The sequence below is a fragment of the Streptococcus mitis genome, from assembly GCF_002005545.1.
In the GTDB taxonomy this organism is placed as follows: Bacteria; Bacillota; Bacilli; order Lactobacillales; family Streptococcaceae; genus Streptococcus; species Streptococcus mitis_I.
The window spans coordinates 871,898-929,102 of record NZ_LBMT01000001.1 but is presented as its reverse complement, the minus strand read 5'-3'; the positions used below and the strand labels follow the sequence as shown (position 1 = coordinate 929,102).

The window sequence follows — 57,205 nt, the reverse complement described above, 5'->3', positions numbered from 1 at the left end:
CTATCCCCACGATGTCACACTTAATCTTAGGCTTGAATTTTCTTATCTGCAATAGCTTCTGTCAAAGTCTGAGAAAAGTTAAGTCCCATTTCTCGTCCCAACTTATCTGCCCATCTTGGTATGGTCAAGGTCTTTTTAATTGGTTCCTGACTTCCTAAGTACTCTGACACATCAACAGATACCATAGAAATAAAAGATTTATCAAGGTCATAGGTTGACACGAAATCTTCATCATCTTTAAAAGGATCATTATCAATTAAAGACAAGCTATTGATATCTGACGGCTGGGGCAAATCTCCATCACTCTCTATCAAATCTGCGACAGTTATACCTAACCACTCTGAACCCATAGCCAGAGCCTCAGAAATCCCCTCTCCTTGTGTAGCTGAGTATTCAAAATCCGGGAAATGGACAAAATAAGTCGCTTCTGCTCCATCTGTATCGTCATAATAAAATAAAGCTGGATACGTAACTAACATCTCACTACCTCCATATCAAAAAGCAGGGGCTGAATTTTACAACCCAGCTTGCTTTCTTATCCCTCTTTCAGTGTACTTATTCAGCTCACCATGAGGGATTGTGATAGGTCTTTCCCCTTGCTTCTCCATTTTAATATGGGAGCCTTTACCGCCTTTGGTTTTTATCCAACCATGGGCCGTAAGGAGTTTGACCATCTCTTTTTGTGTCATAGGCATAGCGCTTTTACCTCCTGACAACACCATTATAACACGTGCTACACGTATTGTAAAGTAGTAATACTTATTATTCTCTTATACATAAAAGCCCCTAGATGTGGTTCTAAGGGAAGCCAATTTATTCAGACTTATTTTTAAATACTGCTTCTTTATCGAGCAATTCATCATCTGTATAGTCAATTGTAAAAGTATCTCGATTTAAGACAGACTGAGGCGGAGTTGAATGAATCATAGGAACACTGCGGATCCTATATTTTTTATCTCCAATTTTTACAAACTGATACTCTTCGAAAATCTCTTCAAACCACGTCAACGTCGCCTTACCGTACTCAAGTACAGCCTGCGGCTAGTTTCCTAGTTTGCTCTTTGATTTTCATTGAGTATGATTAACTCTTAAGTCTTTGAAATCAGGATTTTCAACAGTTATTACAAGGAGACGATTTACTACTTTAAAAACATCAATTATTCTATTTTTCATATTTTTCTAATTCATAATTATTAGAATGAACTTCTTGGTAAGCAAAATCAAGTTTAGGTTTAATGTTTTCGTACAAATCCAAAATCTCTTTTGGAGTATCTTCCCGGAAGAGAAATTTTCTTTTTCCTGAAATAACTTGATCACTAAGAATCCAATGACGAATTTGTTTTGTAAAAATCAAAATTTCCTGACTTGGTAATTCCATCATTTCCATTCCTTATCACCCCTCTTTTCATTATAGTTCATGCAATAACATTTAGCAATATTATTTCTCAAATCAGCACTTCCACTTCTTTAGGCTCAACTATCCCATTTTGAGTTTTAAGGGAAATCCATTCTCTCATGCTGATACCTCTCCTCATCAAATTAAATAGTCAAAAAGATTCTATCTCACACACTGAATATTACAAAACCATTGAAATATCACAACTAATAGGCTAGAATGGACATAGTAAGATATAGTAGATGAGTCATTCTACTCAAATCCACGTTAGAAAGGACTGCTATGCCAGACAATCTCGCGCTTCGCATGCGCCCTAAAACCATCGACCAGGTCATCGGTCAGGAACATCTGGTCGGACCTGGAAAAATCATCCGCCGCATGGTGGAAGCCAACCGCCTGTCTTCCATGATTCTTTATGGACCTCCTGGAATCGGCAAAACCAGTATTGCCTCTGCCATCGCTGGAACAACAAAGTATGCCTTTCGAACTTTCAATGCGACAGTTGATAGTAAAAAGCGATTGCAAGAAATTGCGGAAGAGGCTAAATTCTCTGGTGGTCTCGTCCTATTGCTAGACGAGATTCATAGACTAGATAAAACCAAGCAAGACTTCCTCTTGCCTCTCTTGGAAAGTGGACTGGTCATCATGATTGGCGCTACGACTGAAAATCCCTTCTTTTCTGTCACTCCTGCCATCCGTAGCCGAGTTCAAATTTTTGAGTTGGAACCTCTGTCTAACCAAGACGTCAAAGAGGCCCTGCAGATAGCTCTAAGTAACCCTGAGCGTGGTTTTGATTTTCCAGTAGAACTAGATGAGGATGCGCTGGATTTCATTGCTACCTCTACAAACGGAGACCTTCGCTCTGCCTTCAACTCACTGGATTTGGCTGTTCTCTCTACCCCTGAGAATGACAAGGGCATCCGCCATATCACCCTCGACATCATGGAAAATAGCCTGCAACGGAGCTATATTAGCATGGACAAGGATGGAGATGGACACTATGATGTTCTCTCAGCCCTGCAAAAATCCATTCGTGGCTCAGATGTGGATGCCAGTCTCCACTATGCTGCCCGCTTGATTGAGGCTGGTGATTTGCCAAGTCTCGCTCGTCGTTTGACTGTTATCGCTTATGAAGATATCGGTTTGGCCAATCCTGAAGCCCAGGTTCACACCGTGACTGCTCTGGATGCTGCACAAAGGATTGGTTTCCCAGAAGCCCGTATTCTCATTGCCAATGTCGTCATTGATTTAGCCCTTTCTCCAAAATCCAACTCAGCCTATATAGCTATGGACAAGGCTCTCGCCGACCTCAAAACATCAGGGCACTTGCCTATTCCGCGACACCTGCGTGATGGGCACTACAGCGGAAGCAAGGAACTGGGGAATGCCCAAGACTATCTCTATCCACACAACTATCCTGGAAATTGGGTCAAACAAGACTATCTACCAGAAAAAATCCGCAATCATCACTATTTCCAAGCAGAAGATACTGGTAAATATGAACGGGCTTTGTCTCAAAGAAAGGAAGCTATCGACCGTTTGCGAAAAATCTGAAATCCTTTTCAAAAAATTGCACTTTCCTCTTGATTTTTTTTGAAAAAGTGGTATCATATAAACATAGAAACGCTGTGGTGTACGACTTCACACTTAAGTGTTGACCGACTATTTTTTGTATTATTAGGGAAACAAAAGTCTTCTAACAGCATGTAGGCCGTCTCACACGGAAACAGCTTCAGTTAGAGCGAGTTGCCCACCTGCTTAATTGCGCGGGTTCAATACAAACCGTGAAGTTTCGGCACCAATACAGCTTTTTTCTTTGCCTCCTTAGCTCAGCTGGCAGAGCAGCGGACTCTTAATCCGTGGGTCACAGGTTCGATCCCTGTAGGGGGCATAATTTAGTGTCTAAAAGCCTTATTCTAAAGGCTTTTTTTCGTATCTGTTCTACTTTTGTTCTACCAATGGATACTCACTTAAAAGGTTTCGAATAATCTGATGTTCCTTTTCTTTCTTCTCTTTTAAAAGATGACCATATGTTTCTGTTACCTGTTTTATATTTTTGTGCCCCATTACATGAGCAACAACCCATATATCAATTCCTTTAGCAAGTAGTATACTAGCATAAGTATGTCTAATACCCGTAGCTGTTAAATTATATGGAGAAATTCCTAGTTTTTTTAGTAGCGATTGTAAACTTTGATTTACTGCATTATTACTAGGAACTCCATACACAACATCATAGAAAAGGAAATTTTCTTTTTCCTTAATACCTTGATTCTTGTATACAAGCTTTTGTTCTTTCTTTAATAACTTCAAAACCGCAGATGTTTCTTCATCTATAGGCACATCTCGAACAGATGTATCCGTTTTGGGTGGTCTCCATTTATAATTATAGTAGCGCCTATAAGTGTGGACGACTTGATTTTCAAAATCAATGCAATCCCAAGTTAAACCTAAAATCTCTCCGAAACGCATCCCTGTTTTAAAGGAAACAAACAAAAGATAAGGAATCACAGATTTACTGTAATTAAGATGACTTTTTAAATGAACTAAAATCTTATAATAGTCTTCAATATTGTCAATATATTTTTCGTCTGTTGTCTTGCTTTTCTTCATCCCTGAAATAATCGCACCATCAGTAAAATCAACTATATCTAATTGGTCACGTTGAGCAAACTGAATGACTTTTCGGATTTCTGAGTTTAGTCGTGCTACAGTATCTTTTGTAACCCTCTCAGCATACGAATTTAAAGCTCGTTGATATTGGCTAAAACGAATAGAAGTTGCCGGTCTATCTTGAAAAAGTTCCTTTATCAAGTCTCCTCTCTTCTTATGCTTAAAAAGCGTTGATTCACTTTTTCCAAGTGGTCTTACAACAACATCAAACCACTCTTCCCATAACTCATATAAACTAGCTTGCGAATTAATTTTTGCACCTGACATCAATTTTAATTCAATAGCTAAAGCTTCTTTTTCTGCCTCCTTCTTCGTTCTGAATCCACCTTTAGATGCAACAAGTTTTTTATCACTGTCCACAATTCTATAATCCCAAGTTCCACCTTTGGTACGTTGTCTAAAAGTTGCCACTAGTTACCTCTTTCATTAGATAACCAAGGTTTTTGCCAAGGTTATTATACCATAATTTCTCTAAAGTTTTCTTCAAACCATTGTTTTGTTTTACTGGCTAAAAAGAAATAGCGTCCACCTTGATTCTCAGGATATTTCACGAACCCATCTGGATTTAATTCAACATCAATTTCTTTCCGAATTTTTGAGTTATTCAATACATTATCAAGTAACCACGGTCTTGAAACTGATAGAAGTTGTAGAACATCAGATAAGGACATATATCTACCTTGAGAAGAATTATGTTTTAAATTATCATATTCTTTTTTATCAACGATAATTTTATCTTCTGGCAATTGTATCTCTATATTGATTAAATCAACAGTAATTTTATTTATCTCAGTCATAGAAAATTCTCCTTTTTTATGAGATAATAGCTAGAGATGATGAAAATCATCCCTATACTATTTTTCAAACAATATTACTCTTTGTTTTTATGTCGTTTCGGAGTGATATTGTTTTTTTGATAGAATAGCTTAAAACTATCTTCAAAATACTCTTTATAATTTAATTGAGAGAGTTCTGATCCAAATTTGTTAAGCCATAGCTCAACATCTTGGTTTGGTATGTAGTTCCACTCATACTCTTGAATTAAACGAATAATAAAATGATTACGAGCCTCTACTCCCCAAATTTCCTCAATTTTCCTTAGAAGTGGATAAAATCCGCTACCTTTTAACAAATAAGAAATGGTTGCTAATAAATCATTATTTCGGGAGTTTAAGGATTCAAGCTCTGGGAAGATACCAAAACCTTTAAGTAAATCACTAGTGAATGGCAACAGTTGACCAGTCTCTGCATCATGGAAACAATATTTATCAATCATTTTGTTGACAATGAGCTTGCTCAAATCTTGAGAGCTATCAATAGCAAGCAACAAGGTTAGAATTTGATTGCTATAAGTACCTTTATAGGAAGCCTCCATGCGTACCCAAGAATTGCAATACTTAGTTAAGTGCATATAGAGACCTTGATTGTCTAATTGTTCCTGATACTTGTTATAAATCCGCAACAGAGCATTTACATTCTTTTTCTTGCTACCAATATATATCGTTTGCGCTTGACCATTCACTTCTTGAGCGCTAATGTTAGAAATATTTTTACGTCCTTTATGATTGGTGATAATATATTTTTTGATTTTTAACCCTTGGTAAAGGTCATTGACAGCCATTGGATAATTAAAGTAATCAATAGCAAGGTCAATACGAGAAAGGCGCAAATCATAATAGTCAGCGTACAGCAGTTGTGCTATATTGTGAACGTCAATTGCTTCACTATAATAGTTTTGATAGGAGGCTTTATAGTGAGACAAAGCCGATGCAGAAAATTTCAGGATAATTCCCATCGTGAAATTAGTCTGATGCCAAGCAATCGCAAAATAATAGGGGAGATTCTGAAAGGTAAAGCCATCAGTATAGCCTGCTGGTGAGGTTTTCAGTGGAACATAATCTCCAAATAGAACTGGGAGGGATAGCTTTTCTGCTACTGTTTCAGACAGCGATAAAGCAATTTGATGCCAATTATCTGGGTATTCTCCCACAGTATCTTCTGTCGGTTGGATGACAAATGTAGCTTCATCGACACTGGTCATAATGACTGGGTTATGGTCGTTATCTTTTTGAAGATACTTTTCAATTTCATTTTTACAAATCATTTTATTTTCTTTCTATCCGCCTAAAGAGTGAAAGTTAACTGGGCGGAAAATATTGCTTTAGCTAACTATTTATTGTAATGTAGAAAAATTCCTACGCTTTTATTCTCTCACAGTTTCAGGAAGTAATCACCCTAAATCAAAAGTTATAGAATAACGTTGATATAACAGCATTTTAAGGGAATTGAACATTTTACCCTAAAGTGGAATTTACAAAGTTTTAGAACAAGGTCAAATGGAACGGGGGTTATTACATGTCCCCCGTATAACAGCCAGCTAAAGCTGGCGAGGCTGTAAGACCATCTGATTCTCTAAAGTGAATCAGGGTCAACAGCCTCAACAACATTAGCAGACTTTCCTAATATATCAAGAACTCGTCCCTTCAGTAAATTTATATCAGGTACTTGTTTAACCTTAATTTTAATAACATTAGAACCATCATCAAAACGCTGAAGATAGCCAAATCTTTTGGGTAAATTTTTTTGTAGCTCTTGTCCTTCCTCTAGTTCAAAAAGTCCCTTCGTTACTGATGACCTCAGTGAACCCAATGCAATGACTAAAGAAAATTGATTCCGAGCAGACCCCTCCCCTAGTGCAGAAGCAAGCAAATCTTGTGAAACGGCTAATAATTTGATATTAAAGGCCCTCCCAGTATAAAGAATAACTCTAATTTTCTCCTGATATTCTTTCTTAGACTTTCCTGCTAATTCAAATAATGAAGTTAATTCTTCTACTACAAGATAGTAGGGAGTTTTTTCTCTTCCTCTATTCTTTTTTCTTAACTCAATCTCATTAAAAGCCACATCTATAGCTAAAATAGCTCTGTCACCTAAATACACATTGGGTAAATGTTCTGCAAATAAATAATCAGACTGCTTCATCTCAGAGATAATAAATTCACTTGCAGGATTTTGATTGTATAGATAATTGATGATAGCGAATACAGCCGTAGATTTTCCAACACCACTACTCCCCAGCAACAAAAGATGTATGAAATCTATATCTGGCGTTCCGCCCCCAGCTTTTAGAAATGGATTTTTAGATCTCAATGATTTCATCAAGGTCAAATTCCTCCTGAGTTTTAGGTTCTGTTGCTCTAGCATTTTGATTAAAGGTAGCGTCCTCAATGGTTTCTAATTTTAAGAAAATAAACCACCCTCCGTTTACCAACTCAACTTGACTGTAATCAATAGTATAAGAAACTTCGTGGTTTGCAATAATTCCTTTTACTATATTCTCAATCTCACGCTGTTGTTCTGATGAAATATTGGAACCGAGTTGAATTATTAGATATTCACCATTATCAGAAAGTTTTACTTGCTCTTTAACCTTTAAATGTTCTAGCGTAGGTAACAGAGAATAAATATTCTGTTGGACACTACTTATCTTAGACCACTCTCTAGGAGGAGAATATTTATTGTTTAAGTAGTTAAAGAAAAGTTGGTTTAGGAATATTTTATCAAATTGATATATTCCCCAAATGACAAGAGCCATAATCCCTAACAATAGGATAAATAGTAGTAAAATAGAGTACAGAAAAATCATCAGTTTTCCTCCTTGCTTTCAGGCTTCCTCATTCGATAATTAAAATCTACGTAGGAATCATGAATATCATAAGAAAATTCAAGTATTTCCTTGATATGTTTATAAACCTGATTAACTACAAAGTCTGCTATATCTATGGAAAAATCCTCGGTTACCCAGAATCTGATACGACCGCTGTAGAAATTACCCCTAGGAAGATTTATAGGGTGATTATCGAAAAGGATAGGTGTTTCACTTCTATCAAGGTATGATGATAAATTTGAATCAATCGTTTCATGTAAAATATTTAAAATAAACATAAATTAAACCTCCAATAAATGAGAGGGAGGAAGACCTCCCCTAATAATTTAAACAAGCTCAATAAAAGCAGACTTAGCTTTTACTGAGAGCGCAGCACGATTTCCACTGTTATAAGCATTGATAGAAACACCTTCAAGAACAATTTCTACTTTTTCGTCAAATAAAGTTGTAAAATCAGATACATTAACCATATCAGCCTTGATATTTGTTTGATTGAATCGACCGTCTAGAGTTCGTACACCGATTGTTAATTGAGTTTGACCAGTGCTGAGACCAGAAGCATAGTCTTTTAGTTCTGATGCGCCAATAAGGCGACCCTGCAATGTTGTTTGTGTAGCTTCCATGAGCTATTCTTTCTAGCCGTTTTATTAAGAGCATCAATATATTTACGGTCTTTTGAATATATTGAAGATACGTTTTATGTGATAGCTATCTCACATCTTAATTATTCCATAAAAACTGACAAGACTTTACCTAAATTCGCTTAAAATATAAGTAATAATTTTTCTTGGTTTTTTTTAAGATTTTTTTGTTTGTTCAAACCATTGTTTAAAGCTTACTACATAGCACTTTCAGTGGAATATAATTTATTATCTACCGAGATTATTTGGTTCAAAAAAAAAATAAATTTTGGTAAGATTTTTATTGAAAACGTTTTACCCTAAACTTTTATAAAAACCCGTTAATATCTTGACGTTTAAAATGTATTAATGCTAAAATGATACATAAACTTTTTGTGTAAAGGATGTTTACTATGGAAGAAAAAAAAGAAGAACGCATGCTTGTTACAGTTACAGTTAATTTGATGCACAATATGGAAGGATTTGAAGAGTTCCAAGAAGAACAAAGGATTAGTGGAGATTACGAAGCTAAAATTGCTTATCTAGTAAAAAAGGTTAACGTGAGCGACAAGACGGCAGAAAATTTGTTGTCTGGTAAGGTAGTTTCTAAAAATAATTATTTAGCTATTTTTCCTTCCTTTGATAAAGATAATACAAACAAAAAATTTACTGCATTAGAAAGATTTGCAGAGACTATTGTGGATGAAATAAGGAAGGAAAATGAAGATTATACTACAGAAGTATCTAATATAATCACTAATAAATTAGAAAAACTTGATTTAAGAAATATGGCAAAAGCTGTATTATCAGATGATAAACAAGCAGAATCATTAAAAAACTCCATAGCATCAAGCTTAAAAAATGTAGAGTTCCCAAATAAGAAAACTAAAAATAATGACTACGCTCTAATTGTATGGATTGATTACTTTTATAAGCATATCTCTAAACAAGATAATCTATTTGAAATTATTAGCAAATTAGATACGCTGTCGAAAGCCATTGAATATCTTCCTCTTGTTGAAAAACTATTGGAGTCTGAAGAAAATATTGAAACATTATCTCGATTAGATAATCGTCTTAATTCATTGATGTTAGTTGAACGTCTAGAAGAGTTAGGTTTATTGGATTGCATTGAAAAAGCAACTAATGGACTAGCGGGGATGAATGAATTTAACATTAAATTTGGAAAAACTTATGATAAATTTGTTTTACTAGATTGGCTATTCAATAATGCTAAGAAAGCATTGAATGATGAAGATATACCTAAATTTATTCACAGTCAGACTAAAACAGAGCATGATATAAAGGGAGAAACTAAAAATTAAATTAGCAAATTTAAAAAAGCCAAGTCAGCTATATGTGACTCGGCTTATTTTTCTATCTCATCTAGAAAATCAATCAAAAGTTTTGTGACCCTATCTTGCTTACTGGGTGCTAATTTCCCCAGCTTAAACAATAATTGATTTATCAGCGGATTACTTTCAGTCAGAGAAATGTCAAAGAAACTTTCTATATCTGTATCAAGAGCGTCCATGATTTTTTCAAGGGTTTTGATTTTGATATTTGGTTCAAGGTTTTCTAATTTATAAGTATATTTTAATGGTAAGTCCGCCAGCTCCTCTAGTTGCTGTTGGGTGATATTTTTTTGCAATCTCAGTAGGCGGATTCGCTTGCTGATATAGGATTGTAGGTTCGTTTTTGTCATCTCAGTACCTCTTTAAATCCTATCATACTGGAATTTGTGTCCTTTAAAAACTACTTAAAAAGAGAAAAAAACAGTTATATAGTTTTAAAATACTACAACATGTGATAAAATAGGACTATAAAACTATCAAAAGGAGTTTATATGATGGAATCACACACACAAGGTCACGGAACCATCAAGAAATTGCGCACAGGCGCTGTCGTTTCCACTTTAGCACTTACAGCTTTTGGGGTATCTACTGGGGTATCGGCTAGCGAAACCGAAGTAGCCGTTAATGAGCCAGCAACTAAGGTAGTTGCTAAGGACGGGGTTAAACCTAAAGTTCCTAGTCAAGCTGATGTGGATACAGCTAAGGCTGAGTCAGAAAAATCTAATCAGGATGTAGCTAAGCAAAAAGAAGTTGTTGCAACTACTGAAGCAAACATTGCTAATGCTGAAAAGACTATTTCTGGAATCACTAAAAAGACAGAAGAAGCTGAGTCTGTTACACCTGAAAAGGTATCTGAGGCTAAGGCTGACGCTGAAAAGAAAGCCAGTGAGCTTGCTAATGCTGAGAAGACTGTAGCTGACGCTGATAAGTCTGTTTCTGCGACTGCTGAAAAGGTTGCTGACCAAACTAAGGTAGTATCTAATGCTGAGAAAACTGCCACTGATACTGCTAATAAGGTTGCTGACGCTCAGAAAAAAGTAGATACTCTTTCATCTACTACTGATGTTGCTCCCCTTGAAAAAGAGGTAGCTACTCTTACTAACCAAGTTAAATCTGACACTCAAGCAGTAGAAACTGCTCAGACTAACCTTGATAACGCTAAAAAGGCTCAATCTAATAAAGAGCAAGCTGTCAAAGATGCTCAAGGTGGGGTATCTCAAGCTGAGTCTAATCTCACTCAAGCTACTACAGCCCTTGCTAATGCTAAGGCTGACCAATCTAACAAAGATAAAGCAGTCACTTCTGCTAAATCAGCTCTTGATGTAGCTAAACAGGGTGTTACTGAGACAACTGTAACTTCTGAAACAATGTACGATGTTCCTAAGGCAACTTACTCTCCAGCCTTGTCTGAAGAGTACATTAAGGCAATTAAAGACCTAGCTAACGGTACAGGCAATGTTCTTGATGTTATGAAAGCCATCAATAAACCTTATACTGACGAAAAGACAGGTGTGAGTGCCAATAGTCTAGGTGGGTATAACTTTACAGGTAAGTATTTCTACAAAGGTAAAGATATTGCTTACGGTAGTGAAGACACTGATAACACAGAGATTGTCGATTTCCAACACCTAACAAAAGAGCAAGCAACTAAATTGAGCTTGTACGCAGCATCTATCATTAACGATTTGCGTGCTAAGGTTGGTACTGCACCTCTTAAGGTTAGTGAAAGTTCTGTTGAATTGGCAACTCAGTTTAACCATTATGCAAATCCTTTTGAAAAAGTGACAGATGGTAAGACAAGTCCAAATTACACAAAACCTCTAGCTGAGAAGCTAGCTATGGGTAAAGAATCAGCTAAGTTTAATTTGGATGCGCTAGGTATTCGAGCAGAGGGTATCCCAGATTACGCAGGAAAAGGTACTCTTTCAACTATGGCTCAAATCAAGCAAGTTATGTATGAGGGTATCGTTCAGACAATTATGTCTGCAACAAGTACAAGTTCTAGCGAAGACCTATATAGTGGTGCTTTGTCACTTCTAGGTTTCCGTGATACTGACAAAACAAATCTTGGTGTAGGCTTAGGTTTTGGTTACAGTCAGGTTGGGACAAACTATGAGACTAGTTTCACTTTATCTCCTACTAAAGAGGTAACTACAACTACTCAGAAGGTAGACGCTAAGGCAGTAGAAACTGCTCAAAAAGCCTATGACAACGCATTCAAAGCCTCTAACGAAGCTAAAACTACTGTCCAATCAGCCCAAACTGCCTACACAAACGCTGAGACAGCTCTTGCTAATGCTCGTACTCACTTGTCAGATTTGGTAGGTAACAAGATTGATGTTCCGTCACTTGAAAAGGCTCTTGCTGACGCTGAAGACAAACTAGCTACTGACACTCAAGCTTTGCAAACTGCTAAGGAATCGCTTGCTCTAGCTAAATCAAATGCTACTGACAAGGCTAAGGCTCTTGCTGATGCTAAAACAGCTCTTGAGACTGCTAAAGCTGAACAATCAGATGCAGACAAGGCTCTTGCAACTGCTAAGGGTGAATTGGAAGTCCTTACTAAAGCTCATGATGTAGCAGTCTTGGCTCGTAAGTCAGCTGGTCAAGACCTTGCTCGTAAACGTGAAGCATCTAAAGAAGCCAGCGACACTTATACAGTTCTTAACCTTGCCCTTACTAAACGTGATGAAGTCCTTAAGGCTTTGGACAAAGAGCTTACTGATGCTAAATCTAAGCTTGGTGTACTCCGTGCTGAGTTGGAAACTGCTAAGGAAGAGTTGACTCGTTTTGAGGGTATCGCTGAAGTTAAAGCTCGTGGGTATGAGAACTTTAAGCAACTCAAAGCTGACCATGACGCATACCTTGCAGAACAACAACGCTTGCAAGCTTTGAAAGACAGAGCAGAAGAAATCCGTAACGCAGGTGGAGAGGTTAAACCTGTCCTTGACGCTAACGGTAAAGTAGTTGATGTTGTGGATGGGAAGGCTCAAAACAAGGTTGTAGTTGCGACAGTAGGAACTAAAGACGATAAAACATATCAAGCTCCTGCACAAGCTACAAATGCAAAAGCTGAACCTAAGAAACAACTTCCAAATACAGGAGAAAAGCGTACTAATACTGCTACTCTTGCGATTATCACAGCTTTATCTTCTATCGGTCTTGTATACCGTAAACGCAAAAAATCACAATAAAAAATAAATCTCCTTACTACCGTAGGGAGATTTTGTGATAAAGAAGAAAAATAATAGTCTGTTCTACTTTTGTTCTACCTTTTATTTTTACATACGATTTAGAGAGTGGCAAAACCTTGATTTATCAATATTTTTGTTACTCATTTTTACTTATTTTAACTCCAAATCGACTGTAGGGGGCATCTAAATACAACAGGAAAAGTCTTGGTTTCAAGGCTTTTTTTCGTATCTGTTCTACTTTTGTTCTACCAATGGATATTAAAGATATAATTTTGTGAACACCCTTTCCAGACATATCTAATCTGATTGCACTCAAAATTTTAAAAAATTTAAAACAAAAGTCTTGCTTTTCTTTTTATTTATGATATGATTGTTCATGTATCTGATACAAGTTTATTAAGAAAGGAGTTCAGATGGATACAAAATTCTCAGTTGCTTTGCATATCTTAACAATGATTAGTGAAAGCAAGGAAACATTAAGTTCTCAAGCACTAGCTATTAGTGTTGGGACTAACGCTAGTTACATTCGAAAGGTGATTGCCTTATTGAAAAATGCAGATTTGATTCATTCCCATCAAGGAAAAACAGGCTATCAACTCAGTAAGTCTCCAAAGAAAATGACTTTACTAGAGATCTACTATGCTACTCAAGAAATCAATCACATTAGTTTATTCCCTGTTCATCAAAATAGTAATCCCGATTGTCCCGTTGGAAAACATATCCAAGGAGCAGTTTCACCGCTTTTCGCTAGTGCCGAATCTCAATTAGAGAAGGAATTAGCAAATCAAACTTTAGAAGATGTCATTGACAATCTATATAAACAAGCCAAACAAGTCCGGAACTGATTTGATAGCAAGTCAGTTTTTACTAGAAACAACATATACTTGTATTAGATACAAGTATATAGTTATATAAAAAAAGAAAAGAGAAATCACATGAAAGCCGCACAACACACTACTTATAACAAAAATAATATCACACTGAACATCACAGAAATCGCTAAGCCAAGTATTACAGACAAACAAGTCTTGGTGAAAGTATCCGCAGCTGGGGTTAATCCTCTCGATAACATGATCTCTCGTGGTGAAGTCAAGATGATTGCTCCTTACAAACTTCCTCAAACTGCAGGTAATGAGGTCGTTGGGATCGTTGAAAGCATTGGCAAGAAAGTTAACAACTTTCAGGTAGGAGACCGTGTCTTTGGCCGTCTGCCACTTGATCATATCGGAGCCTTTGCAGAATACCTAGCTGTGGATAGCCAAGCCTTAGCCAAGGTTCCAGACTATCTATCAGACGAGGAAGCTGCTGCTGTTCCGCTTACTGCATTGACTATCATGCAGGCTCTTGACATCATGGGCGCTCAAACTGGGAAAACGATCTTTATTTCTGGTGGGACTGGTGGTGTCGGTGGAATGGCCATTCCAATTGCCAAGGCCAAAGGCTTGAAAGTCATCACCAATGGATCTGGAGATAGTGCTGAGCGTGTATTGAACCTAGGAGCAGACCGCTTTATCGATTACAAAACAGAGGATTATACAAAAACTGTTAGCCAGGTTGATTATGTCCTCGATACTCTCGGTGGAGCTGAAACTGAAAAACAAATGTCTATCATGAAAAAAGGTGGACAGCTTGTTTCCCTCCGTGCTATGCCAAACGGTGCCTTTGCCAAACGCATGAATCTACCAAAATGGAAACAGATGATTCTTGGCTTAGCAGGTCGCAAATTTGATAAAATGGCGGAAAAATATGGTGTCCACTATCATTTTATCTTTGTAGAAAGCAATGGCGCTCAATTACAAGAGGTAGCTGACCTCTTTAGTAAATTAGAAATCAAACCCTCTATCGATACAGTTTATCCATTTGAAGAGGTAAATAGCGCATTAGACAAAGTCGCTAATGGTCGCTCACGTGGAAAAACAGTCCTCAGCTTTAAGAAATAAAAAGGAAAACACAATGTCATATCTTACAACTAAAAATCAATACATCACGGTCGACGGGAACAAAATCGCTTATCGCGAACTTAGTAAAGGCAAATCAAAACTACCTCTTCTGATGCTGGTCCATTTGGCAGCAACTCTCGATAACTGGGATCCTAAACTCTTAGACTTGATTGCTGAAAAGCACCATGTCATTGTAGTCGATCTTCCTGGAGTAGGAGCCAGTCAGGGCAAAGTTGCTCCGACTATTCCTGGAATGGCTGAGCAGACAATTGACTTTGTAAAAGCGCTTGGTTACGATAAAATCAATCTTCTTGGCCTTTCTATGGGAGGTATGATTGCCCAAGAAATCATCCGAATCAAGCCTACTCTAGTGAACCGTTTGATTTTGGCTGGAACAGGACCTCGAGGTGGAAAAGAGGTCGATAAGGTCACAGGGAAAACCTTTAGTTATATGTTTAAAGCTGGACTCGAGCGCATCGATCCTAAACGCTATATCTTCTATAGTCATGATGAACAAGGGAAAATTGAAGCTTTGAAAGTCCTAGGACGAATGGGGATAAGAACAAAGGAATTTGCGGATAAAGACATGAACCTATCAGGATTCCTAACTCAACTCAAAGCTATTAAACGTTGGGGGAAAGATTCTCAAGACGACCTAAAATTTATCACCCAAGCAACCTTAATCGTCAACGGGGATAAGGATATGCAGGTTCCAACGGAAAATTCTTATGATATGCATGCAAAAATCGAAAATAGTAAGCTGATTATCTATCCAAATGCTGGCCACGGTTCGATTTTCCAATATGCAGACGAATTTTCAGCAGAACTAATAGCTTTCTTGGAGGACTAATATGGTCAAAACGATTCTGATTACAGGTGCTACTGACGGTATCGGTAAACATTTGGCAAAGAAATTGGCCAGCCAAGGCCATCATGTCATCCTCCATGGTCGAAATCCTCAAAAACTTGAATTGGCGCTTCAAGAGGTTCGTTCAGTCTCCTTGAGAGGCAGAGTTTCTAGCTACCTTGCAGATTTTTCAAAATTAGACGACGTTTATCGATTTGTAGAGGAAATCAAGCGAGACTTTTCAAAGATCGATGTCTTGTTTAACAATGCTGGCCTGTATGCTGGAAAAGAACGAAAAGCGAGTACTGAAAATGTCGAGTTGACCTTTATGCTATCTGTTCTGGTTCCCTATATGTTAACAACTGAGCTAAGTTCCTTGCTAGAAAAAGCGTCTGACGGCCGTGTCATTAATACTTCTTCCTATATGCATCATTTTGCCAAGGTCAAGGATTTAGACTTTGGATTTGAGACGAACTACAATCCTGGTTTAGCCTACAATAATTCCAAACTCTACACTATTTGGATGACACGCCATCTAGCCAGAGAATTCTTTCTAAAAGGTTCAAGCATCACCGTCAATTCTTACCATCCTGGCCTGATTTCAACCAATTTGGGGAATGATTCCAGTGTTGAAAAGACGAAAAAGTCTCTCTTCGGACGCTTGATAAAATCATTTTCCAAAAATCTAGACGAGGGAATTGAAACAGGCTACTATCTTACATTATCAGAAGAAGTCACTGGTTTGACTGGCTACTATTTTGATGAGAAGAAAGTGAAATCTGTATCTGAAAAAGGATACACACTTGAAAAAGCACAAGATTTAATCAATTACTGTAATGATAAAATTGAGTTGTTTCAAAATAAGTCCACAATATCTTAACTTTATTATGACTCGACTATCAAGAAAAAGATGATATCAAAACTTATCTATTTTCTATATCCTAAATAATTTGCCCTACTTTGAAATAATTATTTTAAAAAACACTCCAAGTATCTTCTAAAAATCACTTATATTCAACTTTTTTTATCATTCAAAAAGACTCCACCTATCTATAGGAAATCTACCCTAGAGATGGATGGAGTCTTCTTTCACTCACTAATCTAATCGAATAAACATCATGGCATTTAACAAAGATATGAGTGAGACCGTATTTATATTATTTGAATAGATGAGCCTCTTATTCTCAATCGGAGGAATAATAAAATTAGAAATGATGATATCATAAGGCGATTCTTCTAAAGACTCCTTTGATAATTCTAATTCAGTCCAAACTTCAAGTTCAAAGTTGTTGCTACAATAATAAAAAAGTGTCTCTGCAACGGATTTTGCATGATACTGATCAAAATTACTCATAACCAGAACCTTCAGCTTTGGCTGATTTTGTAGTAAATTAAGCACCAAATGTTTGGTATGAGTAATGAAGGTATAAGATAGATGATTTACCATCATTGAACTAGAACAAACCTCAAGAGTCTCTAAATAATGAGAAAGCTCTTTTTTACATCTGAAACAAATTTAGGAAAAATATTTTGAAAATTCCTGATTGTATTCCCTTTTTGATCAAATAAAATAAACTCAGTGGACAACTCTTGACGATACAGATGTGCGGTATTATGCAGATGCCAAATCAGATTATCCTTATTCTCAATCTCAATCTGATACTTGACTGAAATCTGATCAATAAAATCACTCAATAGATGGTAAGATTTTTCAACATAGCTATCCTTTTTTACACATTTCATAAAGAGACTTTCATCTATGAAAAACATTTTTTGAAAGTAAGACACAAATAATTGGCAAACCACTTCTTCATCTAAAGAGATATTGTATTCTGATTCAAAACTCTGAGCAACACCTTCTATTCCTTCCGACTGCATTAAAAAATCCAAACTTTGGTCGTTAAAAGAATCTTTCTCTATTTCCATAAGATGACCAAACTTTATTCGATATAGATTAATAACCAGGAGCAGCTTTAGCATTCTATGCGTTGACAAATTCATTGGAAAGCTTGTTTCCTTATAAACCAATTCTAACAATTGAGATAGGGGCTCTTATGAAAAATTTTCAAATGGCCATTCTAGGAAATAATATTTTTCTGAAAAATATTGTGCAAAAAAGTAACGAATGTCTCTCTCATTTCCAATGATTTGAACAGGGGTCAGACTAATTTCAAATTGAAATTGCTTTTTAATCACTTTATTGATTTGGCTAATAATACGATAGAGCGAAGATGAACTGATATAAAATTCTTTACAAATACTCTCAGCTTGACAGCCTTCATTAAAAAAGATAAATTCTAAAATCGAAAAATGAGTTGAATGCTTAAAGAAATGATGGTAAACCATTTCAATATCACTATCATCGGTATTAATAATGCGTATACCATTAGTAGAAGAATGAAAAATCAAGTCAGGAAAAGCAGATCTAACATGGGATAGATCATCTTTGACTGCACGTTCTGTACAATTTAGTAACTCTGCTAGTTCAGAACGATGAAACCAACGTTTATGTTCAAATAATAATTCTAATTGCCTATGACTTTTTTAGATAATAAATCTCTCATGAATGTCTTTCTCTCTTTATAAATTATCGGATTAAACCTCTTGCAATTATACCACAAAGAATAGGTATAGCATGATATAACGACTTTCCCTAAAATCTTTTATTTCGTATAATAACACTACAGAGACAATATATAAACAATTTTCTTATTTTACCGTCTATTGAGGGCGTGAATACAGAATCAAATTCAAGTCGAAAGATTATATTTTTGAACCAAACAAAGTATAAATTTCTAATTATCTTTTTATATTTTCTTAAATGCTCGTAAAGCCTTATTCTATGTGCTTTCGAGTATTTTTACTGTAGGAAGATACTTCACGTTTCTTTGCATATTTCCTCATGTCTTAGCTGTCAGAAGTGGTAAATAAGTAGTAAATTCATTTGTACTACTAAGCAACAAGAAGCTCCTGTTGCTTCTCTTTATTCAAGCGTTTCATTTCTGCCATTGCAGAATCGAATGTTGCATGTGCGTAATAGTTCAGCGTCATGGCTATATTAGCATGTCCCATAATGTACTGTAATGCCTTTGGATTCATTCCTGCATTTGCATAGTTGGTACAGAATGTATGTCGCAAACTATGTGGAGTGATGTGTGGCAATTTATCCTCGTTATACTTATTGTATTTCTTAACAAGACCTTTCATCATGCCGTTGTAATCACTTGCCACTTTTGGATAGTTCTTTCTATTAAGAAAGAGGAAATCACTATATCCATCAATCTCAACACGCTTATCATTCTTTCGATTCGCTAACACTCGCTTAAATGCTTGATAGGCTTCTTCAACCATAGGAACTTGACGTTCGCCACTTTTGGTCTTTGGTGTTTCAATGTAGTACCCAATTTCAGTATCTCTCAATAGCTGATGGTCTATATTGACAAGACGATTCTCAAAATCTAAATCTGGAAGTGTCAAACCACCAAACTCTGAAATACGAAGACCTGTTTTTAAGAGTATCAGAATTTCATCATAATTTTTGCTGTAGGTTTTATCAGCTTTTGCAAAGGCTAACAGTTTTTCTTCCTGTTCTTCTGTTAGTACGGTCTTAGGGACAGTATCATCATCAAGAACTGCTTTCAGTTGAAAGTCAAATGGATTCTTCCGAACACAATCATCTTGTATAGCAATATAGAATGAAGCCTTTAAAGAACGTTTGTAGTTATTGATGGTTTGATAAGCATAACCATTTTCACTCATTCTAATAGCCCATTCTTTAGCGTCTGATGGCTTAATACTGTCAATACTTCTTACACCTAACTTGTCTTTCTTCAAAATATCCATAAGATATTTGCGTCCAGTTTCAGTGTTTTTTCTAACCTTTGGTCTTTGAGCGTTCTGTTTTGCGTAAAGCTGGCAGAGTGTCATTTTCTTTCCTACAACATCAATACCATCATGAATGTCTTTCTGTAACTCTGCGATTTTCTCCCTAAGTGAGATACAATCACGCTTTCCTGCTGGTACTCTGTCTGTAGCCACAAGTTTCCACGAGTAAACAAATTGCGGTTCTCCAAATGAATCTGTATATTTGTATAAGTATCTTCCGTCTTTTCGTTGGCTCTCTCCAGTCTTTAAAATTCGACCTTTATTGTCACGTCTTTTTTCTGACATGGCATTTGCTCCTTTCCATTATGGAAAGAGCCCTGATACGACTTAATACTATTTTATCATATACAAGACCCTTTGGCTACGCTAGATTGCGTTCAATGTATCTATAATTTTTTCAAATTGTTTTCGTTTAACCTGAATACGATTGCCATTCATAATCAGCCAGTTTGCATTTTTATTTTCTTCTGCCAAACGACGCAGCTTGTTTTCGCCAATACGAAAATATTTTGACGCTTCTTCAATAGTTAGGGTATAACGCTCCCAAATCGGAATGTCAGTCTGCTTCATAAAATCCTCCTTTCCAAATCACTTATTGGATTTCATAAAAGTTGTTTTACAAGCAATCGAACAGCTCTAGCAAAGCTCACGGGAGTTCCACCCCTGCATGGTTCTCATGTAGCCATACTCATTGCCTGCGACGCTTTTAACGCTCGGACTATTGACTGTATGGGAGTATCATTATCACGATAAGAAAGTCGTCGCTGGCAATCCTGCTAAAGATTGTTTTTCGGAACACTAACTGAAACGCTCGCTATCTTTAGAAGATAGGTCATGGCGGTTAGCTCCGTTGGCTCTTTTCTTATCGAAACGTATTCAATTACTTTTATTCAGTTTTCAAAGAACAATGGCTCGTTAGCCTATCAAAACACATTGAAAGCTCAATATGCTTTGATGGAATAACAAACCTCCCTGTTCGGGAAGCGTGGAATAGTATGGCACGCTTCCACGAAAAGAGAGAGGTTATTACTTAATTTCAAATGACAGAATCTTTGTAATCAGTCTGGTTTCCATTCTTCCACGTAAGACTTCATCAACGACCATACTTTGATTGCCATATTCATCTTTCATAAGTCGTAGGGAACGTTTCGTTATGTACCCTCTGTAATGATGTAGAATCTGGTTAATCGCTTCTGTATCGCCATCTGTTGCCTTTACAATGAGAGGAAAGGGAATCATAGGATATTGTGTTTTCATTCTTCAAATTCCTCCATAAACTTTTTGATTAAGGCTAGTCCACTGGTTCTATGCCGATAGACAGTAGAACGGTTCAATTTCAACAGGTCTGCAATTTCTGAATCGCTCATGTCCATAAAGTAAAACAGCAGTAGAATTTCACGTTTCTTGTCTGGCAACTCACGTAATGCTTCACTCAATAAATCATTTTCAACGCCTACTGATAACCCATTGAGTGTAAAAATCTGAAAGTCAGTTGAATAGTTATCTGTTGTCGCAAACTGGCTAACAAGATAATCGCCAACATCCGAAAAGGACACCTCACGCTTTGCAATCCTTGAAAGATAAAGCATATAATTCTTTCGCTCGTCTTCCATAGCACGTTTACAGATATAGTCAAACTGATTTTCTATTGTGGTCTGAAAAGAAGATGGTTTCATGTTTCTCACCCCCTTTCTGTCTAGGAAAGGAAGTGAGCCTTGCTCGTTTATCTCCTTTCACTCTTAGTCCCAATGTGAAAGGGGGATTTGTTGCATTACTGATAAATAAACTTTGTAAAAAAGTTCTGAATAGCCAAAAAAGCATATAAACAGATTTATTTCTCTGTTTACATGCTTCTGTTATTCTATCTATATGATTTATAAAACCACATTGGTGGACGTACTTATCTATTGCAGATAGACGACTTTTTTTGACAAGAACCCAATGTAAGGAAATTTATTGTATATGATGTACTTCATGGCGACGTTGACCTCCAACAAACCGCCATTTGGAAGTAATATACAATATTTTAACAGCGTAAATAGCACTACCATATAACGGTTTTTTTTATTGGCGTTTAGTAGTGCTTTTTATTAAATATAAACCTATAAACCATATAACACGTTTTTCTATACCTGTTTTTAATTCAGTAGGAACAATAAAATGTATAGAGGTGGTCTACTATGCGTAAAAAAGAAGATAAATATGATTTTAGAGCCTTTGGTTTAGCCATTAAAGAAGCTCGATTGAAACGAGGTTTAACTCGTGAACAAGTGGGAGCATTGATTGAAATTGACCCACGGTACTTAACTAATATTGAAAATAAAGGGCAACACCCCAGCATACAAGTTCTTTATGACCTTGTATCGTTACTTCATGTTTCCGTTGATGAATTTTTCTTACCTGGGGTCCCGAGCGCTTAGTGGGAATTTGTATCGATAAGGGGTACAAATTCCCACTAAACCAATGTTTCAAGGCCTATTTATTTTTTATATTCAATTCTCTTAAGTGTTTAGGAATAGATAACAAGTCAAATTTATACTCTCCAAGAAAAGTGATATGCTCCCAATTAATAGGAGATACATGCTTCATATACTTAGTTACTTCGGGATCTATTTTGACGAGATAATTATAAGCTGCTTGTAAGTAGACGGCGTTCCATATACTTATTGCATTTATTAACACATTAAGCGCACTAGCACTTTGAAGTTGTCGGCGAATATCGCGCTCCATAAATTTTCCGCGTCGCCCAAAAAATAGTTCTCTAGCTAAAGCATTAATCGCTTCTGTCTTATTTAGTCCATGAGTGATCCTTCGCCGTAGCTCACTATCTGTAATATAATCTATCATAAAAATGCTCTTTTCAATGCGACCTAGTTCTCTCAGTGCAAGAGCTACTCTATTCTTACGTGCGTATGAGCCTAGCTTTCCTAATAGTAAAGAACTAGATACTTTTCCTGTTTGAATCGAATAGGCGATTCGTTTAATTTCATCATAGTTTTCTTCAATAATTTTTACATTGATTTTTCCGCTTATATCTTCTGATAAGTTAGGGTAGTAGGAAGGTGATTTGATAGAAAATAATTGTGATTTTTTTATATTTCTGATGCGAGGTTCAAAATCAAAGCCTAGTAATGCGGTCATTCCAAACACCTGATCAGAATACCCATTTGTATCAGTAAAATGTTCCTCAATATCTAGATCTGTTTCATGATAAAGTAGGCCATCAAGGGTATGAGTAGCTTCCCTTGTATTAGTTGAAGCAACCTCGATATGATGAGTCGTATGCCTATCATTTATTGATCGAATCATTGTAGCTCCTTTTTCCATACTTTTGTAATGTGGATTAACATCGGATTTTAGAGCTGAGACGCCCACTGGGACGCGCATTCCGTCTGAAGCAGTGGTTTTTCCTTCACCCCAAAAGTCTGCAACAGGAAGCTTTAACTGATAATTAACCAAAACAGATTGAGCACGAGTCAGAGCTTCTTTATAAAAGCGCCATTGTTTGGCATTGGCTAACTGAGAATAAGAAATTCCAGGAGTTGATTGGGCCATTTTTTCAAGACCAATATTCATCCCTAAACCCAGCAAAGCAGCAAAAATAATTTTTCTTTCTTGTTCACTCGGCGGTTTCCCTGTAGAATCATGACTAAATTCTTGTGAAAAGTTGGTCCAACTGTCCACCTCAATTAAAAGATCACTAAGCCTTATCTTAGGAATTATTGAATAAAGTTTTTTTCTATATATTTCTGCTTCGCTAGGTGTAACTTTTTCCAACTTTTTAAGGTTTGCTCTTGAAATTCTCTTATCAACTGTCGAATAAAATTGAAGCTGTAAATCTAAAATTATTTCCCGATCCTTTAAATAGTCCTCAAACGTGTCTGGAATAGTTTCTGAATCAATACAAGCAGATAAATCAACTAAGTAATCATCAATATTTCGATGGATCATACTTCCTTCAACTGAAATATCTCCTGATCGAATATTGTTCTTTAGCTCGGTGAAAGCTACTAACTCATAGTAAGACCGATCTATTTTCCCCTCTTCTGGCCGAACAAGGCTTTTCCATTTTTTACTCACAAAATCAGTAGAAGTATCTGCCGGTATTTTTCTTTTACCACTATTGTGTAAATCAGTTAGTTGAGTTAGGGCCATGAGGACTGGATTTGCTGCCGGAGTTGCTTTGAACGAAAGGGTCCTCAATAACATTGGCGTGTATCTTCGGAGGTAATTAGCTTTATTTCGAACCATTTCTAAATAGCCATGATTTTTATTACCTGTAATTTTTTTAGCTTCTTCTCCATCTTGTACTAAATCTTCCCAAGGCATGATTCGTTCAATTTCGTCAAAAGGATTACTATCATTATCTTTTGCAAAGTGAAGAGCATCAATTAAAGAAGCATAATGTTCCAATTTTTTAGTAGCCAATTTTCCTTTTTCTTTTAACTGTTCTTGTGAATCACGTGTCCCTTTGCGTTTAATACTTGCTAAAATGCGGTCATTAATCTCAATCAGTTGATCGATCAGATATTGATGATGATTGACTAAAAAAGCAATAAGTAAAGAGTATCTTTTTTCAAGCTCAAAACGGGAGAAGTCATATGCATCATAATTTTCCCCTAGTCTAGCTAGCTGAAGAAACCTGTTCCGATTAATATGGGAGACATTAATTGTCCCGAGTCCCATGGAAGCAATCACTTCCACTTTTTTACAAATACTCATAAAGCTTTCTGGATTTGCCTTACCTGGAATGTCTTTTAGCCAAGCGAGTTTAGTTATTTTCGTCTCTTCATAAATTTGAAACAAACTCTCTAGTTTTTCAATTTGTATATCTGTTAATGAACAGAGTAATATTGAAAATAAGTTGTTTTCTGCTTTATCTCGACAGCGGCTTATAATGTCTTCAAGTGTAGCTATAGATGGAAAAATAATTCTTTTTCGAGTTAAGAAATCAATTGTTTTTTTCATTAGATAGATAGAGTCATCATTTTCTAAAGCTAGTTCAATTAAATATTCTATTAACTGTTTTTGTGTATTAGCACTACCGAATCGATGATAGTTGAATACTTCTAAGATCTCGTTGAAGTGATTTGCACGTGTATTTCTATGATCATATGAATTTAAATCAATTGCATCAAGATGGAGCTGTCGACTCACATAAGAAGTTAGTCTGGTTGATTTAATCGGCCAATTACTTAAAGAACACCCAGGATACCGGGCCAAACAAAGTTGTATCGCAAATCCTAGTTTATTGACCTTTCCACGGTGTTGATTAATAACCTCCAGATCATAATCAGAAAAACTAAAATACGCTTTAAAATCCTCTTCTGATAAGTGGTCTACAGAAAGAAGTTGTTCACGCTGTGAAGTAGTTAAAATTCTTTTCATAGCCATATCTTAAGCATTCCTTTTATTGAGGTAACGGTAAAAGGTTGTTTTGCTTAATTTAGAGGCATCAAGAATTTGACGAATAGAATACTCTTTGCTGTCATACATTTTTAAAGCTAAATCAATTGATAGCTTACCTTTACTTGGACGGCCCCCTTTTTTTCCTCGGACTCTGGCTGCCTTAAGACCAGAGTTAGTTCGTTCAATAATAATATCCCGTTCCAGTTCTGCTAAACTAGCCATAACTCGGAAAAAGAATCTTCCCATAGACGTTGAAGTATCTACGTTATCTTGAATAGATATAAAATTGACACTAAGTTCTTCAAATAATTCAGAAAGTTCAATCAAATGTTTAGTTGATCGTGAAATTCGATCTAACTTGTAAATGACAACAGAATCTCCTTCACGTAGTAGGTTGATCATTTCTTCTAATTGCGGTCGGTCTTTTTTCGCACCAGTTACTTTTTCTTGAAATAATTTATCAATTCCATAATGAGTAAGTGCATCAATTTGTAAACTAAGATTTTGATCATCCGTACTCACTCGAGCATAGCCAAAAATCATAAAAAAACCTCCTTAATTTTATAATTTAAATGTACCATAACTCATTAAGTATAACTATATAGGAACTATGAAAAAGGAACGGATTTTGGTACTTGATTTACTTAAAAAACATTTAGAAAAAGCAGGAAAATGAAAAGGTACCATAAACGGTCGTTTATGGTACCATTCAAATTTATCCTTATTGTACAAAATAACAGCGAAATTTTTAAATCTATTCCTTATCGATACAAATTCCCCGTAGGCGCTAGGGACCTCTTTAGCTCCTTGGAAGCTGTCAGTAGTATACCTAATAATTTATCTACATTCCCTTTAGTAACGTGTAACTTTCCAAATTTACAAAAGCGACTCATAGAATTATTTCCTCCCGTTAAATAATAGATAACTATTAAAAATAGACAATACTTGCTCATAAGTAACGGTACTTAAATTGTTTACTTTGGCGTGTTTCATTGCTTGATGAAACTGATTTTTAGTAAACAGTTGACGATATTCTCGATTGACCCATTTTGAAACAAAGTACGTATATAGCTTCCAATATTTATCTGGAACATCTGTGGTATGGCGGGTAAGTTTTATTAAGACACTGTTTACTTTTGGTTTAGGATGAAAGCATTCCGCTGGCAGCTTAAGCAATTGCTGAATCGAGACTTGAGTGTGCAAGAGCAACCCTAGTGTTCGGTGAATATCCAAGGTACGCTTGTAGAATCCTTCTTCAACAATCAGATAGATGTCAGACGCATGGCTTTCAAAAACCACTTTTTTAATAATTTGTGTGCTTAAATGGTAAGGAATATTCCCAACAATTTTATACCTCTGTTTGTTAGGGAATTGAAACTGTAGAATATCTTGGTGAATTAAAGTGACACGAATGTTCAGTTTTAATTTTTCTGACGATAAGTTGAATAGATGACTGTCTAATTCAATAGACGTTACCTGTTTACTTATTTTAGCCAGTTTCGTCGTTAAATGCCCTTTACCTGTTCCAATTTCGTAAACGGTATCGGTTTCTTTTAAATTCAATTGTTTTATTATTTGGTTGAGTACTTTTTCACTCGTTAAAAAGTTTTGAGAATATTTTATATTTTTGTTCATGTAATCACTCCTGAAGTGATTACATCTATAAATAAATACAGAAGTTAAACGATTTGTTTGTAATTTTAGTTATCTGTTTAAAAAGTCATAAGATTAGTCACTGGTAGGAATTAATCTAACGTATTTATTTATCTGCGTAATCACTGTTTTTAGTCTGTTTCAAAATAGTAGATGTTTTATCTACATTACGCATTTGGAATACCAACATGACGAATCCCTCCTTCTTAATTACAAATTTTTAGCATCTAATTTAACTTCAATTCCTATTATACAAAATTTTAAGATAATGCACCACTTTTTTATAATTAAAACGGTTGAAAACTGTACCACTAATAACTCACAATAGAGAGATGTCACCGTCAAGTTAAATGTACAAAATAACAGCGAAATTTTTAAATCTATTTCTTATCGATACAAATTCCTCGTAGGCGCTCGGGACCCCTACCTGCTAATAACTTGGTAAAAAGCACCCGACGATTACAGATAGAGAAATACATGGATAGCTTTACAGACAAAGAACTATCCTTAATGGAATCTTTAGCCAGCGGTATCAACGAAGCAAGAAACATCGAAGACTAATTAAAAGAATCCATACATAACGGAAAGAGCCGATAAAATGAGATTGTATTAATCTCATTTTATCGGCTCTGCGTCTTTGCGTCTGGCTCTGTAATCACAGTTACTTTGAACTGCTTTATTTCAATTAAATTTTCTTGTCTGCATTTCGGACAATAGAGGGGGAATTTTTTTAATTCAGTATCTTCCCTTATCTTTAATCGTGTTTTATTTCCACATACAGGACACAATATCCACTTGTAGTTTATAATAACTATCTCCTCCTTTACACTTTAATTCAAATCTTTATTAAAAAATATTTCATCTTATTTAACAAGAAACCATATTTATATAACAACATAAAATACACTAAGTTATTTTATTGAACATATATCGTACTTTATCTATCCGACTATTTGGACGACGGGGCTGGCAAACAGGTTCACCGGTAGTAACATGGTACCCTTTTAACTCTGTTAAACAAACACTACGTCCATTTGTAAAGAAAGTTAAATCACTACGATATTCTTGAATACACCGAGCAGGGATTTCTCCACTAAGAATGACCTCATTATTTTTCAATTGAGTGTCTACGATGTTCGCACAATATTTAGGAGCATCGGTGTATGCTCGTGAAAGATATTCCTGTGGCGCATAAATTTTAAAACTAAGATATGGCTCTAACAATTCTGTTCCAGCTTTTTTTAAGACTTGTTCCAATACAATAGGAGCAAGCATCCGAAAATCTGCTGGGGTACTAACAGGGCTATAGTATAAGCCATACTTAAAACAGATTTTACAGTCCGTCACATTCCAACCATACAATCCTTGTTCACAGCCATAGCGTATCCCTTCCATAACTGCATTTTGAAATGATTGATTTAAGTATCCAAGAGAAACCGAGCTCTCATACTGCATTCCACTTCCCAACGGAAGCGGTGATACAGATAAACCAATGGAAGCCCAGAAAGGATTCGGTGGAACTTCGATGTGAATGGTATACTCTGCTTTTTTTAACGGTCTTTCCATATAAATGACTGTAGGCTCTTTTAGTTCTATCTCCACATGATACTTTTCTTGCAGCAGAGCACAAGTCACTTCCATTTGTACTTTCCCTAAGAAAGAAAGTATGATTTCATGTGTCGCAGAATCCACATAATATCGCAGAAGCGGGTCACTGTCGGAGATTTCTAAAAGTGCATCAAGTAACATTTCCCTTTGTTGAGGTTTGCTCGGTTCAACAGTCGTTTGCAGCAGAGGGAGGGGATTTTCAATTCTCTCTCTCTGTGGCAATAGCTTTGTATCTCCAAGAACACTATTTAACTTCAAAAACTCATTCTGCAAAATAACAATTTCCCCGGAATAAGCCTTATCGATTTTACATAATTCACCATTTATTGAAGTATACATTTCTGTAATTTTTATTTTTTCCTTTTCCGATATTCTAACCGAATCTCGCAAATGCAGTACGCCACTATAAAGACGTATATATGCAAGACGCTGTCTTTTTTCCGAATACTCAATTTTGAAAACTTTTCCGCAAAGTTCAGACTGACCTCGATGTGTTGATGAATAAAATTTATTCGTAATCACTTCTATAAGGTTATCAATCCCTATATTGTTTTTTGCACTTCCGTGATAAACAGGGAACAGGGAACAATTATGAAATCTTATGCTTTCCTCTTGTTCGAGTTCCAATGCTTCTAATGATTTACCGGACATATATTTCTCTAAAAGGTCATCGTTTCCCTCTATTACCGTATCCCATTGTTCAGATTCGGTAAAGTTCGTCACACACATATTAGGATACAGTTCTACCTTCTGTTTGATTACAATTTCGGCAGAAAGTTTCTCTTTAATATCCTGATAAACCGTTGATAAATCAATTCCATTTTGGTCAATCTTATTGATAAAAAAGATTGTGGGAATCCCCATTTTCCTAAGTGCATGAAATAATATACGAGTTTGTGCTTGTACGCCATCTTTTGCAGAAATCAGTAGAATTGCCCCATCTAAAACTGATAATGAACGATATACTTCTGCTAAGAAATCCATATGTCCTGGCGTGTCTATGATGTTCACCTTCGTATTTTCCCACTGAAAAGAGGTTATTCCTGTCTGAATTGTAATTCCTCTCTGACGTTCTAAAAGCGTATTATCCGTCCTCGTTGTACCTTTGTCCACGCTTCCTAATTCTGTAATCGCTCCACTGTTATATAATAAGCTTTCTGTTAAGGTAGTTTTTCCCGCATCAACATGAGCTAAAACTCCAATATTAATAATTTTCATGTGATTTTCCTCCATTCAAAAGCCCAAAAGGGCATAAAAATCCCAGTGATAAATACTCTTATCACTGGGATTTTTATGCATAACCATAGGCATACAAAGCATACAGATATTCTCCGGATACTTTAGAATCACATGATAAAGGTATTCTTAAACTGGGTACAAAAAACTAAGCCCTCCTAAAAAAGGACATCCAATTATTTGTTCCCACTATCAAATTGACAGTTTATTTAAGAATACCTTGCCGCATATTTATTAACTCCTTTTAAATAGATACTTAAATAATAGCACGTAAGAGCATATTTGTCAAGGAATCTCCAATTTTTTATCAAAGAGAGTACGTGATTACAAAATAGCTGTAATAATGTACCAATATTTGTTATTCTATAATCTTCCAATTACTCCCGTTCTTTTCAAGTACCAAATCAAATTGAGATACCTGCGTTGCTTTGGTCTGCTGGTCGATATACTCCACTGTCAGCGATACCGTGACTTGATTATCCTTACGATTGTGAATAGGATTTACCAGTTCTTGAAAGATGTACTCTTTTCCGATTGGTTTTAATATCCCGTCATTCACATAGTAGGAAAGTTCACTGGCTGTCGCTGTAGGATAGAGCTTGAAGAACGTCGTTAAAAACTCATTGATTTCATTGGTTGTAATGGAATCAACCGTCCCCTCACTTTCAATGGCTTTTGGTTTATAACTTGATTTCTTAGGTATGTTGGTAATGGTCGGATTCTTAACCAGTACCATATTTCCAGAACCATCTACATAGACACTCACTATATAAGCAGAGTGGACGGTCTTTGTATTTTCTCCCTCTGTAATGAGCTGGTCTACACTGTAGGTTACATTAAACTCATTGTCGCCAGTTGGCTCTACCGTCCATATCTGAAATCCTCTTACAGAAGACGATACAGGAATATCTTTGCGTACTGTATCAACATTGAGAGCTTGAAGTTCATCTGTCAGATAGCCTTTTAGACTTTCCATTCGATTATCAATGGACTTATCGGATTGCTCCCATGAATAGTAGACTTTCGCAAAGTTCTCTACAAAATTTTCTACATGATGAGTATCAACGTATTCCTTTTCTATGATAGTTGTTTCGTGAATAGTATGAGTATCTATAGCTGTAAAGTGCTTGAATATCGCAAAGCTGAAACTAAGCCCTAAAAGTACCCACAAGGCAATCACAACCTTTTTATGAGGATTGACCTTATAGTAGACACGAGGTTTCTTTTCCTTTGGTATCTGTTTTTCTTTATTCTGATTTTTTCTAAATTTCATCATTAAATCTTCCTTTCTCATTGTTTGATTCGTCCTGCTCCCACTAAATGCTGTTGCCAGTAGGGGCTTGTTAAGTCGGCATAACCGATTGGGTCGCCTGCATGAAACATACGGTTATTGCCAAGGTATATCCCAACATGAGTAATATAAGAGCCAGCGTTATAGGTAGAATGAAAGAAAACCAAATCGCCAGCTTGTGCTTCCGATAGTGGGATATGCTGGGTCACATCATATTGCTGTTGTGCGGTTCGTGGTAAGTTAATTCCAGCTTTTCCATACGTCCATTGTGTCAGTCCGCTACAATCAAAAGAAGTAGTCGGGGAAGCTCCACCGTAAACGTATCGCCAGCCCTCATATTTCAGTGCTTCGTCCATGATGGCTTGTACCGTATCATCATCAAACTCTGTTGTGACAAGATACTGCGTTACCAGTTGCACATAAAACATATTGCCATAGTTGTATCGCCAGCCCCCATTGATAGGTATGGCTATGGGATTGGGGTAAGACACTTTTTCGCCACCTGAATACTCTTTTGAGAAACTTTGAGCCAGTTCAAAGGTATATTTATTTCCACGATTAGCCACATACCCTAAGAAACCACCACCATAATTGTAGGACTGGATAACCGATTCTAAATCTACACTGAGCCTTTCGCTACTGGCTAATAATTCACTGAAATACTTCACACCTTGCTTAATGGATTCTTCTGTACTCAATGAATTAGGTGGAAGACCGAGGGATTCCGAGGACTGCATAACATCTTCCGCAGTACCGCCCGATTCCACCTGTATAATCGCAAGAAGTATGTTGACATATTCTTCAACGCCATATTCTTTGGCATATTTTTCTACCATAGGCTTATGAGCCAGCACTTCTGCGGAAACATTCACACCTCCATAATGAATATTGGAAATTCCGCTGTCCTGTTCATCTGAAAATAAAATGGCAACAAACAGAAGCAGTGAGAAGACCATCAAGAATAATCCAGAACCACCAATCACTAAAGTTTTCAACTTCATGGTTTCTTACCGACTTTCTTAATGGTGGCGGTTTTGATTGGTGGTCTACTTCTTGTATTTTGTAGTGGTACTCTTTGAACAGTAGACGGACGTTCTTTTGTGATTGGACGTTGTGAAGTTCTATCTGCTGTAGTGGTTGAAGTTGCTGGCTTTTGAACGGTTTTTTCTTGAACGGTATTGCCTTGGCGTTCCACTTTTGGACTTGAAAAATCGGACTTAACTGCTGGACGCTCTTGTTTGGCTTGTTGAGATTCCTTATATGAAGTCTGAATATTAGACTGTTTTGAGGTCTGTTCATCATGATATTGTTCTTGTCTTGTAGTCGGTCTTTCATGAACAGAAGAAGCAGGCTGTTTTTTCTGTTTGACCTGTTCCATTTCAGAGCGACGCTTCGCAATGGTTTTTCGCCTTTGTTCCTGCTGTTCCTTGCGTCCACTGGCTCTGTCCGCTTTGGTTTGAGAAATACTACTGGTTAAATCACGGACATTCTCTTTTACTTTGGATTTTCCTTGATATACTGCATATCTTGCATTGGTCGGCAAATCTTTAACCTGTTCTTTCAAACCACTAGCAGTGTCTACCATTCTGTCTTTGGTATCAGCTACTGTACCGATGGTTTGACCGATACGTTTTCCAAGTGTTGATTTTTCCTTTCCGTCTGGTCGGGAGTGATCTGCTTGTGTCCTTGCAGAACTCCCCGAACCCGACTGTCCTTTTTTACCTGTAACAATGGCAGACCCAGCCCCTAGAGTAGTCATGGAACGTCCAAGTTTCCGCTGTAGACGGTGCATGTGAGCGTGCATAAGCATACGAGGTTTTCTCATCACACGACTTCCCACACTTTGAGAATCGTTACTCTGTAGAGAAAACATACTCATTAAATCGCCCAGCTTGAAGTAGATTCCTGCAAAGGTCACAATCTGTAGAAAAGCAATCAAAAAGAACGGATAACCAGCCGATAAGGTATAGAGCATGGTTGAAATACTAAATGCTGTCGTAATAATCAATGTGATTCCAGCTCGTGTCAAAATGGTATTAAAGAGCTTTGTTATGGCTCGTTTTGACATACCATCAAATGATGGAATCATGCTTAAAATAAAGCTCACAGGCAGAAACATAGCATAGATGATAAAAAGTACCTGCGAGAAAATCATGATTCCTGTTAATAGGAATACAAATATGGAAATCCCAATATTGAAGACAAATAGGAAGAAGACTGTACCTAAACGGTTAATGGTCTTTGTAATGGTTAGATTGGTATTGCTTCTGTCTTCAATTTCTTCCGCAACAATTTTTTCTCTGTCTTCGCCATTGTTGGAATCTGGGCTGGTGGAGAGCAGGCTTTCCACACGGTCAATACCGATACTTTCAATGTCTGAACTGTTGTATTGAAGCAGTAGCCACGGTTGCTGAACCTGTATGGAAAACAGGCTATCTCTGATTAAGTCCACGCTGTCCTTGCCTTGACTATCGGAATGGGGCATGACAATCTTCGTGCCAAGTGATAAACTGGCATTACTGATGTCTGATGAAAAGTCATTGATTTTTTTAATGTAGTCGGGAGCGTAGGCAATAAAGGAAGCCGATAGGATAAACACCAGCACAAAATTCATAATGGCATGAATTGCCTTTGTGGTTTCTCTCTTTATCAGTCCCGTATAGGCAACATAAACCCCAAGAACCAAAATCAAGAGTAAGAGGAATCCAACATAGAAACCCTCTGTTGAAAATCCGTTTGCACTCACACCAGCTAAGGTCTGCATATTCTTACCAATGGAATCTGCTGTAGCGGAAATGAAGTCTAAGGAATAGGCTTCCTGTACTAAGTAACCTGTCGCATTGGAAACATACAAACTGATTGTCCAAATAAAATTGGTAATGGCATATAGTCCATACATGACCTGTTTTCCAATCCCGTCCGACCAGTTCCACGGAAGCCAGCCCCAGCTATTATCCACATAAAAATCCAGTTGATAGTTTTCAAGTGGGTATCGGCTGTATTCATTTGCCACATTGACCGTATCATCTACCAAGCCCGCAGCTTGAACCACCGTTCCCAGCATGGCTAAAAGAAAAATGGCAATCACAAGTGTGAAAGCCACTGTCATTGCCACTTTACCTAGACGTTTCAGCGTCCAGTTTGATTTTATTCTGTTTACTATTGATGGTTTCACATTTACACCTCTTTTCGCACAGGTGGTCTGGTATCAAAGGCATGGAGCAGTTCTTCAAATACAGGGTGGAACTGTATCACACCGACACGACCATATAAATCACTGATAAGGCATTGCCCGTTTTCCAAATCACGCAATCGCTTCTGATTGTTTTCGTCCTCTGGGTCTACACCAAAAAAGGCTAAGGTCTTTTTAATCTCGTTAAGGTCAGTGGAACGAAATGCAAATTTTAAGCCGAGGTTATTTTTCAGTTTTTCATCTAAGAGGTCGTCTGTATTTTGGGTCACGAAATATACCCCAGCGTTCATAGCACGACCAGCCCGAACCAGCTTCATAGATAGTGTTTTTCCTTGTGCTACCTGTAAAAAGCTCCATGCTTCGTCTAAATCTACAATCTTGAAAATGCTTCGGTCTGTATGGATAAAGTCTAAAGCAAAGGTACTAATGACAATCAGCATAGCAACGGATAAAAGCTCCATAGTGGTATATTCCTCAAAGGAAGTTTCCTTGTCGGGAAGTACCAAGTCCGCAACCTGTATAATGTTCAGTTGTTTTTCTAAGCTGATAGACTGCTCCACATAACCATTACTGAATAATAAATGTGCAAAGTCATAGTCTGTAAAACTTTCGATATGGTCGGCTATACTGGTACTTAGTGGCGTATTCTCAACCCGTAATTCCTCAATCACTTTCATCAACCCTCGTACTTCACTATTGGTTACTGCACGAATGGCTTTTCTAAGGATTGGGAAGCGTTCCCCATCACGAGAGGAAATCCCCGTAAGGAATGTCAGAATATCAATAGCCAGTGATTCAGAATCTTTGGGATTTTTCATAATCACATAAGGGTCAAGTAAGCCTTTGTTTTTCTCATCAGAAGTCAGAGTGACGATATTGATTTCATGGGAAATCTCTGGCAAGGTTTCTTTCCATCTGCCACGTTCTGCTTTTGGGTCTACAATCACTGCTTGTGCCCCATAAAGCACCGCATAATAGACGATAAGGTTATTCGCAAAGGATTTACCACCACCCAGCGAACCAACAAAAGCCGACGCTAACGCATTGGTTACTGAACCCTTAACCCCTTGACTGGCAAGAGCAGGTTTCAGATAGACATTGCGTCCAGTATCTAAGCTGTAGCCAACATAAATCCCCTCATTTTCCCCCAGCATTTGAGTAGCACCAAAACCTAAACCAGCGAGGAAATCAGAGGTCACGTATTGAATATAATCATTCATATAACGCTTGCTGGCAGGTAAAAATTCTTCATGTAAGCCGAGCATATCCCCAAATGGTCGTACCAGTTTTACGCTTAAATCGTCATAAAAATCTTTCACTTCATTACAACGACGTTTGAGTTCGTCAAGATCATTTGCTGATACCCTTACCACATAAGACAGCTTGTACATAGATTCCTTGCTTTGGTCTAAATTGGTTTCCAGCTCATTCACACTTTCCAGAGCTTCCGCCACATTGGAGCTGGTTTCATTATCACTTTGCCAAGCGTGGTTATCCAAGTCTTTCAGTTCTTTCTTTTTATTGCGGACAGTAGATAGGGCTTTACGATTCGCTACAATTTCCACATTCATTGACGTATCAATCGGGAATGTAAATTGCTGTTGCTGGTAGTAGAAGATTTCAGAGGACGGGAAGTCCAGTTCTCCGACAATGCTGTTAATGGTAAAGTAAGCTACATAGACGGTTTCATCTTCCTGCTGGATTTTCAAATATCGCTGTTTTTCTTCCACCAAACAGCGAGTAGGCTTAATCAAGTCATAGTATTTAATCAGCGTTTCATTATCCAGCTTTTTCTTTGATAGATGGTACTCATACTCTTCATAGGCAGTGCCTGTCTGTCCGTAAAGGTGTTCAATCAGATAGCCGAAGTCGTCCTTATCTAACCTGCGGATTTTGAAACGACGAGAGATTTTATTTTCTAAGAGCTTTTCCATCTTCTGAAAACGCAGGATTTCATCATTACTCATACTAACAAAATCGCCCATCAGCTTATGGTTCACATCATAGACAAAATCAGACAAAGCATTTTTTGCTTCAACGGTAAGACTTTTCATAGAAAACTCCTGATCGTTGAGAAGCAACTTAAAGCCGATAAAGAAACGGTAGTTCACTTGATTTTCGCCAATCATGGATATTAAAGCGTCTGTCTGTTGGTCGATTTTGTCATAGGCAACCGCTTTGAGCTTGCCAGTGACTTCATTTTTGGAACGCTCTTGTGCAGAACGTATGCTGGATTCTGTACTGATTTGTAAAGCATGAATTTTGCCATCACGATTTTGTGCGATAAGCTGTCTGAAAGAATCATGCACTTGTATTTTCTGTTCTGGACTTAGAAATGAGTAATTGTAAGGAACAAGCTCATAGTAAGCATAACATTCCCCGTCTTTATTCCAGACGAGATTGTTTTCAATGTATTTAATTGGATATGCCATAAAATTCACTCCTAACTGCTGTAATGGCTTCTTGTGGCTGGTTTCTGCCAAGCGTTACTTTTTTTCCTGCATAGGTCAGCTTTGGTCGCAGTGCATAAGCAATGACAGACTTCAAAAATCCATAAGGCTTTTTACCATCAAAAGTTTTTGTAGACATAAACCATGTGAAAGCCACAGGAATCCCAAAGTATTTGAGAAATGCTCCCTCTATCATGGAAAGAGGGGGCAAGTTGCCAAGTATCATCACTGCAAAGAGTGACACGACAAACCATGTCATTTGCGTAAAGGTTATGGGAAACGGAAGTCTAAAATCATTGATAGAATACAGTACCTTTTCCACAGACCAGATACTGGTATAGCTTCGTATTTTCTTCATGTAATCAATCCTTTCATAAAAAATAGGGGTAGCTGATTGAGCCACCCCGTAAAATAGAAAATCTGCCAGTAGTAATGTACCGACAGATTTAATAGACGATTTCAAAAATCCCATGATTGGTTGAGATAAACGTTCCTGAAAGGTCTAAATCCCGACCATAGGCTTGATAATCAATATAGTTTTGAAGACTAGCTGGTACTTCGCCTAAAGCACCCGTTTCTTCAATGTAGTAGCGTGCCACGTCATACATATCATCACAATCGGAATGAATGATAATATCCTCTTGATGTTCGCTTAGTTCTTCAATGCTTGAAAAATGAGTGAGCAGAGCAGATAGCTCCGATTGTAATTCTTCGGGTAATTCCGATACCATTTCCCATAGTCGATTGAGTTCGCCAATGGAAGTGTATTCGTCAACCGTAAAGGGTAACTCGTAGTCATGAATGGCGTATTCCTCATATTCATCATTCAAGCCGATTTTCTCTTTGACTTCCTCAAAGTCAATGGGAAAGGTAAACCACGCACCGACCAATTCGCCCTCATTGTATTTGCCTAAATTCGCAATATAGACTTGCATATCGTCCATATATTCACGTCCTTTCTTTGTAGAGATTCAAAAATCCCTACCGCACTTCGTTTGGTGTACCATTCCTTTGCGGAACATAAGAAAACCACTTATATTCCACAAAAGAACGGTTTTATTTAAGCACCAATAATGCGATTGAATAGCTCTAGTAAAATGTCTTTTACTCCAGCAGCGTTGAAGACTAAGCCAACCGCAATAATCGCAATAATTAAAAAGCCAATCAGTTTGCTAAACTCACGCTTGAAGCCAAGATACAAGCCAATCACAACGATTGCTAAAAGCACCAGTGATTGAGCGTTTGATAGAAACCAGTTATAAAGGTTTTGTCCAAAATTCATAAAAATGTTCTCCTCTCTATATTCAATGAATTTGTATTTGAGTTATTTTTTTGTTGTTATCACGTCCTGTTCTTTTACTGACTGTTGCTTCAAAATCTGCTTGTGTCGGTCTGTCAGTTTCGCATGGTCGAGAATGTCTTTTACAACCTGCGTCTGGTTGATTTCATCAAGTTTAATCGCAACCTTTAAGGTCGGGGCAACTTGATGAGATAGCCAGTTCAGCGTCCTTTGGAAGGAGTAAGGCTCTGGTTTTGTGGTTAGTTTTAATCGTTCACGATTGTTCCCAATAAACCAAGCCCATTCTTCATTCAGTTTCCAATCAGAACGAGGTTTGGAATCGTCTTTATCTACAAAACGGATATACCGATTGATAATTTTAAAGGCGGTATGCTCTGGATTGTCATATACGAGTAAATCACGGACTGCATAATAGGCACGCTCATTTTTCAATCGAATCTCAAAACGGTTTTTTACTTCTGCGTCTTCAATGGGAATATCATTTTTCTTGTACTGCTCGTAGTCCTTTTCATAGATACAGAAATAAACTTCACTTTGTAATGAACCGATATAGAGGGTGTTTCCCATACATTCCTTTTCCTCTTTGCGTACCAGTTCGCCACTGCGATAGCTTTTAAAACTGCGGAAGACGGAGATACATTCTTCCTGTTGGCACTTTTCAGTGAGTACAGGGATATTTAAAATCCCTGTCTTATCGTTAATGGCAAGGTCAAGGCGTTTCATCACACCGCCAGCCACCAAAACGTCCATAAAGAACTCATACCAGCTTCTTTGTTGTGCCAGAAGATAGCTTTCAAATTGTCTGCACCCACGACCTTTCAATTCCACCAGAACTCCTTTGTCCAGTTCATGGGAGCAAAGGACGAATATGTCGCCTAAAGCATAATGCTCTGAATAAGAATAGAAACCATAGTCCTCATGAAGAAAATAGGACAGTTTCAGTTGTAAGATGTTTTCGACCACCTGCTGTACGTCTGTTGTCGGAAAGCGAATTCTTACATAATCAAACAGCATTTCAAGGGGAGCGTCGGGATTGAAGCGTTCCAGAGCTTCCCAAAGGGACTGCTGTAAATCCTCTGATGGCTTGACTTTTCCTGTTTCAATATCGCTTAGATACTGCCTTGTAATACCAGTCGCAACAGCTAAACGGTTTTGAGATAGTCCATAAGCCAAGCGTTTTTCTTTTAAATGCTGTAACCAAGTTTGTTCATTCAGTAAAAATCCCTCCAATCAAAAAGGCGTATGTCAACTTTTAAAGCCCATTTGACATACGCTGAAATTTTGTAAATCCCTTGTAACCAAAGGATTTTCTAATGTTTTTTTGACTGTTTCCTGTCGATTTGTACCCCCCTGTTAGATACGGGGGGTTAAGTGCTGGCGTGGCTATTGCCACACCAGCCAGCAAGATCAGTCCACACCTGCGACTTCCGCTTCGCACGTCGCCTGCGTGGACTGTCTGCTGTTGGATAACTTTTTAATTTCCTCCAAGAAATCATATCCTTTTGGTACAAGGGGAGTATAAAACTCTGATATGACACTTGTTCCTACATCAACATAGCCACGACCTTTGATTCGCTTTAAGAAGAAATCCTTTTGTACGTCACTGCCAAACATCATGCCATAGCCCATTTCAGACATACGACCTAAAGCCACTCTGAAATTAAACTGATCACGGATTCCGTCGCCTAAATATTTTGCGTCTGGACGTTGACAAGCCAGTATTAGAAAGAAGCCAGCTTGACGACCTAACATGACAATCTGTTTCAGCTTATTCATAACTGCGGTGTTTTCTTTTGTTCCCAGCATTTCCATGAAAGCGACGTATTCATCAAAGATTAAGAAGTGTGCCGGGAGACCTAAGTAAGCATAATTTTTGCCAGTCTTATAGTTCTTCATCTGCTTCATTTCCTCACTACGTTTCATCATTTCTTCATAGAATGTTTCAATGCAAGAAAGCAAGTCTTCTTTTCTATAGTAGACATTTGCCATCACAGAACCTAAGTCCGCAAGATCAGCATTTTTCGGGTCAAGAATATACAGTTTTGAATCTGTATGAAGCAAGGCTTCAATCAGTGTCAGTATAAAGTAAGTTTTACCGCCACCTGTACCACCAGCAATCAACATATGAGGGAGCTTATCATATTCCCACCATACGTTTTTCATTAAGCGAAGTTTACCATCTTTAGCTTCTACTTCATCAATAGAAATACGACTGGCTATGGTGTCATAGAGCAAAGTATATTCCACATAGGAATCCTTTAACTCTTTATCCGTCAGCTCACAGTACAAGCCACTCTCTAATTTCTTTTCCAAGTGTAAGAGTTGGTCTTGATATTTTCCCAGCGTGATTTCCACCCGTATCTGTATCAAGCCATTTTTAAGTCGATAATACATTTTAGGGAAGTAGGTTATCTTTTTTGTACGACCAGCACTATCTTTAAAGAAACCCTCTGTTTTGACCTGTTCAGATTCATACCACTTGTTTTCAAGTATCATCTTTGCCAGTTTTTGACGGTGGTAAAGTTGTTTAACCGTATCATAGCGAACCCGTTTGAATACAAACGCTACCAGCAAGCAGATAAGAATTGCGACACTGAAACTGATAATTAAATAGGGAATGTCAATCTTATCTGCTTGTGATAGGTTAAAATCCTGCCAGTTGATCTGCTGGATTGTCTTCACATGAAACAGTCCGACAACCAGCAGGAAAACAGGCAGGAGTGACGCTATCGTAAAATGAAAGACTAAATCTTTACCAGATGGGCGAATCCTTTTACCACGCTGTTTCATGCGAAAAAGTCTCCTTTCTACCTAGCGACTATTTGTCTTGTGTCGGTTCTTTCTTTGCTTGTGGTTGAGCTTTGAATGAACTAGAATCCTTTGTCAGCACAATATCGTCTGCCTTGATATACCAGTCAACATCTGCTCCTTGATAGGTGGCAGTAGCAACGGTGTCCGCAATGGGATTGATAAGTTCCACCCGTGCGTTATAATCAAACTCTTTCAAAGGCACGCTGGCAGGAATACTTACTTGAATCATGCGTCCTTGTCCTTTGGATTTTAAGTCATAGGTACGTTCCTTGATTTCATCTGAAACCGACCCGTCTTCATTTTGGATTCTCACTTCACGACGTAGAGCAGAGAATTTCAATTCTCCAAAAGTCGTGTCTTTATCTAATACAATGCCATTTGCTAATCTCATCATTTTTCCTCTCTTTCTTTATTCTTTTATCATGTCGTCAGCATGTAAAAGGTAATTTGTAAAACCACGAGTGCCGATTTTGTAGCCCTCTGCGGTAATACGTGGATTGACTAACTTCACACGTTCCTCAAAGCCGAAATGTTTTTCGCCAGCTTCAGCAGGAAGCACCACCACAATATCATCTGCTCTTTGAACATCAGAATAGAGATTATAGCTTCTTGATAAGACAGTTAGCCGTCCGTTGATTCTTCGCTGAACGACTTTATCCTCGCCAGCAAATTCTAAATTGCCGAATGTTTTTTCCATGTTGGGAATCACAAATTTAAGTTCCATATTTTTACCTATCCTTTCTTTTTTATTGGCTGAATGAATGTTTGATGGTCTTAAAGAGTGGGGAACGACCTTTTGATTCTTGATTTTTTGTTTTCATAAGTTCACTTCCTTTCAAAATCGGGTAAAAAAATAGACACCTCATTTTTTGAAGTGTCTACCTATTAAATATTCAAATTTTATTGGAAGTATCTTTATATCTTCACTTTTCAAGGATAAATCGTCGTATCAAAGCTCATTCATAAGTAGTAAGTTAGTAGTAAATTGAGTGGTTTTGACCTTGATAAAGTGTGATAAGTCCAGTTTTTATGCGGATAACTAGATTTTTATGCTATTTTTAATTTTAAAAATTATATAATAGCAACAATCAAAGAATTTGATTTTTTATATTAAAATTACATAATAATCAAAATAATTGATTATTTTATATCAAAATTATATAATAGCAATAATCAAAGGAATTGATTTATTTTTTGATATTAAAATAAAAAAGGAGGGTAAGCAATATTGTGGTCAATCATTGCTGGATGTCTTATTGGACTTGTAGCAGGTAGAATCACTAAAAAAGGTAGTTCTATGGGAATCGTCGCAAATGTATTCGCTGGTTTAGTCGGGTCATCTGTAGGACAATCCCTTTTAGGCAGTTGGGGCCCATCCATCGCTGGAATGGCTTTAATCCCATCTATTGCAGGAGCAGCAATTGTTGTTACTGTAGTATCATTCTTTACAGGTAAAAAATAATTACTTGTAGAATAAACTATTTTTAAATAGATTAGACGGGTAAAAATAGTTTAATGTTAAATCGAAAGGATTGTATATGTCAAAAACAAAGAAAATACTTTTAATTATTTTCTGTATTTTAATCTTGACAATTTTCCTTCCTGTTTTGATAGATTATCATCAAGTTAGTGATCTAGGCATTCAGCTATTTAGCTGGAGACAGAATCATTTCGTTGAATTTTATCTCTCTAGATATATATTCTGGGGGATAGTGGCTCTATCAACTTTAGTTTTGTTATCGATGTTAGTTGTGTTGTTTTATCCTAAACGTTATTTGGAAATTCAACTTGAAACTAAAAACGATACATTGAAATTAAAGAATTCAGCAATCGAAGGTTTTGTTAGAAGTTTGGTGAGTGATCATGGATTGATCGAGAACCCAACTGTTTATGTAAATTTACTAAAAAATAAATGTTTCGTTCATGTAGAAGGTAAAATTCTTCCCTCGGACAACATCGCTGACAGATGCCAACTAATTCAAAATGAAATAACTAATGGATTGAAGCAGTTTTTTGGTATTGAGCGTCAGGTTAAACTAGAAGTTCTAGTAAAAGACTACCAGCCTAAACCAAAACCTCAAAACAAAAAGACTGTTAGTCGTGTGAAGTAAGGAAGTAAAAAATGGAATGGCTTAAACAATATCGATATCCAATAATCGCAGGTCTCATAGGCGTATTTCTCGCTTGTTTGATTATCTCCTTTGGCTTCTTCAAAACAATATTTGTATTGATTTTAGGAGCACTGGGAGTTGCAGCTGGATTATATATCGAAAAAAACTATATAGATAAATAAAAAAATAAAAATTACTAATTTAATTAAAGGAGTTTCATATGTCAAACGAAAAAAACATTAATACTAACGTAGAAAAGAAAGATGCTACTGTTGTAGCTCACGAAATCAAAGGGGAACTTACTTACGAAGATAAAGTTATCCAAAAAATCATTGGTCTGTCACTAGAAAACGTTTCAGGTCTTTTGGGAATCGACGGTGGTTTCTTCTCAAATCTTAAAGAAAAAATCGTTAACAGCGATGACGTAACAAGTGGTGTTAACGTAGAAGTTGGTAAAACACAAGTTGCAGTTGACTTAAACATTATTGCTGAGTACCAAAAAAATGTTCCAGCTTTATATTCAGAAATCAGAGAAATCGTATCTTCAGAAGTTGCTAAAATGACTGACTTGGAAGTTGTTGAAATCAACGTAAACGTTGTCGACATCAAAACTAAAGAACAACATGAAGCAGACTCAGTAAGCCTTCAAGATCGCGTATCTGACGTTGCTGAATCAACAGGAGAATTCGCTTCAGAACAATTCGAAAAAGCTAAATCTGGTCTTGGATCTGGTTTCTCAACTGTTCAAGAAAAAGTTAGCGAAGGTGTAGAAGCTGTTAAAGGTGCAGCAACTGGTGTAGTATCTCACGAAAAAGCTCGTGTAAACTAATATAAAATAAATATAACAGGAGAAATTATCATGTCAGTAGAAGAAAAATTAAATCAAGCTAAAGGTTCTATTAAAGAAGGTGTTGGGAAAGCCATCGGTGATGAAAAAATGGAAAAAGAAGGAGCAGCTGAAAAAGTTGTTTCTAAAGTAAAAGAAGTTGCTGAAGATGCCAAAGACGCTGTAGAAGGCGCTATCGAAGGTGTTAAAAACATGTTGAGTGGCGACAATAAATAAGGCTAAAAGTTACTTTATCTTTTTAGTAACATTAGTCAAAATAGTCTGAGTCAAAATGATTCTCAGAAAACAAAAAGCTAGAGATTTCCAATTGCGGAACTCTAGCTTTTTAATTTTTCCTCTTTCTCTTATTATATTTCAGCAGGTTGTTGACCGTTAGTACGAATCCCATGTCAATTCTCACTTTACGCTCACCTCTCAGATGACATCTCTTATAACCAAACAAACCTTTATCTGCCCAAAGACAGATTTCATATCAATCTTACGTTTAGCGAAAATTTGTCTACCCTTGGAAGATAAAAGTGCCTGATATTCTTTAGTTTTTAAACACTGGTAACGTTCATTCATATACAGTCCCTTTTGAGGGGCTGATTCAGGTTCACAATTACAGTCAACATTGATTTCAAGGATTTTTACTTTCTATCTCCTCTTTTTCATGATGTATTTTCGTACAGGTGCTTCAACTATTTGAACGATTTCAAATCCTTCTTTTTGGTAAAGCTTGTAAGCTACTTGATTTGCCTCGAAGACATTTAGAGAAATAGTATCTATGTCTTCATTTTCAAAGGCCAAACTAACAAATTTTCTTAAAGCCTGGCTACCTAAGCCTTGCCCCTGTTTCTGAGGATTGATAAAAAATCTTCCAATATGAAGATTGCTGTCTTCTAGCCTGATTTTTTGTATTAGCCCCACAAACTCTTGTCCATCAAAGATTGAAAAGATTCCTTCCAAGTCTTGCAAGACTTGAAGGGTCAGTGGAAAAGGAATCTTTGATCCCATCCATTGTTCTTGAAAGGCCTTGCCAAGGGAGTTGGACCATTGGCATACGAGCTGAGCGTTTTCTATGCTCACCTTTTCTTCAAAACGAATTATCATCTTTGCCTCACCATCTTATCTATGTTTCTCCATTATACTACTTCTCCTATTTTTTACGAATAGATAAGTATGATTGATATTTATTTTTTTCTTGTCGGGAGCATTCTCGCTTCCTTTCTTGGTTTGGTCATTGACCGTTTTCCAGAGCAATCCATTATCCAACCTGCTAGTCACTGCGATTCCTGTCAGACTCGCTTGCGCCCCTTAGATTTGATTCCGATTCTCTCGCAGGTGCTCAACCGCTTTCGCTGTCGCTACTGCAAGGTCCGCTATCCAGTCTGGTATGCCCTCTTTGAACTAGGCTTAGGACTCCTCTTTCTAGCTTGGTCTTGGGAATTACTTTCCTTGAGTCAAGTCATCCTAATCACTGCGGGTTTGACCTTGGGCATCTACGACTTTCGCCATCAGGAATATCCCTTACTGGTCTGGATGACTTTCCACCTAATCCTAATGGCCTGCTCTGGCTGGAATCTAGTCATGGTCTTCTTCCTTGTCCTTGGAATTGTGGCTCATTTTATCGATATCCGCATGGGAGCAGGGGATTTTCTCTTTTTAGCTTCTTGTTCTCTTATCTTTAGCGTAACCGAATTACTCATCTTGATTCAGTTTGCTTCTGCGACGGGCATCCTAGCCTTTCTCCTACAAAAGAAAAAGGAAAGACTTCCTTTTATGCCTTTCCTCTTACTCGCTGCTTGCGTGATTATTTTTGGTAAGCTACTGCTTGTTTGATAAAGTCCAATTTCTGCCATATGTCCTTCATGAAATTATTTCACAGTTGAATTATAAATTATTTCTTTTGTACAAAGGAATGATGTTATCAAATCGATCTGTTCTTTTATCTTCTTGATACTGATCAAAAAATTTCATTTCGACTGAAAATATTTCGCTTATAAACTGTAAACGAATACTTTGTTTAGACATTATAGTCGCTAGACTGACTAGATGATTACTCAAAACGACGTCCAGGATACTCTTTACTTTGCTTGGTTTTTTTACAAAAATTTGATCATCCAAAGGTTCAATCATTTTGTAACCTTTTTGCGCAATTTGACGATAAAAGTAAGAATGTTGCTTTGGAGTCAATAATCCTAACTTAAAAGCTCGATACTCTAAAGCCTGTATCGAAACATTCAAATCCGACTTCAATAAAATATAACTATCAGGATTGCTGACACGCTTGCCAACCCTCTCTTCAAATTTGACTAAAAACTCTTCTTTTGGCAATAAAAAACATGATGCAAAATAATTTGCTTCTTGCTCCAAACGATCGCCATCTTCATTCATATCTTTACATTTGTGTAAAAGAATATGTCCTAGCTCATGAGCTAAGTCAAAATTTCGACGTACAGATGATTTATTCGTCCCCAACACAATATAAGGTCTTCCCAATTTTGACCATGCGCTATAAGCATCAGCTTGACCATTAATTAATCGTTCCACGATATAGATGCCTGAACGTTCTAATTTATAAAGCAAATCATGATTATCTTTTGAAACACCTAATTTTTCCCTGGCATAAAGAGCCAATTCCTCAATAGATTCTTCCTTATGATAAGATTCACTCACTACATTACTTAGGTCATGAATTGTAATATTAGGTATAATTACAAAACTTTCAAAATAATCAATCAAACTATCTACCTTATGTAAATACATAGTTTGAATATCTATTGTTTTCCGTGTTGCTAGATCTGCATTTCTAAAGGCAATTACAGAAGAATCAAATCGAATGCTCTCTTCTTCCTGTTCAAAATAAGTTAAATCAACATGAAATTGGTTGGCCAAATGCATTTTGGTTGATAATTTAGGTTTCGTTTCGTTGGACTCAAACTGCCAAATGGCTTGTTCCGTTAAATTAATTCTCTGAGCCAATTCTGCTCTACTTAAACCATTTAACAGCCGTAATTCTTTCAATACCCGACCATTAAACATTTACATACTCCTTACTACTTTTGACCTTCTTGTTTTTCTATTCTTGGAATAATTTCAAAATCTTCTGTTTCCGATAATTCTGAAAAATTAGGAATATTTTGATATTTAGCTTCTTCGAAATGGTACGAACTTGATTGAATATACTCAGACAAATCCTGAATCAAGTGTAACTGACCAGTTCGTGCATCAGGCATAACAACATCTATAGATATAATATTGTTTTCTGAGTCCGCCTCATAAGTTAAAATCATAAATTTTTCGATATTCGAATTTTTGGTAGCTTGTTCAATTTCTTGAATCATTTCATCAGAAACTAACTCCATCTGAATTGGAAAAGAATGACTATCTTCATCATTTTTGTAGGAAGAATGTTGATTAAGATAAAGTGTATTCATCCGAGCATATTCAAATAAGTAGCCACTCTTATTTTTTTGTACCAAAGGAAATTGGCTCGTAAGTCGCTTCTTACCCTTTATAATTAACAATACTTTCCCATATTTTTCTGTATTTGTTTCAAATTCTAAATATCCCCAAGTCTGTCCTGCTAATTGTAATTTATACTCAAACAAATCTGCTGATGCAAATGCATTATCAATATGATTAGGTCGCGTCCATGCATAACCATTCGACACTTTCATTGTCTCTCTTTTTTCTAGACGTTCATCTACATAATCTTTTTGCCCTTTCATCAAAGTATCTACAATTTTTTGTGCCTCAAGCGAATCAAAGAGATCCTGATTCAACATAATTCTTCCTCCTCCGAATACTTTTTAATGAATTATATCATTTTCTTAAAGAAATTACTACAATAATTAGCTTTTTCTTAAAGTTATATATTAGAGTAATTTAGCAAATGATATCTAAAACCAGCCTTTCTCCTGCAAAAGAAAAAGGAAAGACTTCCTTTCGTGCCTTTCCTCTTACTCGCTGCTTGTTTGATTATTTTTGGTAAGCTACTGCTTGTTTGATAAAGTCCTGAATCGGCTCTCCTTCATGGAGAGCTTTTACGATTTTTGAACCGACGATAACGCCATCTGACACCGCATTGAAGCGTTCTACATCGGCTTGACTAGATACGCCAAAACCTGTCAAGACTGGGATATCGGCCACTTGATGCAATTGTGCCAAGTGCTTGTCCAAGTCTGCACGGTAATTGCCAGATTTCCCTGTCACCCCATTGATGGCAACGGCATAGACGAATCCTTCTGCCCCATCAATCAACTCTTTCTGGCGCTCAATTCCTGTCGTCAAACTAACTAGGGGAATCAAGGCGATATCTGTATCTACCAAAAATGGTTCTACAAAGTTGGCATGCTCATGGGGTAGGTCTGGAATAATCAAGCCCTTAACCGCTGTATCTGCCAAATCTTTGACAAAGTTCTCCACACCGTACTGAAAGAGGGGGTTGAAGTAGGTCATAATGACCAGTGGAATCTCTGTTTCAATGGTTTTCAAGGTTTCAACCAAAGTCTGGGTAGAGGTCCCGTGGGCTAAACTGCGCAAGCCAGCTTCTTCGATAACAGGTCCATCTGCGACAGGATCTGAAAAGGGAATGCCCACTTCAATTGCAGAGACACCCAAATCTTCTAAAAAGTGGATTGTTTCAGCAAGACCATCCAAACCTTTTTCGTGGTCACCAGCCATGATATAGGGAACGAAAATTCCTTTTCCAACTGCTTTAATAGCATTTAATTTTTCTGTTAGTGTCTTAGGCATGAGCTTCTCCCTTCTTTGCTGCATCTGCTTCCAAGCGGTCCTTGACTTGAACCACATCCTTGTCCCCACGACCTGATAGGCAGACAATCATAGACTTTTCTGGTCCAAGTTCTTTGGCCAATTTCACCGCAAAAGCAATGGCATGACTCGATTCCAAGGCTGGGATAATCCCTTCCACACGAGACAAGAGTTGGAATCCTTCCAAGGCTTCTTCGTCTGTCACAGGGACATAGCTGGCACGTTTGATATCGTGGTAGTGAGAATGTTCTGGACCGATACCAGGATAGTCCAAACCTGCTGAGATAGAGAAGGCTTCAAGAATTTGACCATGAGCATCTTGGAGCACATCCATGAGGGAACCGTGAAGGACACCCGGACGACCCTTGGTCAAGGTAGCTGCGTGGTGCTCTGTGTCTACACCAAGTCCAGCTGCTTCAGCCCCATACATAGCTACAGACTCATCTTCTACAAAGGGATGGAAGAGGCCGATAGCATTAGAACCACCACCAACACAGGCTACTAGGGCATCTGGCAAATCTTGACCTGTCAAGTCACGGTACTGTTGTTTAGCTTCTCTACCGATGACACTTTGGAAGTCACGAACGATTTCTGGGAATGGATGAGGTCCCAAGGCAGAACCAAGGATATAGTGGGTATCATCGATATTAGCTACCCATGAACGAAGGGCTGCATTAACCGCATCCTTGAGCACGCGCGAACCGTCTGTCACTGCCTCGACCTTGGCTCCCAAAAGCTCCATACGGAACACATTGAGGGCTTGGCGTTTGACATCTTCCTCACCCATGTAGATAGTACATTCCATGTTAAAGAGGGCCGCAGCTGTTGCAGTTGCCACACCGTGCTGGCCAGCACCTGTTTCAGCGATAATTTTCTTTTTACCCATGCGTTTGGCAAGCAAAACTTGTCCCAAGGCATTGTTAATCTTGTGAGCCCCTGTATGGTTGAGGTCTTCACGTTTGAGATAAATCTTGGCTCCGCCAATATGCTGGGTCAAGTTTTTTGCGTAGTAAAGGGGAGTTTCACGTCCTACATACTGGCGCAAAAGTTGGTTTAATTCCTCTTGGAAACTTGGGTCTGCCTGACTTTCACGGTAGGCCTTCTCCAACTCCAAAACTGCTGTCATCAATGTTTCTGGGACGAAACGTCCACCGAATTTTCCGTAAAATCCATCTTTATTTGGTTCTTGATATGCCATTCTTTACCCTCTCTATAAATCTTCTAATCTTTTCATGATCTTTTTGTCCATCTGTCTCCACTCCGCTTGATACATCTACTGCATAAGGAGTAAAGTGTTGAATTGCTTTTACTACATTGTCTTTATTAAGCCCACCTGCGATAAAGAAAGGCTGAGTTAGTCCAATCGTATCCAGTTGAGCCCAGTCAAAGGGTTGACCACTCCCAGCCACAGGGGCATCAAAGAGTAGATAGTCTGCCTGAGAATTGGGCACATGACCCTCTCCATCCACCTGCACAGCCTGAATACTGACACAAGGCAAATTCTCAAACAAATCATCTGCCACCTGACCGTGAACTTGAACCAAGTCCAAGCCAACGTTGTCAATCGTTTCTAGCAGTTCTGCCCGACTTGGTGAAACAAACACACCAACCTTTTTGACATCTGCAGGAATAAGCTTTGCCAGCTCAGCAGCCTCTTCCAAAGTCACCTGTCTTTTACTAGGTGCGAAGACAAAACCGATGTAGTCTGCTCCTGCTGATACGGCTGTTTCCACCGCTTCTTTGGTCGATAGTCCGCAAATTTTAACCTTTGTCAATCTGCAACTCCTTGATTCTCTGGGCAACATCTTCTGCCTGCATAAGAGCTGTCCCTACTAAAATTCCGTTAAAGTATGGTGCTACTCTTTCCGCATCCTGCCCTGTGAAAATAGCAGATTCAGAAATGTACAAGCAATCATCTTTGAAATGTTTAGCCAAATCTACACTGGTCTGCAAGTCAACTTCAAAGGTGGTCAAGTTGCGGTTATTAACCCCGATAATCTCAGCACCAAGTCTATGAGCTACCTCTAGTTCAGCTAGATTGTGAGTTTCCACTAAAACTTCCAGACCAAGCTCTGTCGCGTAGTCATACAGTTCCTTGAGTCGTTCTTCTGACAAGGCAGCCACAATGAGCAGGATGACTGTCGCACCTGCATTGCGAGCGCGAATGATTTGCTTTTCATCGATGATAAAGTCCTTGTTGAGCGTCGGAATCTGTACCTGACTGGAAATCTCCCGTAGATAATCCAAATGCCCTTTAAAGAAAACCTCATCTGTCAACACCGAAATCATCACTGCTCCGTTCGCTTCATAAGTCTGGGCCTGTTGCACAATATCCACATCGAGATTGATATCTCCCAAACTAGGGCTAGCCTTCTTGACCTCAGCGATTACCTGCAAACGGTCTTGGTGTTGTTTTAGATAGTCAGCCAAGCGATAGGTCTGGCGCAGGGGCTGAATTTGCTCCATCTCCATCTGCTCCACCTCACGCGCCTTCTGCTCCAAAATTCGTGCTAAAAATTCCTGACTCATTTTTGGTACTCCTGTAACAGTCTGAGTTTTTCAAGGGCCTTGCCACTAGCAATGACTTGACGGGCCAAGGCAACTCCTTCCTTGATACTAGCTACCTTACCATTGGCATAGAAACCAAGACCAGCATTTAAAACTGTCGTTTCCAAGAATGGACTTGGTTCGTTCTTGAGAACGCTGAGCAAAATTTCTGCATTTTCCTGAGCATTGCCTCCACGAATATCTTCGATAGCGTAGCGTTCCATTCCCAAATCCTCTGGAGTAAAGCTTGACAAGGTGATTTCGCCATTTTCCAGAAGAGCAATCTTGGTTGTTCCATTCAAGCCAGCTTCATCCAGTCCTTCTGGCCCAGCAACAACGATGGCACGCTTGCGACCCATATTTTTCAAAACCTGAGCTGTACTATCTAGAAGTTCTGGACGACTAATTCCAAGAAGCTGTGTTTCCAAAGCCATTGGGTGAATCAGTGGACCAGTCAAGTTCATGATCGTTGGAATTCCCAATTCCAAACGAGCTGGCATGATGTATTTCATAGCTGGGTGCATATTTTTAGCGAAGAGAAAGACGATTCCAGTTTTATCAAAGACCTTACCTAGTTCAGCTGGTTTGAGGTCTAGGTTGATGCCCAAGGCTTCAAGGACATCTGCAGAACCAGATTTAGAAGAAATTGAGCGGTTACCGTGTTTTGCCATATGAACACCGCCACCAGCCAAGACAAAAGCTGCAGTTGTCGAAATGTTAAAGCTGAAAGACTTGTCCCCACCTGTACCACAGTTGTCCATGGCATCATGAATCTCAGTTGGAATATGTTGGGCATGCCCTCTCATGACTTGGGCAATGGCTGTGCGTTCTTCAGGTGTTTCCCCCTTCATCTTAAGAGCCAAAAGGAGAGAAGCAATTTGCGCTTCCGTTACACGCCCAGTTACGATACGCTCAATGACATCCGTCATTTCCACACCTGATAAATTTTCAAATTTTGCTAGTTTTTCAATAATCTCTTTCATCCTAGTTTCCTCACTTTACAACCTTCTCGATAAAATTCCGAATAGAAGACAAGCCATCTGGCGTTCCAATGCTCTCTGGATGGTACTGGAAGCCATAAATCGGTAGGTTTTTATGTTGAATCCCCATGATGGCTTGGTCATCAGTCGAACGAGCTGTCACTTCAAAGTTTTCTGGCATTTCTTCAATCAAAATACTGTGGTAACGCATGACCGCACGGCCATCTTCGATACCTTGATACAAAACAGATGGCGCTTCAAAGCTGATATTACTCTGTTTCCCATGCATGACTTTTGGAGCCAAACCTAACTTACCACCAAAGACTTCTGCAATGGCTTGGTGGCCCAAACAAATCCCTAAAATCGGCTTCTTGCCAGCAAAATCACGAATCATGTCTTCCATCTTTCCAGCATCAACTGGCCAACCAGGACCAGGAGAAAAGACCAGACCATCTGCTTTTTCAGCTTCTTCATACAGCTTGGGATCATCATTTCTCAAGACCTGTACCTCTGCAAAATTCCCAATGTATTGGGCCAAGTTATAGGTAAAAGAATCATAGTTGTCAATCAATAAAATCATGGTCTTAGTTCTCCAATTCTAGTCATAGATTTAGCCTTGTTAATGGTCTCTTGGTATTCGTTTTGGGCGATGGAGTCGTAGACAATCCCTGCCCCAGCCTGCACATAGGCTGTTTGATTTTTGAGAATCATGGTTCGGATGGCAATGGCAAAGTCCATATCACCCGTCGCAGACAAGTAGCCGATTGCTCCTGCGTATACACCCCGTTTTTCTGTTTCCAGTTCATAGATACGTCTCATTGCTCGAATCTTTGGTGCTCCTGACACTGTTCCAGCTGGAAGTGTTGATTTCAAGGCATCCATGGCAGTGAGTTCTGGAAGCAAACGCCCCTTGACCACACTGGTCAAATGCATGACATAGCGGAAGAGCTCCACTTCCATATACTTAGTGACTTGGACACTGGCCGTTTCAGAGATGCGACCAATATCATTACGACCCAAGTCTACTAACATTCGATGCTCTGCTGTTTCCTTCTCATCCGAAAGCAGGTCTGTCGCCAAATCCTTGTCTTCTTCATCCGTAGCGCCTCTTGGTCGTGTACCTGCAATTGGATTGGTTGTCACGATGCCATTTTTGACAGAAACCAAACTTTCTGGACTGGCACCGATGATTTGATAATCCCCAAAATCATAGAAATAAAGGTAATTAGAAGGATTAGTCACGCGGAGATTTCTGTAGAAGTCAAATGGATTTCCAGTCACTTCTGCTGAGAAGCGTTGACTAAGTACACATTGGAACATATCGCCATTACGAATCAAGTCACGAGCGGTTTCCACCATTTCCTCAAACTTCTGAGGAGCAATATGGGGTTTGAAGTCTAACGGAGATAAATCCAAGTCTTCAAATTCATTTGGAGCAGGAATGCGTAATTCCTCAAGCACTTGGTTCAAGGCTTCTTCCAAGTTTTCTTGACTACGCTCACTATAGAGAGCATCCTCGATGACATGGATTTTTTCCTTCTTGTGGTCAAAGACCATGTAACTCTCATAGACAAAGAAATGCATGTCTGGCGTTCCAATTGTATCTTCAGGAATTTGACCAATTTCTTCATAAAGCGAAATCATATCATAACCCACAAAACCAATGGCTCCCCCACCAAAAGGTAGATCTGAATGGTGCTGGCTCTTATGAGTCACTTCATAAAGGAAATCCAAGGGATCACGATCAATCACTTGACCATTTTGATAAAGGACTCCATTTTCAAACTTAATCTCAAAAACTGGATTATAGGCTAAGATAGAAAAACGAGCTGTTTCCTTATCTCTCGGAATACTTTCTAAAATAACCTTGTGTTGCCCCTTTAGGCGCATATATGCCAATATTGGTGATAAGACATCTCCATGAATGATTCGTTCCATTGTAATTTCCCTTTCAGTTCCTTATTTTTAATTTTTTATCTTTTTCTATTTCCCTTAAATAGTGCGGACGGGAGGTAAAATTATCCAGTGGATGATTTTAGAAATCCATGAAATGAAAGACCTAATTTTTGAGCTCCTCGCTCATTCATTTCTAGGCTCAGGCTAAAATAGTTCCCCGAACTATTTTACTCTCAAAAATTCCGTCCTATAGAAGCATATTTGCTTCTATAGGATACCACTATGGCGGGAAATATCTTTTAAAAGCTCACTTCGTTCGCAAATTTTTTGTAGCAATCTATTTAATATAGTTAAATGAAATAAAAACTGAACAAATTGATTGCGGAATTCAAGCTAATTTCTAGCAATGTTTTAGAAAACTCGGTGGACTATTTCGGATTCAATCTACTATAATGAACAATAATTTAAAACTAAACAGCTGAACCTATAATAGACATATAAAAATCCCCACGCAAAATAACTTGCGTGAGGACGAAATTCGCGGTGCCACCTCAATTATAGGATTTCTCCTATCTCTCATTCCTGTCTCAGAAACCTCCTGTAACAGGTTGTGCGATAAAGGGCACCCCCTTGAGAATTATGTTTTCTTCTCTCGTTTCAGATGGACCCAACCTTACAGCTTTCTCTGCTTGTTTCCAGCAACCACAAGCTCTCTGTGAGAGAAAAGACTGTAATTTTTCCATCTATTATTTTTTAGCTTCTAGGTAGTCCGCAATCGCAGCTACGTCCTTGTCTCCACGGCCAGAGACATTAATGATGATAATGTCGTCTTTACTTAGTTTCGGTGCACGTTTAACTGCTTCTGCGATAGCGTGTGAGCTTTCAATCGCTGGGATAATTCCTTCAGTCTTGCTGAGGAGGAGCAAGGCTTGAACAGCTTCTTCGTCTGTTGCAGCCACATATTCCACGCGACCTGAATCTTTGAAGTAGGCGTGTTCTGGGCCAACCCCTGGATAGTCCAATCCAGCTGAGATAGAGTAAACTGGAGCTAGCTCTCCATCTTCCTTAAAGACTGCATAGGTCTTCATGCCGTCGACAATTCCGATACTACCTTTTGTCATAGTAGCTGCGTGCTTGTCTGTGTCAAGTCCATGACCTGCAGCTTCGACCCCAACCAATTTAACTTCTTCATCAGCCACATACTGAGAAAAAGCACCAATAGCATTAGAACCACCACCTACACAGGCAATAACGTAGTCTGGTAAACGACCTTCTTTTTCTAAGATTTGACGGCGAGATTCTTCACTGATGACCTTTTGGAACTCATGAACAATGGTTGGATATGGGTGAGGTCCCACAGCAGATCCCAGAACATAAAAGGCTTCAAGGTCATTCATCCATGCTCCAAAGGCTGCATCAACAGCATCTTTGAGGGTACGAGTCCCTGTTTCAACTGCGTGAACAGTTGCTCCCATCATCTCCATACGGAAAACATTGAGACGTTGACGCTCCACATCCTCTGCCCCCATGTAGACATCACAGGCCATACCAAACTTGGCTGCAGCCGCTGCTGTCGCAACACCGTGCTGACCAGCTCCTGTTTCCGCAATCACTCGTTTTTTGCCCATACGTTTGGCCAGAAGAATTTGCCCTAAAACGTTGTTGAGCTTGTGAGAACCAAGGTGGTTAAGGTCTTCACGTTTGAGATAAATCTTAGCTCCACCTAGGTGTTCTGTCAAACTTTCCGCAAAATAGAGCGGTGTTTCGCGACCTGAATAATCCTTCAAGTAATGACGAAATTCTGCCAAAAACTCTGGATCATCCTTGTACTTGTCAAATGTCACTTCCAACTCATCTAGCAAAGCCTGAATCGGCTCCGGTACAAAACTACCACCAAATTGTCCAAAATAACCTTTAGTTGTCATAAAATTTTTCCTCTTTCCATATTAATCCGGCCTTTTTGTTTGCTTTTAGTAGTAGGCAAGGAGCTGCAGATAGAACTCAAGTTCATCAAAGCGACTTAACGCCCTAATAAAAGATAAACAAAACGACGGATAGAAAAAAGCCCACACACAGAATATACTTCCATGTGAGGGCGTTGGTAACGCGGTGCCACCTCAATTATAAAGGGACTATCCCTTTACATCTCTGCCTTGTCTAACAACAAGTTGCACTGTAAGGTGTGCGCACCGAATTTTCATTGTTTCAAATTCATTTTTAAAATCAGCCCACTTTCACTACTTCCAACCACCTGTTCACAATCACCACAGGCTCCCTGAAGATCAAAAATAGTTACTTTTCTGATTTGTTGAATTTATTTTAATACTTTGTTTTTTCTTTGTCAAGACTTTTTTACAATTTTTTTGATGAAGCTAGTACTTTTTCAGAAACTGTTTTGAAAGTCTCAATGATATAGTCTACTTCTTCGTCTGTTAATTTCGTGTGAAGTGGCAGTGTAATTTCGTTTACAAAGAAGGCATAAGCTCGCGGATAATCTGCCATGTCAAACCCAAGATTCTTGTAGGCTGTCAAAAGCGGAAGTGGTTTGTAGTGAACGTTACTTGCGATTCCTGCCTTGGCCAATTCTTGAATAATTTGGTTACGTTGTTCGAGACTTGCTCCTTCTACATGGGTAATGTAAAGGTGACGACAAGATTCAACAGTATCTGTCTCATGAGCCAATGGGTGAATACGAGTTCCCGCAAATCCATGGTCATAGCGAGTTACGATTTCTTTACGACGTTGAAGCAAGCCAGGATAACGATCTAGCTGAACTAGACCAAGTGAAGCCATGATATCTGTCATGTTGCACTTGTAGGCTGGTGTGACGATATCGTATTCCCATGAACCCAGTTGCATCTTGGCTAGGGCATCCTTAGTTTGCCCGTGAAGGGAAAGGATTTGGAATTCCTTGTACATCTCTTCGTCGTCAATCGCTGGATTAGATTTCCAAGTGGCACTTCCACCTTCTGCCGTTGTAAAGTTCTTAACCGCATGGAAAGAGAATGAAGTAAAGTCAGCGATAGAACCAGCTGGTTGTTCTTTATAAGTAGATCCCAAAGCATGGGCACTATCAGAGACAATCACAATACGGTTAAAGGCCTTTTGCCACTTGCTTGAAGCGGTAAAGAGGTCACGTTTCTTTTCCACAACTTGGAACAAACGGTCATAGTCGCAAACAATCCCCGCAAGCTCAACCGGAATAATCACCTTAGTCTTTTCAGTAATGGCTTGCTCCAGCAGGTCATAATCCATCTCAAACGTATCTGCTTGGATATCCACCATGACAGGGGTCGCCCCTACATGAGTGATAACACTACATGAAGCTGTATAGGTCATGGCTGGAACGATGACTTCATCACCAGGTCCCACTTCCAAAACGCGCAAAATCAACTCAAGAGCGGCAGTCGCAGAGTTGAGGCAGACAGTCTTAGGCGTCTGTGTGTATTGGGACAAGCGACGCTCCAGTTCTTTTGTCTTAGGACCTGTTGTGATCCAACCAGAACGCAGAGTGTCTGCTACTTCAGCAATTTCTGCT

At 38.1% G+C, this 57,205-nt stretch carries 58 protein-coding genes, 1 tRNA gene, 6 pseudogenes and 2 other annotated features (1 of these 67 only partly in view); of the genes and pseudogenes, 17 read left to right on the top strand and 48 right to left on the bottom strand.

Annotation, left to right across the window (positions count from 1 at the left end; genetic code table 11):
• Positions 1-26 precede the first annotated feature (26 nt).
• The 4 genes from QS39_RS04915 to QS39_RS04900 form a co-directional block, all read right to left on the bottom strand.
• Positions 27-479: a type II toxin-antitoxin system HicB family antitoxin gene (locus tag QS39_RS04915; RefSeq protein ID WP_077804781.1), complete on the bottom strand. Its 453-nt coding sequence runs from the start codon at positions 477-479 to the stop codon at positions 27-29.
• Positions 480-515: 36 nt separating this feature from the next.
• Positions 516-695 carry a type II toxin-antitoxin system HicA family toxin gene (locus tag QS39_RS04910; protein WP_001132279.1) on the bottom strand — a complete coding sequence of 60 codons (180 nt, stop codon included), beginning with the start codon at positions 693-695 and terminating at the stop codon, positions 516-518.
• A gap of 118 nt (positions 696-813) precedes the next feature.
• A complete protein-coding gene (locus QS39_RS04905; protein ID WP_180374973.1) occupies positions 814-1,008 on the bottom strand; it encodes a hypothetical protein in 195 nt (64 codons plus the stop codon).
• 154 nt (positions 1,009-1,162) lie between these two features.
• Positions 1,163-1,387, bottom strand: coding sequence for a hypothetical protein (locus QS39_RS04900; RefSeq protein ID WP_257617703.1), 225 nt, complete (start codon positions 1,385-1,387; stop codon positions 1,163-1,165).
• Between the two features lie 291 nt (positions 1,388-1,678).
• Here QS39_RS04900 and QS39_RS04895 point away from each other — a divergent pair, with 291 nt between their 5' ends.
• Positions 1,679-2,950: a replication-associated recombination protein A gene (locus QS39_RS04895; protein WP_077804779.1), complete on the top strand. Its 1,272-nt coding sequence runs from the start codon at positions 1,679-1,681 to the stop codon at positions 2,948-2,950.
• Positions 2,951-3,214: 264 nt separating this feature from the next.
• Positions 3,215-3,287 (top strand) — tRNA-Lys (locus tag QS39_RS04890).
• A 50-nt stretch (positions 3,288-3,337) separates the two neighbouring features.
• On the opposite strand, the gene QS39_RS04885 is transcribed toward QS39_RS04890, so the two are convergent.
• From QS39_RS04885 to QS39_RS04855, 7 genes are all read right to left on the bottom strand, one after another.
• Complete coding sequence (locus QS39_RS04885) at positions 3,338-4,480, bottom strand: tyrosine-type recombinase/integrase (RefSeq protein WP_077804778.1); 1,143 nt, start codon at positions 4,478-4,480, stop codon at positions 3,338-3,340.
• A gap of 44 nt (positions 4,481-4,524) precedes the next feature.
• Positions 4,525-4,866, bottom strand: coding sequence for a DUF771 domain-containing protein (locus QS39_RS04880; RefSeq protein WP_077804777.1), 342 nt, complete (start codon positions 4,864-4,866; stop codon positions 4,525-4,527).
• Positions 4,867-4,940: 74 nt separating this feature from the next.
• Positions 4,941-6,173 (bottom strand): replication initiation factor domain-containing protein, encoded by a 1,233-nt coding sequence (locus QS39_RS04875; RefSeq protein WP_077804776.1) that lies wholly within the window; start codon positions 6,171-6,173, stop codon positions 4,941-4,943.
• Positions 6,174-6,481: 308 nt separating this feature from the next.
• Positions 6,482-7,228, bottom strand: a complete 747-nt coding sequence (locus QS39_RS04870; protein WP_077804775.1) for an ATP-binding protein — start codon at positions 7,226-7,228, stop codon at positions 6,482-6,484.
• Positions 7,209-7,715, bottom strand: coding sequence for a hypothetical protein (locus QS39_RS04865; RefSeq protein WP_077804774.1), 507 nt, complete (start codon positions 7,713-7,715; stop codon positions 7,209-7,211). Before QS39_RS04865 ends, QS39_RS04870 begins: the two co-directional genes overlap by 20 nt.
• Positions 7,715-8,014 carry a hypothetical protein gene (locus QS39_RS04860; protein ID WP_077804773.1) on the bottom strand — a complete coding sequence of 100 codons (300 nt, stop codon included), beginning with the start codon at positions 8,012-8,014 and terminating at the stop codon, positions 7,715-7,717. Before QS39_RS04860 ends, QS39_RS04865 begins: the two co-directional genes overlap by 1 nt.
• Positions 8,015-8,062: 48 nt before the next feature.
• Positions 8,063-8,359 carry a hypothetical protein gene (locus QS39_RS04855; RefSeq protein ID WP_077804772.1) on the bottom strand — a complete coding sequence of 99 codons (297 nt, stop codon included), beginning with the start codon at positions 8,357-8,359 and terminating at the stop codon, positions 8,063-8,065.
• A 410-nt stretch (positions 8,360-8,769) separates the two neighbouring features.
• Between QS39_RS04855 and QS39_RS04850 the strand changes: the two genes are divergently transcribed.
• Positions 8,770-9,681, top strand: a complete 912-nt coding sequence (locus QS39_RS04850) for a hypothetical protein (RefSeq protein ID WP_077804771.1) — start codon at positions 8,770-8,772, stop codon at positions 9,679-9,681.
• A 44-nt stretch (positions 9,682-9,725) separates the two neighbouring features.
• Here QS39_RS04850 and QS39_RS04845 read toward each other — a convergent pair whose 3' ends face one another.
• The gene (locus QS39_RS04845; RefSeq protein WP_077804770.1) at positions 9,726-10,061 is read right to left on the bottom strand and encodes a helix-turn-helix domain-containing protein; all 336 of its coding nucleotides are present in this window, start codon (positions 10,059-10,061) and stop codon (positions 9,726-9,728) included.
• Positions 10,062-10,205: 144 nt separating this feature from the next.
• On the opposite strand from QS39_RS04845, the gene QS39_RS04840 reads away from it, so the two are divergent.
• The 5 genes from QS39_RS04840 (at position 10,206) to QS39_RS04820 (ending at position 16,572) form a co-directional block, all read left to right on the top strand.
• A complete protein-coding gene (locus QS39_RS04840; protein ID WP_077805522.1) occupies positions 10,206-12,905 on the top strand; it encodes an SEC10/PgrA surface exclusion domain-containing protein in 2,700 nt (899 codons plus the stop codon).
• 413 nt (positions 12,906-13,318) lie between these two features.
• Complete coding sequence (locus tag QS39_RS04835; protein WP_000379852.1) at positions 13,319-13,750, top strand: Rrf2 family transcriptional regulator; 432 nt, start codon at positions 13,319-13,321, stop codon at positions 13,748-13,750.
• A 90-nt stretch (positions 13,751-13,840) separates the two neighbouring features.
• Positions 13,841-14,845 carry an NADP-dependent oxidoreductase gene (locus QS39_RS04830; RefSeq protein WP_077804769.1) on the top strand — a complete coding sequence of 335 codons (1,005 nt, stop codon included), beginning with the start codon at positions 13,841-13,843 and terminating at the stop codon, positions 14,843-14,845.
• Positions 14,846-14,858: 13 nt separating this feature from the next.
• Positions 14,859-15,695, top strand: coding sequence for an alpha/beta fold hydrolase (locus QS39_RS04825; protein WP_077804768.1), 837 nt, complete (start codon positions 14,859-14,861; stop codon positions 15,693-15,695).
• Position 15,696: 1 nt separating this feature from the next.
• Entirely contained in the window at positions 15,697-16,572 is an 876-nt protein-coding gene (locus QS39_RS04820; RefSeq protein WP_077804767.1) for an SDR family NAD(P)-dependent oxidoreductase, read from the top strand.
• Between the two features lie 216 nt (positions 16,573-16,788).
• Here the strand turns inward: QS39_RS04820 and mgaSpn are convergent.
• From mgaSpn to QS39_RS04790, 5 genes and pseudogenes are all read right to left on the bottom strand, one after another.
• A pseudogene (gene mgaSpn / locus QS39_RS04815) lies at positions 16,789-18,256 on the bottom strand (virulence factor transcriptional regulator MgaSpn).
• Positions 18,257-18,644: 388 nt separating this feature from the next.
• A complete protein-coding gene (locus tag QS39_RS04810; RefSeq protein ID WP_077804766.1) occupies positions 18,645-19,862 on the bottom strand; it encodes a tyrosine-type recombinase/integrase in 1,218 nt (405 codons plus the stop codon).
• Between the two features lie 81 nt (positions 19,863-19,943).
• Positions 19,944-20,147, bottom strand: a complete 204-nt coding sequence (locus QS39_RS04805; protein WP_000814512.1) for an excisionase — start codon at positions 20,145-20,147, stop codon at positions 19,944-19,946.
• 456 nt (positions 20,148-20,603) lie between these two features.
• Complete coding sequence (locus QS39_RS04795) at positions 20,604-20,834, bottom strand: helix-turn-helix domain-containing protein (protein ID WP_000857133.1); 231 nt, start codon at positions 20,832-20,834, stop codon at positions 20,604-20,606.
• Complete coding sequence (locus tag QS39_RS04790; RefSeq protein ID WP_000804885.1) at positions 20,831-21,253, bottom strand: sigma-70 family RNA polymerase sigma factor; 423 nt, start codon at positions 21,251-21,253, stop codon at positions 20,831-20,833. The genes QS39_RS04795 and QS39_RS04790 overlap by 4 nt, the downstream gene beginning before the upstream one ends.
• A 504-nt stretch (positions 21,254-21,757) precedes the next feature.
• Between QS39_RS04790 and QS39_RS04785 the strand changes: the two are divergent.
• Positions 21,758-21,979: pseudogene (locus tag QS39_RS04785) on the top strand (helix-turn-helix domain-containing protein); the annotation flags it as partial.
• Between the two features lie 73 nt (positions 21,980-22,052).
• Here QS39_RS04785 and QS39_RS04780 read toward each other — a convergent pair.
• The 4 genes from QS39_RS04780 to QS39_RS04765 form a co-directional block, all read right to left on the bottom strand.
• A complete protein-coding gene (locus tag QS39_RS04780; RefSeq protein WP_001240982.1) occupies positions 22,053-24,971 on the bottom strand; it encodes a Tn3 family transposase in 2,919 nt (972 codons plus the stop codon).
• A 3-nt stretch (positions 24,972-24,974) separates the two neighbouring features.
• On the bottom strand, positions 24,975-25,529 hold the full coding sequence (locus tag QS39_RS04775) for a recombinase family protein (RefSeq protein WP_000576156.1): 555 nt from the start codon (positions 25,527-25,529) through the stop codon (positions 24,975-24,977).
• A gap of 354 nt (positions 25,530-25,883) precedes the next feature.
• On the bottom strand, positions 25,884-26,621 hold the full coding sequence (erm(B), locus tag QS39_RS04770) for a 23S rRNA (adenine(2058)-N(6))-methyltransferase Erm(B) (protein WP_001038790.1): 738 nt from the start codon (positions 26,619-26,621) through the stop codon (positions 25,884-25,886).
• A gap of 124 nt (positions 26,622-26,745) precedes the next feature.
• Entirely contained in the window at positions 26,746-26,829 is an 84-nt protein-coding gene (locus QS39_RS04765; protein WP_023948524.1) for a 23S rRNA methyltransferase attenuation leader peptide, read from the bottom strand.
• Positions 26,830-27,062: 233 nt separating this feature from the next.
• On the opposite strand from QS39_RS04765, the pseudogene QS39_RS04760 reads away from it, so the two are divergent.
• Positions 27,063-27,200, top strand: a pseudogene (locus QS39_RS04760) (XRE family transcriptional regulator); the annotation flags it as partial.
• A gap of 59 nt (positions 27,201-27,259) precedes the next feature.
• Here QS39_RS04760 and QS39_RS04755 read toward each other — a convergent pair.
• The 14 genes and pseudogenes from QS39_RS04755 to QS39_RS04685 form a co-directional block, all read right to left on the bottom strand.
• Positions 27,260-27,427, bottom strand: a complete 168-nt coding sequence (locus tag QS39_RS04755; RefSeq protein WP_000336323.1) for a cysteine-rich KTR domain-containing protein — start codon at positions 27,425-27,427, stop codon at positions 27,260-27,262.
• Between the two features lie 118 nt (positions 27,428-27,545).
• A complete protein-coding gene (gene tet(M), locus QS39_RS04750) occupies positions 27,546-29,465 on the bottom strand; it encodes a tetracycline resistance ribosomal protection protein Tet(M) (RefSeq protein WP_006155610.1) in 1,920 nt (639 codons plus the stop codon).
• A gap of 15 nt (positions 29,466-29,480) precedes the next feature.
• A pseudogene (locus tag QS39_RS11550) lies at positions 29,481-29,528 on the bottom strand (hypothetical protein); the annotation flags it as partial.
• 313 nt (positions 29,529-29,841) lie between these two features.
• On the bottom strand, positions 29,842-30,777 hold the full coding sequence (locus tag QS39_RS04740; protein ID WP_001224320.1) for a conjugal transfer protein: 936 nt from the start codon (positions 30,775-30,777) through the stop codon (positions 29,842-29,844).
• Positions 30,774-31,775 carry a bifunctional lytic transglycosylase/C40 family peptidase gene (locus tag QS39_RS04735; RefSeq protein WP_000769868.1) on the bottom strand — a complete coding sequence of 334 codons (1,002 nt, stop codon included), beginning with the start codon at positions 31,773-31,775 and terminating at the stop codon, positions 30,774-30,776. Before QS39_RS04735 ends, QS39_RS04740 begins: the two co-directional genes overlap by 4 nt.
• Positions 31,772-33,949, bottom strand: a complete 2,178-nt coding sequence (locus tag QS39_RS04730; RefSeq protein WP_000804748.1) for a CD3337/EF1877 family mobilome membrane protein — start codon at positions 33,947-33,949, stop codon at positions 31,772-31,774. The genes QS39_RS04735 and QS39_RS04730 overlap by 4 nt, the downstream gene beginning before the upstream one ends.
• A 2-nt stretch (positions 33,950-33,951) precedes the next feature.
• Positions 33,952-36,399 (bottom strand): conjugal transfer ATPase TcpF, encoded by a 2,448-nt coding sequence (tcpF, locus tag QS39_RS04725; RefSeq protein ID WP_000331160.1) that lies wholly within the window; start codon positions 36,397-36,399, stop codon positions 33,952-33,954.
• Positions 36,383-36,775 (bottom strand): conjugal transfer protein, encoded by a 393-nt coding sequence (locus tag QS39_RS04720; protein ID WP_000723888.1) that lies wholly within the window; start codon positions 36,773-36,775, stop codon positions 36,383-36,385. Before QS39_RS04720 ends, tcpF begins: the two co-directional genes overlap by 17 nt.
• Positions 36,776-36,863: 88 nt before the next feature.
• Positions 36,864-37,361: an antirestriction protein ArdA gene (locus tag QS39_RS04715; RefSeq protein ID WP_000342539.1), complete on the bottom strand. Its 498-nt coding sequence runs from the start codon at positions 37,359-37,361 to the stop codon at positions 36,864-36,866.
• Positions 37,362-37,477: 116 nt separating this feature from the next.
• Positions 37,478-37,699: a hypothetical protein gene (locus QS39_RS04710; protein WP_001009056.1), complete on the bottom strand. Its 222-nt coding sequence runs from the start codon at positions 37,697-37,699 to the stop codon at positions 37,478-37,480.
• A 42-nt stretch (positions 37,700-37,741) separates the two neighbouring features.
• Complete coding sequence (gene mobT / locus QS39_RS04705) at positions 37,742-38,947, bottom strand: MobT family relaxase (protein WP_000398284.1); 1,206 nt, start codon at positions 38,945-38,947, stop codon at positions 37,742-37,744.
• A gap of 177 nt (positions 38,948-39,124) precedes the next feature.
• Positions 39,125-40,507 carry an FtsK/SpoIIIE domain-containing protein gene (locus QS39_RS04695; protein ID WP_016398735.1) on the bottom strand — a complete coding sequence of 461 codons (1,383 nt, stop codon included), beginning with the start codon at positions 40,505-40,507 and terminating at the stop codon, positions 39,125-39,127.
• A gap of 28 nt (positions 40,508-40,535) precedes the next feature.
• Complete coding sequence (locus QS39_RS04690; RefSeq protein ID WP_000985015.1) at positions 40,536-40,922, bottom strand: YdcP family protein; 387 nt, start codon at positions 40,920-40,922, stop codon at positions 40,536-40,538.
• 15 nt (positions 40,923-40,937) lie between these two features.
• Entirely contained in the window at positions 40,938-41,252 is a 315-nt protein-coding gene (locus QS39_RS04685; RefSeq protein WP_000420682.1) for a YdcP family protein, read from the bottom strand.
• Positions 41,253-41,753: 501 nt separating this feature from the next.
• Between QS39_RS04685 and QS39_RS04680 the strand changes: the two genes are divergently transcribed.
• The 5 genes from QS39_RS04680 (at position 41,754) to QS39_RS04660 (ending at position 43,702) form a co-directional block, all read left to right on the top strand.
• Positions 41,754-41,990: a GlsB/YeaQ/YmgE family stress response membrane protein gene (locus QS39_RS04680; protein WP_077804765.1), complete on the top strand. Its 237-nt coding sequence runs from the start codon at positions 41,754-41,756 to the stop codon at positions 41,988-41,990.
• 76 nt (positions 41,991-42,066) lie between these two features.
• A complete protein-coding gene (gene amaP, locus QS39_RS04675; protein WP_077804764.1) occupies positions 42,067-42,639 on the top strand; it encodes an alkaline shock response membrane anchor protein AmaP in 573 nt (190 codons plus the stop codon).
• Between the two features lie 11 nt (positions 42,640-42,650).
• Complete coding sequence (locus tag QS39_RS04670) at positions 42,651-42,821, top strand: DUF2273 domain-containing protein (protein WP_000455064.1); 171 nt, start codon at positions 42,651-42,653, stop codon at positions 42,819-42,821.
• 38 nt (positions 42,822-42,859) lie between these two features.
• Positions 42,860-43,468, top strand: coding sequence for an Asp23/Gls24 family envelope stress response protein (locus tag QS39_RS04665; RefSeq protein ID WP_077804763.1), 609 nt, complete (start codon positions 42,860-42,862; stop codon positions 43,466-43,468).
• A gap of 30 nt (positions 43,469-43,498) precedes the next feature.
• The gene (locus QS39_RS04660; RefSeq protein ID WP_004262234.1) at positions 43,499-43,702 is read left to right on the top strand and encodes a CsbD family protein; all 204 of its coding nucleotides are present in this window, start codon (positions 43,499-43,501) and stop codon (positions 43,700-43,702) included.
• 109 nt (positions 43,703-43,811) lie between these two features.
• On the opposite strand, the pseudogene QS39_RS11595 reads toward QS39_RS04660, so the two are convergent.
• Both QS39_RS11595 and QS39_RS04650 read right to left on the bottom strand, forming a co-directional pair.
• Positions 43,812-44,089 (bottom strand): annotated as a pseudogene (locus QS39_RS11595) (transposase); the annotation flags it as partial.
• Positions 44,090-44,122: 33 nt separating this feature from the next.
• Positions 44,123-44,578: a GNAT family N-acetyltransferase gene (locus QS39_RS04650; RefSeq protein WP_077804762.1), complete on the bottom strand. Its 456-nt coding sequence runs from the start codon at positions 44,576-44,578 to the stop codon at positions 44,123-44,125.
• A gap of 69 nt (positions 44,579-44,647) precedes the next feature.
• On the opposite strand from QS39_RS04650, the gene QS39_RS04645 reads away from it, so the two are divergent.
• Entirely contained in the window at positions 44,648-45,307 is a 660-nt protein-coding gene (locus QS39_RS04645) for a prepilin peptidase (protein WP_077804761.1), read from the top strand.
• A gap of 51 nt (positions 45,308-45,358) precedes the next feature.
• Here QS39_RS04645 and QS39_RS04640 read toward each other — a convergent pair whose 3' ends face one another.
• Both QS39_RS04640 and QS39_RS04635 read right to left on the bottom strand, forming a co-directional pair.
• Entirely contained in the window at positions 45,359-46,510 is a 1,152-nt protein-coding gene (locus tag QS39_RS04640; protein WP_077804760.1) for a spr1629 family repressor/antitoxin, read from the bottom strand.
• Between the two features lie 14 nt (positions 46,511-46,524).
• The gene (locus QS39_RS04635; RefSeq protein ID WP_077804759.1) at positions 46,525-47,256 is read right to left on the bottom strand and encodes a spr1630 family ClpXP-sensitive toxin; all 732 of its coding nucleotides are present in this window, start codon (positions 47,254-47,256) and stop codon (positions 46,525-46,527) included.
• Positions 47,257-47,379: 123 nt separating this feature from the next.
• Here QS39_RS04635 and QS39_RS10740 point away from each other — a divergent pair.
• Positions 47,380-47,478: pseudogene (locus QS39_RS10740) on the top strand (prepilin peptidase); the annotation flags it as partial.
• Here QS39_RS10740 and trpA read toward each other — a convergent pair.
• From trpA to QS39_RS04590, 9 genes are all read right to left on the bottom strand, one after another.
• Positions 47,450-48,226, bottom strand: a complete 777-nt coding sequence (trpA, locus tag QS39_RS04630) for a tryptophan synthase subunit alpha (protein ID WP_077804758.1) — start codon at positions 48,224-48,226, stop codon at positions 47,450-47,452. The pseudogene QS39_RS10740 and the gene trpA sit on opposite strands and share 29 nt — an antisense overlap.
• Positions 48,219-49,442, bottom strand: a complete 1,224-nt coding sequence (gene trpB / locus QS39_RS04625; RefSeq protein WP_050252727.1) for a tryptophan synthase subunit beta — start codon at positions 49,440-49,442, stop codon at positions 48,219-48,221. Before trpB (QS39_RS04625) ends, trpA begins: the two co-directional genes overlap by 8 nt.
• Positions 49,420-50,019, bottom strand: coding sequence for a phosphoribosylanthranilate isomerase (locus QS39_RS04620; protein WP_180375004.1), 600 nt, complete (start codon positions 50,017-50,019; stop codon positions 49,420-49,422). Before QS39_RS04620 ends, trpB (QS39_RS04625) begins: the two co-directional genes overlap by 23 nt.
• Positions 50,006-50,773: an indole-3-glycerol phosphate synthase TrpC gene (trpC, locus tag QS39_RS04615; RefSeq protein ID WP_077804756.1), complete on the bottom strand. Its 768-nt coding sequence runs from the start codon at positions 50,771-50,773 to the stop codon at positions 50,006-50,008. Before trpC ends, QS39_RS04620 begins: the two co-directional genes overlap by 14 nt.
• Positions 50,770-51,774, bottom strand: a complete 1,005-nt coding sequence (gene trpD / locus QS39_RS04610; RefSeq protein ID WP_077804755.1) for an anthranilate phosphoribosyltransferase — start codon at positions 51,772-51,774, stop codon at positions 50,770-50,772. The genes trpC and trpD overlap by 4 nt, the downstream gene beginning before the upstream one ends.
• Positions 51,775-51,784: 10 nt before the next feature.
• The gene (locus QS39_RS04605; RefSeq protein WP_070842873.1) at positions 51,785-52,351 is read right to left on the bottom strand and encodes an aminodeoxychorismate/anthranilate synthase component II; all 567 of its coding nucleotides are present in this window, start codon (positions 52,349-52,351) and stop codon (positions 51,785-51,787) included.
• Positions 52,348-53,709 (bottom strand): anthranilate synthase component I, encoded by a 1,362-nt coding sequence (gene trpE / locus QS39_RS04600; protein WP_077804754.1) that lies wholly within the window; start codon positions 53,707-53,709, stop codon positions 52,348-52,350. The genes QS39_RS04605 and trpE overlap by 4 nt, the downstream gene beginning before the upstream one ends.
• Before the next feature lie 482 nt (positions 53,710-54,191).
• Positions 54,192-54,417, bottom strand: a binding site (T-box leader).
• The gene (trpB, locus tag QS39_RS04595; protein WP_004262199.1) at positions 54,414-55,592 is read right to left on the bottom strand and encodes a tryptophan synthase subunit beta; all 1,179 of its coding nucleotides are present in this window, start codon (positions 55,590-55,592) and stop codon (positions 54,414-54,416) included. Its footprint overlaps the feature before it by 4 nt.
• 163 nt (positions 55,593-55,755) lie before the next feature.
• Positions 55,756-55,985: a binding site (T-box leader), on the bottom strand.
• 34 nt (positions 55,986-56,019) lie between these two features.
• Positions 56,020-57,205, bottom strand: the 3' portion of a protein-coding gene (locus QS39_RS04590) for a DegT/DnrJ/EryC1/StrS family aminotransferase (RefSeq protein ID WP_180375003.1). It continues 44 nt past the right edge of the window; the window shows 1,186 of its 1,230 coding nt (coding positions 45-1,230); its start codon lies off the right edge, out of view; its stop codon occupies positions 56,020-56,022.

Coding starts and splice junctions, on each gene's coding strand:
- trpB (WP_050252727.1), bottom strand. CDS start 49,442: ATGGCATATCAAGAACCAAATAAAGATGGATTTTACGGAAAATTCGGT.
- QS39_RS04740 (WP_001224320.1), bottom strand. CDS start 30,777: ATGAGAAAGGAAGATTTAATGATGAAATTTAGAAAAAATCAGAATAAA.
- QS39_RS04840 (WP_077805522.1), top strand. CDS start 10,206: ATGGAATCACACACACAAGGTCACGGAACCATCAAGAAATTGCGCACA.
- QS39_RS04660 (WP_004262234.1), top strand. CDS start 43,499: ATGTCAGTAGAAGAAAAATTAAATCAAGCTAAAGGTTCTATTAAAGAA.
- QS39_RS04665 (WP_077804763.1), top strand. CDS start 42,860: ATGTCAAACGAAAAAAACATTAATACTAACGTAGAAAAGAAAGATGCT.
- trpD (WP_077804755.1), bottom strand. CDS start 51,774: ATGAAAGAGATTATTGAAAAACTAGCAAAATTTGAAAATTTATCAGGT.
- QS39_RS04645 (WP_077804761.1), top strand. CDS start 44,648: ATGATTGATATTTATTTTTTTCTTGTCGGGAGCATTCTCGCTTCCTTT.
- QS39_RS04765 (WP_023948524.1), bottom strand. CDS start 26,829: ATGTTGGTATTCCAAATGCGTAATGTAGATAAAACATCTACTATTTTG.
- trpB (WP_004262199.1), bottom strand. CDS start 55,592: ATGACAACTAAAGGTTATTTTGGACAATTTGGTGGTAGTTTTGTACCG.
- QS39_RS04695 (WP_016398735.1), bottom strand. CDS start 40,507: ATGAAACAGCGTGGTAAAAGGATTCGCCCATCTGGTAAAGATTTAGTC.
- QS39_RS04875 (WP_077804776.1), bottom strand. CDS start 6,173: ATGATTTGTAAAAATGAAATTGAAAAGTATCTTCAAAAAGATAACGAC.
- QS39_RS04635 (WP_077804759.1), bottom strand. CDS start 47,256: ATGTTGAATCAGGATCTCTTTGATTCGCTTGAGGCACAAAAAATTGTA.
- QS39_RS04670 (WP_000455064.1), top strand. CDS start 42,651: ATGGAATGGCTTAAACAATATCGATATCCAATAATCGCAGGTCTCATA.
- QS39_RS04795 (WP_000857133.1), bottom strand. CDS start 20,834: ATGAAAACACAATATCCTATGATTCCCTTTCCTCTCATTGTAAAGGCA.
- amaP (WP_077804764.1), top strand. CDS start 42,067: ATGTCAAAAACAAAGAAAATACTTTTAATTATTTTCTGTATTTTAATC.
- QS39_RS04910 (WP_001132279.1), bottom strand. CDS start 695: ATGCCTATGACACAAAAAGAGATGGTCAAACTCCTTACGGCCCATGGT.
- tcpF (WP_000331160.1), bottom strand. CDS start 36,399: ATGGCATATCCAATTAAATACATTGAAAACAATCTCGTCTGGAATAAA.
- QS39_RS04735 (WP_000769868.1), bottom strand. CDS start 31,775: ATGAAGTTGAAAACTTTAGTGATTGGTGGTTCTGGATTATTCTTGATG.
- trpA (WP_077804758.1), bottom strand. CDS start 48,226: ATGCCTAAGACACTAACAGAAAAATTAAATGCTATTAAAGCAGTTGGA.
- QS39_RS04605 (WP_070842873.1), bottom strand. CDS start 52,351: ATGATTTTATTGATTGACAACTATGATTCTTTTACCTATAACTTGGCC.
- QS39_RS04720 (WP_000723888.1), bottom strand. CDS start 36,775: ATGAAGAAAATACGAAGCTATACCAGTATCTGGTCTGTGGAAAAGGTA.
- QS39_RS04845 (WP_077804770.1), bottom strand. CDS start 10,061: ATGACAAAAACGAACCTACAATCCTATATCAGCAAGCGAATCCGCCTA.
- trpC (WP_077804756.1), bottom strand. CDS start 50,773: ATGAGTCAGGAATTTTTAGCACGAATTTTGGAGCAGAAGGCGCGTGAG.
- trpE (WP_077804754.1), bottom strand. CDS start 53,709: ATGGAACGAATCATTCATGGAGATGTCTTATCACCAATATTGGCATAT.
- QS39_RS04830 (WP_077804769.1), top strand. CDS start 13,841: ATGAAAGCCGCACAACACACTACTTATAACAAAAATAATATCACACTG.
- QS39_RS04790 (WP_000804885.1), bottom strand. CDS start 21,253: ATGAAACCATCTTCTTTTCAGACCACAATAGAAAATCAGTTTGACTAT.
- QS39_RS04810 (WP_077804766.1), bottom strand. CDS start 19,862: ATGTCAGAAAAAAGACGTGACAATAAAGGTCGAATTTTAAAGACTGGA.
- QS39_RS04780 (WP_001240982.1), bottom strand. CDS start 24,971: ATGGCTATGAAAAGAATTTTAACTACTTCACAGCGTGAACAACTTCTT.
- QS39_RS04895 (WP_077804779.1), top strand. CDS start 1,679: ATGCCAGACAATCTCGCGCTTCGCATGCGCCCTAAAACCATCGACCAG.
- QS39_RS04685 (WP_000420682.1), bottom strand. CDS start 41,252: ATGGAACTTAAATTTGTGATTCCCAACATGGAAAAAACATTCGGCAAT.
- QS39_RS04825 (WP_077804768.1), top strand. CDS start 14,859: ATGTCATATCTTACAACTAAAAATCAATACATCACGGTCGACGGGAAC.
- QS39_RS04865 (WP_077804774.1), bottom strand. CDS start 7,715: ATGATTTTTCTGTACTCTATTTTACTACTATTTATCCTATTGTTAGGG.
- QS39_RS04805 (WP_000814512.1), bottom strand. CDS start 20,147: ATGAAGCAGACTGACATTCCGATTTGGGAGCGTTATACCCTAACTATT.
- QS39_RS04870 (WP_077804775.1), bottom strand. CDS start 7,228: ATGAAATCATTGAGATCTAAAAATCCATTTCTAAAAGCTGGGGGCGGA.
- QS39_RS04835 (WP_000379852.1), top strand. CDS start 13,319: ATGGATACAAAATTCTCAGTTGCTTTGCATATCTTAACAATGATTAGT.
- QS39_RS04710 (WP_001009056.1), bottom strand. CDS start 37,699: ATGAATTTTGGACAAAACCTTTATAACTGGTTTCTATCAAACGCTCAA.
- QS39_RS04900 (WP_257617703.1), bottom strand. CDS start 1,387: ATGGAAATGATGGAATTACCAAGTCAGGAAATTTTGATTTTTACAAAA.
- QS39_RS04715 (WP_000342539.1), bottom strand. CDS start 37,361: ATGGACGATATGCAAGTCTATATTGCGAATTTAGGCAAATACAATGAG.
- QS39_RS04640 (WP_077804760.1), bottom strand. CDS start 46,510: ATGTTTAATGGTCGGGTATTGAAAGAATTACGGCTGTTAAATGGTTTA.
- QS39_RS04850 (WP_077804771.1), top strand. CDS start 8,770: ATGGAAGAAAAAAAAGAAGAACGCATGCTTGTTACAGTTACAGTTAAT.
- QS39_RS04860 (WP_077804773.1), bottom strand. CDS start 8,014: ATGTTTATTTTAAATATTTTACATGAAACGATTGATTCAAATTTATCA.
- QS39_RS04915 (WP_077804781.1), bottom strand. CDS start 479: ATGTTAGTTACGTATCCAGCTTTATTTTATTATGACGATACAGATGGA.
- QS39_RS04775 (WP_000576156.1), bottom strand. CDS start 25,529: ATGATTTTTGGCTATGCTCGAGTGAGTACGGATGATCAAAATCTTAGT.
- QS39_RS04650 (WP_077804762.1), bottom strand. CDS start 44,578: ATGATAATTCGTTTTGAAGAAAAGGTGAGCATAGAAAACGCTCAGCTC.
- QS39_RS04690 (WP_000985015.1), bottom strand. CDS start 40,922: ATGATGAGATTAGCAAATGGCATTGTATTAGATAAAGACACGACTTTT.
- QS39_RS04880 (WP_077804777.1), bottom strand. CDS start 4,866: ATGACTGAGATAAATAAAATTACTGTTGATTTAATCAATATAGAGATA.
- QS39_RS04820 (WP_077804767.1), top strand. CDS start 15,697: ATGGTCAAAACGATTCTGATTACAGGTGCTACTGACGGTATCGGTAAA.
- QS39_RS04855 (WP_077804772.1), bottom strand. CDS start 8,359: ATGGAAGCTACACAAACAACATTGCAGGGTCGCCTTATTGGCGCATCA.